The 54,990-nt window shown below is 65.8% G+C and carries 59 protein-coding genes, 6 tRNA genes and 1 pseudogene (2 of these 66 running past the window's edge); 19 read left to right on the forward strand and 47 right to left on the reverse strand.

Annotated elements, in window-relative coordinates; all coding sequences use genetic code 11:
• A protein-coding gene (locus QP552_RS14370) for a methylated-DNA--[protein]-cysteine S-methyltransferase (RefSeq protein WP_286073933.1) crosses the window boundary here: on the forward strand, positions 1–69 show its 3' portion. The gene continues 774 nt to the left of window position 1, outside the view; the window shows 69 of its 843 coding nt (coding positions 775–843); the start codon falls outside the window, past its left edge; it ends in the stop codon at positions 67–69.
• A 61-nt stretch (positions 70–130) separates the two neighbouring features.
• On the opposite strand, the gene QP552_RS14375 is transcribed toward QP552_RS14370, so the two are convergent.
• Complete coding sequence (locus QP552_RS14375) at positions 131–1,156, reverse strand: NADP-dependent oxidoreductase (protein ID WP_286073934.1); 1,026 nt, start codon at positions 1,154–1,156, stop codon at positions 131–133.
• Positions 1,157–1,523: 367 nt separating this feature from the next.
• Here QP552_RS14375 and QP552_RS14380 point away from each other — a divergent pair.
• The 7 genes from QP552_RS14380 to dxs all read left to right on the forward strand — a co-directional run bounded on the left by QP552_RS14380 (position 1,524) and on the right by dxs (position 7,964).
• Positions 1,524–1,599: transfer RNA gene (locus QP552_RS14380), tRNA-Phe, on the forward strand.
• 73 nt (positions 1,600–1,672) lie between these two features.
• A tRNA-Phe gene (locus QP552_RS14385) sits at positions 1,673–1,748 on the forward strand.
• A gap of 193 nt (positions 1,749–1,941) precedes the next feature.
• A complete protein-coding gene (locus QP552_RS14390; RefSeq protein WP_286073935.1) occupies positions 1,942–2,493 on the forward strand; it encodes a lipocalin family protein in 552 nt (183 codons plus the stop codon).
• A 169-nt stretch (positions 2,494–2,662) separates the two neighbouring features.
• The gene (locus tag QP552_RS14395) at positions 2,663–3,139 is read left to right on the forward strand and encodes an LEA type 2 family protein (protein ID WP_049430351.1); all 477 of its coding nucleotides are present in this window, start codon (positions 2,663–2,665) and stop codon (positions 3,137–3,139) included.
• A 65-nt stretch (positions 3,140–3,204) separates the two neighbouring features.
• The gene (locus QP552_RS14400; RefSeq protein ID WP_286073936.1) at positions 3,205–4,995 is read left to right on the forward strand and encodes an acyl-CoA dehydrogenase C-terminal domain-containing protein; all 1,791 of its coding nucleotides are present in this window, start codon (positions 3,205–3,207) and stop codon (positions 4,993–4,995) included.
• A gap of 290 nt (positions 4,996–5,285) precedes the next feature.
• Positions 5,286–5,951, forward strand: coding sequence for an HNH endonuclease (locus QP552_RS14405; RefSeq protein ID WP_019336875.1), 666 nt, complete (start codon positions 5,286–5,288; stop codon positions 5,949–5,951).
• A 105-nt stretch (positions 5,952–6,056) separates the two neighbouring features.
• Entirely contained in the window at positions 6,057–7,964 is a 1,908-nt protein-coding gene (gene dxs / locus QP552_RS14410; RefSeq protein ID WP_106548854.1) for a 1-deoxy-D-xylulose-5-phosphate synthase, read from the forward strand.
• Positions 7,965–8,158: 194 nt separating this feature from the next.
• On the opposite strand, the gene QP552_RS14415 is transcribed toward dxs, so the two are convergent.
• The 3 genes from QP552_RS14415 to QP552_RS14425 form a co-directional block, all read right to left on the reverse strand.
• Positions 8,159–8,362: a hypothetical protein gene (locus QP552_RS14415; RefSeq protein ID WP_005410416.1), complete on the reverse strand. Its 204-nt coding sequence runs from the start codon at positions 8,360–8,362 to the stop codon at positions 8,159–8,161.
• Between the two features lie 168 nt (positions 8,363–8,530).
• On the reverse strand, positions 8,531–9,091 hold the full coding sequence (locus QP552_RS14420; RefSeq protein ID WP_286073937.1) for a DUF3011 domain-containing protein: 561 nt from the start codon (positions 9,089–9,091) through the stop codon (positions 8,531–8,533).
• 133 nt (positions 9,092–9,224) lie between these two features.
• Positions 9,225–9,431 carry a hypothetical protein gene (locus QP552_RS14425; protein WP_106548807.1) on the reverse strand — a complete coding sequence of 69 codons (207 nt, stop codon included), beginning with the start codon at positions 9,429–9,431 and terminating at the stop codon, positions 9,225–9,227.
• 396 nt (positions 9,432–9,827) lie between these two features.
• Here QP552_RS14425 and QP552_RS14430 point away from each other — a divergent pair, with 396 nt between their 5' ends.
• From QP552_RS14430 to QP552_RS14445, 4 genes are all read left to right on the forward strand, one after another.
• Positions 9,828–10,112: a hypothetical protein gene (locus QP552_RS14430; RefSeq protein WP_106548808.1), complete on the forward strand. Its 285-nt coding sequence runs from the start codon at positions 9,828–9,830 to the stop codon at positions 10,110–10,112.
• 12 nt (positions 10,113–10,124) lie between these two features.
• Positions 10,125–10,358 carry a DUF1653 domain-containing protein gene (locus QP552_RS14435; protein ID WP_106548809.1) on the forward strand — a complete coding sequence of 78 codons (234 nt, stop codon included), beginning with the start codon at positions 10,125–10,127 and terminating at the stop codon, positions 10,356–10,358.
• A gap of 92 nt (positions 10,359–10,450) precedes the next feature.
• Positions 10,451–11,023 carry a TetR/AcrR family transcriptional regulator gene (locus QP552_RS14440; protein ID WP_111113478.1) on the forward strand — a complete coding sequence of 191 codons (573 nt, stop codon included), beginning with the start codon at positions 10,451–10,453 and terminating at the stop codon, positions 11,021–11,023.
• 13 nt (positions 11,024–11,036) lie between these two features.
• Positions 11,037–11,369 carry an SMR family transporter gene (locus QP552_RS14445; protein ID WP_049430384.1) on the forward strand — a complete coding sequence of 111 codons (333 nt, stop codon included), beginning with the start codon at positions 11,037–11,039 and terminating at the stop codon, positions 11,367–11,369.
• Positions 11,370–11,393: 24 nt separating this feature from the next.
• On the opposite strand, the gene QP552_RS14450 is transcribed toward QP552_RS14445, so the two are convergent.
• The 3 genes from QP552_RS14450 to QP552_RS14460 form a co-directional block, all read right to left on the reverse strand.
• Complete coding sequence (locus QP552_RS14450) at positions 11,394–11,567, reverse strand: DUF1328 domain-containing protein (protein WP_049430366.1); 174 nt, start codon at positions 11,565–11,567, stop codon at positions 11,394–11,396.
• A gap of 94 nt (positions 11,568–11,661) precedes the next feature.
• Positions 11,662–12,303, reverse strand: a complete 642-nt coding sequence (locus QP552_RS14455) for a LysE family translocator (protein ID WP_049430367.1) — start codon at positions 12,301–12,303, stop codon at positions 11,662–11,664.
• Between the two features lie 97 nt (positions 12,304–12,400).
• Entirely contained in the window at positions 12,401–13,033 is a 633-nt protein-coding gene (locus QP552_RS14460) for a cation transporter (RefSeq protein ID WP_286073938.1), read from the reverse strand.
• Between the two features lie 151 nt (positions 13,034–13,184).
• Here QP552_RS14460 and QP552_RS14465 point away from each other — a divergent pair, with 151 nt between their 5' ends.
• Entirely contained in the window at positions 13,185–13,877 is a 693-nt protein-coding gene (locus tag QP552_RS14465) for an aspartate/glutamate racemase family protein (RefSeq protein ID WP_106548812.1), read from the forward strand.
• A 24-nt stretch (positions 13,878–13,901) separates the two neighbouring features.
• On the opposite strand, the gene QP552_RS14470 is transcribed toward QP552_RS14465, so the two are convergent.
• Entirely contained in the window at positions 13,902–14,297 is a 396-nt protein-coding gene (locus QP552_RS14470; RefSeq protein WP_106548813.1) for a hypothetical protein, read from the reverse strand.
• 240 nt (positions 14,298–14,537) lie between these two features.
• Between QP552_RS14470 and QP552_RS14475 the strand changes: the two genes are divergently transcribed.
• Both QP552_RS14475 and QP552_RS14480 read left to right on the forward strand, forming a co-directional pair.
• Positions 14,538–15,047 carry a DUF3011 domain-containing protein gene (locus tag QP552_RS14475; RefSeq protein ID WP_099551918.1) on the forward strand — a complete coding sequence of 170 codons (510 nt, stop codon included), beginning with the start codon at positions 14,538–14,540 and terminating at the stop codon, positions 15,045–15,047.
• A gap of 38 nt (positions 15,048–15,085) precedes the next feature.
• Positions 15,086–15,274, forward strand: a pseudogene (locus QP552_RS14480) (hypothetical protein); the annotation flags it as partial.
• On the opposite strand, the gene QP552_RS14485 reads toward QP552_RS14480, so the two are convergent.
• From QP552_RS14485 to thrS, 11 genes are all read right to left on the reverse strand, one after another.
• Complete coding sequence (locus QP552_RS14485; protein ID WP_286073939.1) at positions 15,253–15,594, reverse strand: phosphotyrosine protein phosphatase; 342 nt, start codon at positions 15,592–15,594, stop codon at positions 15,253–15,255. The pseudogene QP552_RS14480 and the gene QP552_RS14485 sit on opposite strands and share 22 nt — an antisense overlap.
• Entirely contained in the window at positions 15,591–15,791 is a 201-nt protein-coding gene (locus tag QP552_RS14490) for a hypothetical protein (RefSeq protein ID WP_014037933.1), read from the reverse strand. Before QP552_RS14490 ends, QP552_RS14485 begins: the two co-directional genes overlap by 4 nt.
• Before the next feature lie 117 nt (positions 15,792–15,908).
• Positions 15,909–15,985 (reverse strand) — tRNA-Pro (locus QP552_RS14495).
• Positions 15,986–16,053: 68 nt separating this feature from the next.
• A complete protein-coding gene (locus QP552_RS14500) occupies positions 16,054–16,410 on the reverse strand; it encodes a MerR family transcriptional regulator (protein ID WP_005410431.1) in 357 nt (118 codons plus the stop codon).
• Positions 16,391–16,690, reverse strand: coding sequence for an integration host factor subunit alpha (locus QP552_RS14505; RefSeq protein WP_005410432.1), 300 nt, complete (start codon positions 16,688–16,690; stop codon positions 16,391–16,393). The genes QP552_RS14500 and QP552_RS14505 overlap by 20 nt, the downstream gene beginning before the upstream one ends.
• Before the next feature lie 27 nt (positions 16,691–16,717).
• Positions 16,718–19,099 carry a phenylalanine--tRNA ligase subunit beta gene (gene pheT / locus QP552_RS14510; RefSeq protein ID WP_286073940.1) on the reverse strand — a complete coding sequence of 794 codons (2,382 nt, stop codon included), beginning with the start codon at positions 19,097–19,099 and terminating at the stop codon, positions 16,718–16,720.
• Positions 19,100–19,182: 83 nt separating this feature from the next.
• Positions 19,183–20,178, reverse strand: a complete 996-nt coding sequence (locus QP552_RS14515; RefSeq protein WP_005417865.1) for a phenylalanine--tRNA ligase subunit alpha — start codon at positions 20,176–20,178, stop codon at positions 19,183–19,185.
• A 193-nt stretch (positions 20,179–20,371) separates the two neighbouring features.
• Positions 20,372–20,731: a 50S ribosomal protein L20 gene (rplT, locus tag QP552_RS14520; protein WP_005410435.1), complete on the reverse strand. Its 360-nt coding sequence runs from the start codon at positions 20,729–20,731 to the stop codon at positions 20,372–20,374.
• A gap of 11 nt (positions 20,732–20,742) precedes the next feature.
• On the reverse strand, positions 20,743–20,940 hold the full coding sequence (gene rpmI, locus QP552_RS14525) for a 50S ribosomal protein L35 (protein WP_005410436.1): 198 nt from the start codon (positions 20,938–20,940) through the stop codon (positions 20,743–20,745).
• Between the two features lie 266 nt (positions 20,941–21,206).
• On the reverse strand, positions 21,207–21,749 hold the full coding sequence (gene infC / locus QP552_RS14530) for a translation initiation factor IF-3 (protein WP_019660568.1): 543 nt from the start codon (positions 21,747–21,749) through the stop codon (positions 21,207–21,209).
• Between the two features lie 48 nt (positions 21,750–21,797).
• Positions 21,798–23,699 carry a threonine--tRNA ligase gene (gene thrS / locus QP552_RS14535; protein ID WP_111113534.1) on the reverse strand — a complete coding sequence of 634 codons (1,902 nt, stop codon included), beginning with the start codon at positions 23,697–23,699 and terminating at the stop codon, positions 21,798–21,800.
• A 429-nt stretch (positions 23,700–24,128) separates the two neighbouring features.
• On the opposite strand from thrS, the gene QP552_RS14540 reads away from it, so the two are divergent.
• Genes QP552_RS14540 through QP552_RS14550 form a run of 3 tightly spaced genes read left to right on the forward strand, consistent with a single transcriptional unit; the run spans position 24,129 to position 26,258 of the window.
• The gene (locus tag QP552_RS14540; RefSeq protein ID WP_049434122.1) at positions 24,129–24,425 is read left to right on the forward strand and encodes a hypothetical protein; all 297 of its coding nucleotides are present in this window, start codon (positions 24,129–24,131) and stop codon (positions 24,423–24,425) included.
• The gene (locus QP552_RS14545; RefSeq protein WP_106548816.1) at positions 24,425–24,688 is read left to right on the forward strand and encodes a hypothetical protein; all 264 of its coding nucleotides are present in this window, start codon (positions 24,425–24,427) and stop codon (positions 24,686–24,688) included. Before QP552_RS14540 ends, QP552_RS14545 begins: the two co-directional genes overlap by 1 nt.
• 10 nt (positions 24,689–24,698) lie before the next feature.
• Positions 24,699–26,258, forward strand: a complete 1,560-nt coding sequence (locus QP552_RS14550) for a PepSY-associated TM helix domain-containing protein (RefSeq protein WP_286073941.1) — start codon at positions 24,699–24,701, stop codon at positions 26,256–26,258.
• Positions 26,259–26,282: 24 nt separating this feature from the next.
• Here QP552_RS14550 and QP552_RS14555 read toward each other — a convergent pair whose 3' ends face one another.
• A complete protein-coding gene (locus QP552_RS14555) occupies positions 26,283–26,687 on the reverse strand; it encodes a VOC family protein (RefSeq protein WP_286073942.1) in 405 nt (134 codons plus the stop codon).
• 97 nt (positions 26,688–26,784) lie between these two features.
• Positions 26,785–27,975: a glycoside hydrolase family 18 protein gene (locus tag QP552_RS14560; RefSeq protein WP_111113466.1), complete on the reverse strand. Its 1,191-nt coding sequence runs from the start codon at positions 27,973–27,975 to the stop codon at positions 26,785–26,787.
• Positions 27,976–28,197: 222 nt separating this feature from the next.
• Here QP552_RS14560 and QP552_RS14565 point away from each other — a divergent pair, with 222 nt between their 5' ends.
• Entirely contained in the window at positions 28,198–29,193 is a 996-nt protein-coding gene (locus QP552_RS14565; protein ID WP_286073943.1) for a hypothetical protein, read from the forward strand.
• Positions 29,194–29,318: 125 nt separating this feature from the next.
• On the opposite strand, the gene pnp is transcribed toward QP552_RS14565, so the two are convergent.
• From pnp to tpiA, 26 genes are all read right to left on the reverse strand, one after another.
• Positions 29,319–31,427 (reverse strand): polyribonucleotide nucleotidyltransferase, encoded by a 2,109-nt coding sequence (gene pnp, locus QP552_RS14570; RefSeq protein ID WP_032128652.1) that lies wholly within the window; start codon positions 31,425–31,427, stop codon positions 29,319–29,321.
• Between the two features lie 151 nt (positions 31,428–31,578).
• Positions 31,579–31,839, reverse strand: a complete 261-nt coding sequence (gene rpsO / locus QP552_RS14575) for a 30S ribosomal protein S15 (RefSeq protein WP_005410445.1) — start codon at positions 31,837–31,839, stop codon at positions 31,579–31,581.
• Between the two features lie 173 nt (positions 31,840–32,012).
• On the reverse strand, positions 32,013–32,921 hold the full coding sequence (truB, locus tag QP552_RS14580; protein WP_286073944.1) for a tRNA pseudouridine(55) synthase TruB: 909 nt from the start codon (positions 32,919–32,921) through the stop codon (positions 32,013–32,015).
• A 108-nt stretch (positions 32,922–33,029) separates the two neighbouring features.
• Positions 33,030–33,413 carry a 30S ribosome-binding factor RbfA gene (gene rbfA, locus QP552_RS14585; protein WP_005410447.1) on the reverse strand — a complete coding sequence of 128 codons (384 nt, stop codon included), beginning with the start codon at positions 33,411–33,413 and terminating at the stop codon, positions 33,030–33,032.
• Positions 33,414–33,538: 125 nt separating this feature from the next.
• Positions 33,539–36,184 carry a translation initiation factor IF-2 gene (gene infB, locus QP552_RS14590; protein ID WP_049427045.1) on the reverse strand — a complete coding sequence of 882 codons (2,646 nt, stop codon included), beginning with the start codon at positions 36,182–36,184 and terminating at the stop codon, positions 33,539–33,541.
• A gap of 92 nt (positions 36,185–36,276) precedes the next feature.
• Positions 36,277–37,788, reverse strand: a complete 1,512-nt coding sequence (gene nusA / locus QP552_RS14595) for a transcription termination factor NusA (RefSeq protein ID WP_006458580.1) — start codon at positions 37,786–37,788, stop codon at positions 36,277–36,279.
• Positions 37,789–37,792: 4 nt separating this feature from the next.
• Complete coding sequence (gene rimP, locus QP552_RS14600) at positions 37,793–38,383, reverse strand: ribosome maturation factor RimP (protein WP_005410450.1); 591 nt, start codon at positions 38,381–38,383, stop codon at positions 37,793–37,795.
• Positions 38,384–38,783: 400 nt separating this feature from the next.
• Positions 38,784–38,860, reverse strand: a tRNA-Met gene (locus QP552_RS14605).
• Positions 38,861–38,942: 82 nt separating this feature from the next.
• A tRNA-Met gene (locus QP552_RS14610) sits at positions 38,943–39,019 on the reverse strand.
• A 127-nt stretch (positions 39,020–39,146) separates the two neighbouring features.
• Positions 39,147–40,607, reverse strand: coding sequence for an NADH-quinone oxidoreductase subunit NuoN (gene nuoN, locus QP552_RS14615; protein ID WP_286073945.1), 1,461 nt, complete (start codon positions 40,605–40,607; stop codon positions 39,147–39,149).
• Positions 40,608–40,622: 15 nt separating this feature from the next.
• Complete coding sequence (locus QP552_RS14620) at positions 40,623–42,131, reverse strand: NADH-quinone oxidoreductase subunit M (protein WP_005410452.1); 1,509 nt, start codon at positions 42,129–42,131, stop codon at positions 40,623–40,625.
• Positions 42,132–42,154: 23 nt separating this feature from the next.
• Positions 42,155–44,329 (reverse strand): NADH-quinone oxidoreductase subunit L, encoded by a 2,175-nt coding sequence (gene nuoL / locus QP552_RS14625; RefSeq protein WP_286073946.1) that lies wholly within the window; start codon positions 44,327–44,329, stop codon positions 42,155–42,157.
• 7 nt (positions 44,330–44,336) lie between these two features.
• Positions 44,337–44,642, reverse strand: coding sequence for an NADH-quinone oxidoreductase subunit NuoK (nuoK, locus tag QP552_RS14630; protein WP_005410454.1), 306 nt, complete (start codon positions 44,640–44,642; stop codon positions 44,337–44,339).
• Positions 44,639–45,295: an NADH-quinone oxidoreductase subunit J gene (locus tag QP552_RS14635; protein ID WP_010486441.1), complete on the reverse strand. Its 657-nt coding sequence runs from the start codon at positions 45,293–45,295 to the stop codon at positions 44,639–44,641. Before QP552_RS14635 ends, nuoK begins: the two co-directional genes overlap by 4 nt.
• Before the next feature lie 9 nt (positions 45,296–45,304).
• A complete protein-coding gene (gene nuoI / locus QP552_RS14640) occupies positions 45,305–45,793 on the reverse strand; it encodes an NADH-quinone oxidoreductase subunit NuoI (RefSeq protein ID WP_005410456.1) in 489 nt (162 codons plus the stop codon).
• A 3-nt stretch (positions 45,794–45,796) separates the two neighbouring features.
• A complete protein-coding gene (nuoH, locus tag QP552_RS14645; RefSeq protein WP_005410457.1) occupies positions 45,797–46,891 on the reverse strand; it encodes an NADH-quinone oxidoreductase subunit NuoH in 1,095 nt (364 codons plus the stop codon).
• Positions 46,888–49,122, reverse strand: a complete 2,235-nt coding sequence (gene nuoG / locus QP552_RS14650) for an NADH-quinone oxidoreductase subunit NuoG (protein ID WP_286073947.1) — start codon at positions 49,120–49,122, stop codon at positions 46,888–46,890. The genes nuoH and nuoG overlap by 4 nt, the downstream gene beginning before the upstream one ends.
• Complete coding sequence (gene nuoF / locus QP552_RS14655; protein ID WP_005410459.1) at positions 49,119–50,459, reverse strand: NADH-quinone oxidoreductase subunit NuoF; 1,341 nt, start codon at positions 50,457–50,459, stop codon at positions 49,119–49,121. The genes nuoG and nuoF overlap by 4 nt, the downstream gene beginning before the upstream one ends.
• A 4-nt stretch (positions 50,460–50,463) precedes the next feature.
• Positions 50,464–50,991, reverse strand: coding sequence for an NADH-quinone oxidoreductase subunit NuoE (gene nuoE, locus QP552_RS14660; protein WP_006381132.1), 528 nt, complete (start codon positions 50,989–50,991; stop codon positions 50,464–50,466).
• Between the two features lie 97 nt (positions 50,992–51,088).
• Complete coding sequence (locus QP552_RS14665; protein WP_111113461.1) at positions 51,089–52,396, reverse strand: NADH-quinone oxidoreductase subunit D; 1,308 nt, start codon at positions 52,394–52,396, stop codon at positions 51,089–51,091.
• Positions 52,393–53,142: an NADH-quinone oxidoreductase subunit C gene (locus QP552_RS14670; RefSeq protein ID WP_005410462.1), complete on the reverse strand. Its 750-nt coding sequence runs from the start codon at positions 53,140–53,142 to the stop codon at positions 52,393–52,395. Before QP552_RS14670 ends, QP552_RS14665 begins: the two co-directional genes overlap by 4 nt.
• Before the next feature lie 33 nt (positions 53,143–53,175).
• The gene (locus QP552_RS14675) at positions 53,176–53,730 is read right to left on the reverse strand and encodes an NADH-quinone oxidoreductase subunit B (protein WP_005410463.1); all 555 of its coding nucleotides are present in this window, start codon (positions 53,728–53,730) and stop codon (positions 53,176–53,178) included.
• The gene (locus QP552_RS14680) at positions 53,721–54,077 is read right to left on the reverse strand and encodes an NADH-quinone oxidoreductase subunit A (protein WP_005414075.1); all 357 of its coding nucleotides are present in this window, start codon (positions 54,075–54,077) and stop codon (positions 53,721–53,723) included. Before QP552_RS14680 ends, QP552_RS14675 begins: the two co-directional genes overlap by 10 nt.
• Positions 54,078–54,188: 111 nt before the next feature.
• A tRNA-Leu gene (locus tag QP552_RS14685) sits at positions 54,189–54,273 on the reverse strand.
• Between the two features lie 51 nt (positions 54,274–54,324).
• Positions 54,325–54,762, reverse strand: a complete 438-nt coding sequence (secG, locus tag QP552_RS14690) for a preprotein translocase subunit SecG (protein ID WP_286073948.1) — start codon at positions 54,760–54,762, stop codon at positions 54,325–54,327.
• A gap of 31 nt (positions 54,763–54,793) precedes the next feature.
• Positions 54,794–54,990, reverse strand: the 3' end of a protein-coding gene (gene tpiA, locus QP552_RS14695; protein ID WP_286073949.1) for a triose-phosphate isomerase. 559 nt of this gene lie beyond the right edge of the window; the window shows 197 of its 756 coding nt (coding positions 560–756); the start codon falls outside the window, past its right edge — the gene reads right to left on this strand; its stop codon occupies positions 54,794–54,796.

The raw sequence follows: 54,990 nt of genomic DNA on the forward strand, positions 1-54,990 counted from the left end.
TCCGGCTACGCCTGGGGCGTGGCGCGCAAGCGCGAACTGCTGCGCCGGGAAAAGGCCTCGACTGCCTGAAGTGGGTGCCGACCTTGGTCGGCACGCCCGGCGGTAGCGCCGGGCCATGCCCGGCGGACACTCAATCCAGCTTCACCACCAGCTTGCCGAAGTTCTGCCCCTTCAGCAGCCCGAAGAACGCCTCAGGCGCGTTCTCCAGCCCTTCCACCACATCCTCGCGGTACTGGATGCGGCCCTCACGCAGCCATTGCGGCATCTCGCGCTCGAAGTCCGGCCACAGATGGTTGAAGTCGTGCACGATGAAACCGCGCACGGTCAGGCGCTGGCGCAGGATCTGGCTGAACAGCGCTGGCAGCCGGTCCGGCCCGGGCTGTTCAACGCCGCGTTCGTTGTAGGTGGCGATGGTGCCGCACACCGGAATGCGGGCGAAGTCGTTGAGCAGCGGCAGCACCGCATCCAGCACGTGCCCGCCCACGTTCTCGAAATACACGTCGATGCCCGCGGGCACCGCCGCGCGCAGCTGTTCGGCAAAGTCGGCCGCACGATGATCCAGCGCCACGTCCACGCCCAGCGTCTGCAGGTAGGCACGCTTGGCTTCACCACCGGCGATGGCGACCACGCGCGCGCCCTGCAGCTTCGCCAGCTGCGCAACAGTTGCGCCCACCGGACCGGTCGCGGCCGCGACCACCAGCGTCTCGCCCGGCTTCAGGCGGGCGATCTCATGCAGGCTGGAATACGCGGTGAATCCGGGCATGCCATACACGCCCAGCGCCGTGCTCAGTGGCAGCCCGGCCGGATCGAGGCGACGCCCCAGTGCCTTGCCCGGCAGTACCGCATGGGTCTGCCATCCGCCTGGCGCCAGTACCAGGTCACCCACCGACACGCCGTCTGCCTTCGACTGCAGCACCTCGGCCACGGTCTGGCCTTCCATCACCGCATCGATGGCCACCGGCGCGGCATACGAGGGGCCCTCGTCCATGCGTCCACGCATGTACGGGTCCAGCGACAGGTAGCGGTTGCGCAGCAGCACCTCGCCCTTCGCCAAGGCCGGCAGTGTCGCCTGTTCAAGGCGGAAGTTGGCTGCCGTGGGCGCGCCCTGCGGACGCGAGGCCAGCACGATACGGGAGGTAACGAGGGAATCGGACATGGTGACCGGCTCTGCTGTTGCCAGCATCAGGAAAGGAATGCCGACACTACGCCGCAACGATCGCCGGAAACGGCCACGAAAACAGCGTTCCATCGCCCGCCCAGACGCGGCACCGACACAGGCCTTGCCGTTGCGGCATTGCCGATCACCGCGGCCTGCTGATTTCCGCCACAGGGGATGATCAGGATCGCGCCGGGGAGCCCGGATCGATTCCAGGCCCTTCCCGCCCTGCACCGCGACGGCGGATCAAGTACTTGCAGGCGCGCAGACGGCAATGTGAAGAATTCTTGGCAAAACGCTTGCCGAAGACTTCCGACCTCCGTAATATACGCCTCCTTGGCAGCGACCTCGCTGCTACGAAACATGTGGCCGAGTAGCTCAGTTGGTAGAGCAGGGGATTGAAAATCCCCGTGTCGGCGGTTCGATTCCGTCTTCGGCCACCACTTTCGAAGGCCTGCAGAAATGCGGGTCTTTTTTTTCCGGAAACCGGGTTTGATCACGGTTGCCACACAATTTGGCCGAGTAGCTCAGTTGGTAGAGCAGGGGATTGAAAATCCCCGTGTCGGCGGTTCGATTCCGTCTTCGGCCACCATCTTCAGAGACCTGCAGAAATGCAGGTCTTTTTTTTGCCTGCGACCTGCCATCCACGCATGGCGTGGATCTACCTGGCGCTGGCGCCTCCCATTGTGTCGATCCATGCCAGGCCACCGCCGTTTGGTTGACGAAACATTTACACCGGTACCCGGCGCGGCACCTACGCTGCAGATTCCTGCCGGAGCCTGCCGATGCAACTGCGCCCCACCCTGCTCGCCTGCATGCTGCTGGCCACCGCCCCGGTGATCGCCGCCGAGCCATTGCGGGCGGTCGACAGTCTGGACATCGATCGCTACGCAGGCCAATGGCACGAGATCGCGCACCTGCCGGTGTCGTTCCAGAAGCAATGCGTCGGCGAGATCACCGCCAACTACGGGCTGCGCCGCGATGGCCGCATCAGTGTCACCAATGCCTGCCGCAACGGCGACGGCGAACGCGTGGTCGCTGAAGGCGTGGCACGCCCGGTGGCCGGCCATCCCGGCCAGCTGCAGGTGCGCTTCGTTCCGGACTGGCTGAGCTGGGTGCCACTGGTCTGGGCGGACTACTGGGTGCTGGCACTGGACCCGGACTACCAGTGGGCGCTGGTCGGTGAACCGGACCGGAAGTACCTGTGGATTCTCTCGCGCCTGCCGGAAATGGAGCGCGCCCGGTTCGAACAGTTGAAAGAAAAAGCCGAAGCCATGGGCTACGACCTGGGCCCGCTGCGCCTGATGGCCCCGCTTCGCGATACGCCCGCCGATTGAACTGCAATTCAATCCGCACGCGCACCGTGCGCCCGAAGATCCAGCGCTGCGCACGCCCAGCCGCCATCTTCACGCGCTACCCTCTGCGACGGGTCGCCACAGGCGATCCAAACGACCATACGCCGTAGTATGCTTATTCCAACGCACCGCCTCCAGAGGACCTGCGCCCATGCTCCACCGTTTCCGTATCGCCTTGATCGTCCTGAGTACCCTTGCCCTTGCCGCCTGTGGCAACGGCATCGTCAAGCGTGTTTCGGAACCGGCGGCCAGCCTGCAGCAGCTGACCGTGCGCGCCGACGGCAACTGGACCGTGGCCCTGCGCCTGCAGAACTTCAGCTCGATGCCGATGACCTTCGACGATGTCTCGCTGGCGCTGACCGTCGGCGACAGCGACGCCGGCACCCTGCAGGCCAAGCCGGGCATTTCCATCGGCGGCACCTCGGCCGACGTCATCAACGTCGACCTGGTACCCAGTTCGGCCGCACGCCTGGTGGTGGCCGATGCACTGGCCGGCAACCGCACCCTGGCCTATGGCCTGAAGGGAACAGTCGCGGCCACGCCGCAGGAAAAGAAGCAGCGCAGCTTCGATATCAGCAGCCGCAGCACCCTCAACCAGGCCCCGGGCCTGCCGGGCGTGCTGCGCTGATTCCCACCTTCCGTCGCGGCGCCTGGCGCCGCTCTCCCCTGCCCTGATCAAATCGAGACGTACCGATGAGCAGCTACACCGCCCCGCTTTCCGACCTCCGTTTCGCCCTGCACGACGTGCTCAAGGTCGAACCCCTGTTCGCCCGCCTGGGCTTCACCGACGCCACCGCCGACGTGGTCGATGCCGTGCTGGAAGAAGCTGGCCGTTTCAGCGCCACCGTGCTGGCCCCGCTCAACAGCGTTGGCGATGAGATCGGCTGCGTGCTCGACCAGGCCACCGGTGAAGTGACCACCCCGCCCGGCTTCAAGCAGGCCTACGACCAGTTCGTCGATGGCGGCTGGACCGGCCTGACCGCCTCGCCGGAACTGGGTGGCCAGGGCCTGCCGCACACCCTGGGCGTGCCGCTCAACGAAATGATCAACGCCGCCAACCTGGCGTGGGGCAACTTCCCGCTGCTCTCGCACGGCGCCATCGAAGCGCTGAAGCAGCACGGCGAGGCCTGGCAGCACGAGGCCTTCCTGAAACCGCTGATCGAGGGCCGCTGGACCGGCACCATGTGCCTGACCGAGCCGCACTGCGGCACCGACCTGGGCCTGCTGAAGACCAAGGCCGAGCCGAACGCCGATGGCAGCTATTCGATCACCGGCACCAAGATCTTCATCACTGCCGGCGAGCACGACCTGACCGGCAACATCGTGCACCTGGTGCTGGCCAAGCTGCCCGACGCCCCTCCGGGCGCCAAGGGCATCTCGCTGTTCGTCACTCCCAAGTTCAAGGTCGACCGCGACGGCAACGTCGGCGAGCGCAACGCGCTGCGCTGCGGTTCGATCGAGCACAAGATGGGCATCAAGGGCTCGGTCACCTGCGTGATGAACTTCGATGGCGCACAAGGCTACCTGGTCGGCCAGCCGCACAGGGGCCTGCAGGCGATGTTCACCATGATGAACACCGCGCGCCTGGGTGTCGGCCTGCAGGGCATCGGCCTGTCCGAGCGTGCCTACCAGAACGCGCTGAAGTACAGCCGTGAGCGCCTGCAGTCGCGCGCCCTCAGCGGCGCCAAGTTCCCGGACAAGCCGGCCGACCCGATCCTGGTCCACCCGGATGTGCGCCGCATGCTGCTGACGGTGAAGTCGCTGGTCGAGGGCAGCCGCCTGCTGGCCCTGCACGCCGCCACCCTGATCGATGTCGCCCACCACGCCGAGGACGCCGCCGAGCGCGAGCGCGCCGACACCCTGGTGAGCTTCCTCACCCCGATCTCCAAGGCCTGCCAGACCGAGTGGGGTATCGAGAACACCTACAACGCCCTGCAGTGCTTCGGTGGCCACGGGTACATCCGCGAGCACGGCATGGAGCAGCTGGCGCGCGACGCCCGCATCACCACGCTGTATGAAGGCACCACCGGCATCCAGGCACTGGACCTGATCGGCCGCAAGACCGCGTCCAGCCAGGGCGCCGGCCTGAAGCTGATGCTGGCCGAGATCGAAGCCTTCGCCAAGGAACACGAGGGCAACGAAGCGCTGGCCGAGTTCATCGGCCCGCTGCGCGCCAAGGCTGCCGAATGGGGCAAGCTGACCCTGGACGTGCTGCAGCGCGCGGCCGCCAACCCGGACGAACTGGGCGCGGCCAGCTACGACTACCTGTTCTATTCGGGTTATGTGGTGCTGGCCTACTGGTGGACCCGCAGCGTGGCCGCCGCCGATGCCAGCGCGCACGGCGCCGCCTTCGCCCAGGGCAAGCGCGAGACCGCGCGGTTCTACTTCGCCCGCGTGCTGCCCCGCACCCTCAGCCACGCCGCCGCCATCCAGGCCGGCGCCGCCCCGCTGATGGCGATGGACGACGAGCGCTTCGGCGCCTGAGCCCGCAGAGTCGGATCCCTTTCCGCAGAAAAGGGCTCTGACCCTCGCATCCACACATGGCGTGGATCTGCCCGAATTGGGGTCAGAGCCTTTTCCCTGCGGGAAAAGGATCCGACCCCGGCCTGGCAGCCCCCAGTCTCTCTCTCTGGAGAAAAGCCCCCTTTTGTTAAAGGGGGCGCGCCGAAGGCGCGGGGAATAGGAAGAATGCGCGGACCTGAATCGTTGCGATTTGCGTATCGCCCACAGGCGATACACAAATCGTCAACATTCAGGTATAAGCTGTTCTCCCGATGGAGACAGACACTACACGCTTGGGTCTGATCGAAGCCGGAGCTCCCTTTTCTGCTCCGGGCGCCGAAGCATCGCCCAACGCCACGACGCTGCATCGACCCGGTTCCGTCCGGCTGCTCTCGCTTGACGCCCACGGACGCGTACTGGACTGGATCACCTGGCAGGACGCGGCGTGCCTCTACGCCCGCGAAGCCGTCGCCTGGACACTCGGCGATCCCTGCCTGCACATCCATGGCGGCACCAACCGCTTCAGCGGCCTGCAGAGCGGGATGGACCTGCACCCGATCATCGCCGCGCGCGGCCACGCCCGCTCCCGCGCGATCGACCCGACGCCGAACCTGACCAACCCGGCCCTGTTCGCCCGCGACGCCCACCTGTGCATGTACTGCGGCCAGCAGTTCAACCGCCCCACGCTCACCCGCGACCACGTCATGCCCTTGTCCAAGGGCGGCCTGGACTGCTGGGAAAACGTGGTCACCGCCTGCTTCCACTGCAACTCGCGCAAGAGCGACCGCACCCCGCAGCAGGCCGGAATGCCACTGCTGGCGGTGCCCTACCGGCCCAGCTGGATCGAGCACCTGATCCTGTCCAACCGCAACATCCTGGCCGACCAGATGGCCTTCCTGAAGGCGCAATTGCCGAAGCGGTCAAAACTGAGCACCTGAATCGCCGAAAATGCAACCCTCACCGTCCTGTCACGGGCGGCGGCGTTTGCTTGCCCCACCCCCGTTTGAGGGCGAAAATGGGCGTTCAGAACAAGTGCGAACATGATGATCGACTCTGCCCGCTATCCCCGCCTCGCGCGCATCCAGACACCGGATGACCTGCGCACGTTCGACGAATCCGAAATGAGGGCGGTCGCCGACGAACTGCGCGCCTACCTCATCGAATCGGTGGGCAAGAGCGGTGGCCACTTCGCCGCCGGCCTGGGCGTGATCGAACTCACCGTGGCACTGCACTACCTGTACCAGACCCCGCACGACCAGCTGGTCTGGGACGTGGGTCACCAGACCTACCCGCACAAGATCCTCACCGGCCGTCGCGACGAGATCCATACCGTCAAGCAGAAGGACGGCGTCGCGCCGTTCCCGAAGCGCGAGGAAAGCGAGTACGACACCTTTGGCGTCGGCCACTCCTCCACCTCGATCTCGGCCGCACTCGGCATGGCCATCGCGCGCCAGTCCGAAGGCGACGATCGCAAGATCGTGGCGGTGATCGGTGACGGCGCGATGACCGCCGGCATGGCCTTCGAAGCGCTGATGCACGCCGGCGGCATGGACCCGGAACCGAACCTGCTGGTGATCCTCAACGACAACAACATGTCGATCTCCGAGGCGGTCGGCGGCCTGACCAAGATGCTCGGCCGTGCCACCGGCAGCCGCACGCTCAACGCGCTGCGCGAAGGCGGCAAGAAGATCCTCGGCGACAAGAAGAACAACCCGGCACGCTTCGTGAAGCGCTGGGAAGAGCACTGGAAGGGCATGTTCGTGCCGTCCACGATGTTCGAGGAAATGGGCTTCCATTACACCGGCCCGATCGACGGCCACGACATGCCGGCCCTGCTGTCCACGCTGAAGACGCTGCGTGCCTCCAAGGGCCCGAAGCTGCTGCACGTGATGACCACCAAGGGCAAGGGCTACGAGCCGGCCGAGGGCGACCAGATCGGTTACCACGCCGTCGGCCCGTTCGATCCGGACAAGGGCCTGGTGGCCAAGGCCGGCGCCAAGAAGCCCACCTACACCGACGTGTTCAGCGACTGGCTGTGCGATGCCGCCGCCGCCGAGCCACGCCTGTACGGCATCACCCCGGCGATGCGCGAAGGCTCCGGCCTGGTGCGTTTCAGCAAGGAATACCCGCAGCGCTACTTCGACGTGGCGATTGCCGAACAGCACGCGGTCACGCTGGCCGCCGGCATGGCGACCCAGGGTGGCAAGCCGGTAGTGGCGATCTATTCCACCTTCCTGCAGCGCGCGTACGACCAGCTGGTGCATGACGTGGCGATCCAGGACCTGGACGTGCTGTTCGCGATCGACCGCGCCGGCGTGGTCGGCCCGGACGGTGCGACCCATGCCGGCAACCTCGACCTGAGCTTCCTGCGTTGCGTGCCGAACCTGGTGGTGATGGCGCCATCCAACGAAGCCGAGTGCCGGCAGATGCTCAGCACCGGCCTGCAGCACCCGGGCCCGGCCGCCGTGCGCTATCCGCGTGGCACCGGCACCGGCGTTGCAGCCGGCACCGATCTGGCCACCCTGCCGATCGGCAAGGGCGAGCTGCGCCTGCAGGGCAGCCGCATCGCCCTGCTCGCCTTCGGCAGCACCGTGGCCGCCGCCGAACAGGTCGGCCGCGAACTGGGCCTGAGCGTGGTCAACATGCGCTTCATCAAGCCGCTGGACCGCGAGCTGGTGCTGGCTGTCGCCGCCCAGCACGAGGGCCTGGTCACGATTGAAGACAACGTGGTGGCCGGTGGCGCCGGCTCCGGCGTCGGTGAGCTGCTCAATGCCGAGGGCGTGCTGCGCCCGATCCTGCATCTGGGCCTGCCAGACAGCTACCAGCATCATGCCAGCCGCGAGGATCTGCTGGCCGAAGCCGGCATCGACGCAGCGGGCATCCGTGCGGCCGTGCTCAAGCGTTGGCCGCAGCTGGCCGCGGGCACCCCGCCGCTGAGCGCGGCGGGCTGAAGCAGCCCAGCAGACGGTGGATCCACGCATGGCGTGGATCTACCGGAGACACGCATCCATACCCCGGACGGGTACATCCACGCCACGCGTGGATGCCACACCCGGTACATCCACGCCACGCGTGGATGCCACACCCGGTAGATCCACGCCATGCGTGGATGACGGGCTCCGCGAGGCGGACCTTGCCCCCGCACTCAGCCGTAGCTGACCGCTTCCACGAAGGCGCCACTGGCTTCCACGCGCACGGCAGCACGCTGCCCGGTATCGACAAAGTGCAGGCGCGCCAGGGTTTCAGCGAAGTCGAAGGCCCGGGCACCGTCGCGGAAATCGATCGGCTCCGGCCGGTCCGGATGCAGCACGCGCCATTGGCGCTGTTCGCATTGCAGGCGGATCAACATGCGGCTCACTCCTTGAGGCAGCGTATCGACGGTAGCGGGACATTCCTGCCGATCACGGCAGGCATCATCGCAACAGATCAGGGACGCATGGAGGCGCCCTGATCGCAGAAGATACGACAGTTCAAAATGTGAGCTGTATCAGATTTTTCTGATTTTAGAGGGCCATGCTCAATTCACCTGGAACTGTGCTCGACAGCCGTCACTGACCCAGATGCCACGACGATCCCAGCCCCAGGTCTGGCCCTCGATGCAGGCACTGCGCGAATCCTGCCGGACCAGGCGCACGCCGCGGCGGATGCGGGCGTCGCAGTACTCCTGGCGGTGGCCATTGGAATGGCAGGTGATCACCTCACTGCCGCCCCAACCGTTGCCATTGCCGTTGCCCCAACCCCCACCATTGCCCCAGCCGCCACCAGGGCGGTACTCGCCGACGAACTCGGCGCGGCAGCCCTGGGTCACCCAGACGCCATAGCGCGACTGGCCCCAGGTCTCACCTTCCACGCACGGCGAGCCGGACAACTGCCGGATCATCCGTGCACGGCCCTCCAGGCGGCACTCGTTGCTACGGTTCTTGATCGACTCGCAGCGCACGATGCCGCTGCCCTCACGGCCGCCGTAGCGATCGTCGTCGTACCCGTACCCATAGCTCTGCGCCTGCGCGCCACCGGCGGCTACCAGCATTGGCAACAGGGTGCAGGCCACGGTGCGCCAGGTGAGTGCCTTGCCCATCGATGTCTCCAGATGAATACGATGGCGCAAGCATCCGGGATTCGCGGCGCGCCGCACAGGGGGGGCGCGCTACTCCGGTTTTTTCCCATTCAAACTGCTCAACCGCGCCTGACCGTACCGCACTCCCCCGGTTTCACTCTCCAACACGGACCGCTTCCACTGACGTGCCGAATGCCGCGACCCGCACGATGCTGCACTGTCCCGTGCGGCGATGGTGCTCCTGGGCAAGCGCGATGGCCGCGTCGAAAGCGTCGGCGCCACGGACGTAACACGCGGCATCGGGCGCATGTGGATGCACCACGGCCCAGTGCCGGGCAGTGCATTGAACGGTGATGACCATGAAAGGCTCCTGCAGGTGAAAGAATGCAGCGGCAGGCGGTTGGATGCTGGCCGGTACATCCACGGGCTAGCGATCGCCTCAGGGATGGCCTATCAGACATGTACGAAAATGCCATGGGGTGCGGTCGGCTTCCCCTCACATCCCTGAGTCCGTTTAGCCTGTTCATTCCGTGATCCTTGTCACGGAGTCAGCCGGGCTTCACACTACCGTCACCAACAGGGGCCCCTTCCACATGCGCACCTTCTTCTCGCAGCAGCGCTGGACGTTGCTGAAGTTCTATTTCGTGGCCAGCTACCTCGTGCTGATCGAGGAACTGATCCGAGCCGCCGTGTACTGAGCGCTTGCTGTCGGCAAGGCTGCGGCAGACACTGTTGCTTTAGGCACGGAGCCCACCCGATGAAAGCGCTTCTTCTCATTCCAGCCCTGCTGCTCCTGGCCGCCTGCGCGAGCCAGGATCAGGCGGCTGCGCGCGCCGATGCAGCAGCCGCAACACCGGCCACGCCGGTCGTCGGTGGCGATCGCGATGCCCATGGCTGCATCGGTTCGGCCGGCTACCAGTGGTGCGAGCACAGCCAGCGCTGCGAACGTCCGTGGGAACTGGCGCAGGCACAGGGCCTGGCCAATACCGCCGAGGCCATCGACAGTTATTGCGCGAAGCCGGCCAGCCCGGCCCGCAAGTGAGCGGTGCGCGCCATGGCTGAATTGAGCCCGCTGCCTTCCCTCACCCCGGGCCGCTACCGCCACTTCAAGGGCGGCGAGTACGAGGTGATCGACATCGTGCGCAGCAGTGAAACCCTGCAGCCGATGGTGCTGTATCGCGCCCTCTATGGTGAAGGTGGCCTCTGGGTCCGTCCGTATCCGATGTTCATTGAACAGGTTCCTGGCGAACACGGACCGCAACCGCGCTTCGCCCGTATCGGCGATTGAGTCCAGGCTGCCGGCCTCTTGCCGGCGGTGGCAGCGCAGCGCAAAGCAAAGCCTGCGCTACAATCGTACCGTCCAGTCGGTTTCTTCCTGCCATGTCCGCATCCCCTTCCCGCTCGCGCCGCAAGGCGCCCGACAGCGTGCGCCAGTCGCTGCTGCAGGCCACCATCGCAGTGATCGGCCAACAGGGCCTGGCGGCCTTGACCGTCCAGGACGTCGCGCAGGCAGCCGGGGTCAGCAAGGGCGCGCTGTTCCATCATTTCAGCAACAAGCAGGCCCTGGTCGACGAAGCCATCGGGGCACTGATTGGCGAATTCGAAGCGCGCGTGCGTGCCCTGCTGCAGGAAAACCCGAAGGGCCATGGCTGTTTCAGCCGTGCCTATGTGCAGGCCAACTTCGAACATCTGCTGCAGCAGGAACAGGAGAACGACATCGGCCTGACGCTGGGCAACCTGATGGAACCGGGCCTGCTTGCGCACTGGCGCGACTGGAAGCGCGCGATGCTGGCCGAGTTCCCTGACGAAGCCGGCGACCCACGGCTGTATGCCGCGCGCTGCGCCGCCGATGGCTACTGGGCGACCGCCTACGGGCGCCCGCTGGACGAAGACGAGCGCATCAACGCAGTGGCGATGGCCGAGCAGGCGCTGAAGCTGTGCGACCCGCAGTGAACCGGAGCCGATGATGAACCCCTACGCCTATCTCGCTGCCGCCATCGTGCTGGAGGTGATCGCCACCTCGCTGCTGAAGGCTTCCGATGGCATGAGCCGGCTGGCGCCGACGCTGGGCGCACTGGTCGGCTACGGGCTGTGCTTCTACCTGCTGTCGATGACCATGAAGTCGGTGCCGACCGGCATCGCCTATGCGATCTGGTCCGGTGTCGGCATCGTGCTGATCTCGCTGATCGGGCTGGTGGTGTTCAAGCAGCGCCTGGATGCACCGGCCCTGATCGGCATCGGGTTGATCTGCGCCGGCGTGCTGGTGATCAACCTGTTCTCGCGCAGCAGCGCGCACTGAGCACACTGCTGCGCGACCACGACGCTAGCTGACCTTCTTGGCCACGCTCATGCCGAGCAGGAACAACACCACGGCAATGATGATGCCGGCCCAGAACAGGAACTTGGCGATGCCGACCGCGGCACCGGCAATGCCACCGAAGCCGAGCACGCCCGCGATGATGCCGATGACGGCGAAAATGATGGCCCACTTGATCATGTCGATCCTTTCCCCGCAGGGATTCCAAACTGGAGGATCAACTTAGGCTGCGGCCGATGCCGCAGTCGTGAACAGGCCGCGTGCACGGCGTGAATCAGCGCGGGCGGAAACGCAGCAGCGCCACCGCGAACGCCAGGAACACACTTCCCACCAGGCGCTCGAACCAGCGCCGCGCGAATGGCTTTGCGAGCCAACGCCGCAGGCCGTGACCGCCGGCCGCGTACATCACGTACCAGAACAGTTCGCAGGCCGCGAAGGTGGCGACCAGCACGCTGTACTGCACCGCCTGGCTGCGCGACGGATCGACGAACTGCGGCAGGAACGCCGCCGCGAACAGCAGCAGCTTGGGATTGCTCAGACCCACCAGAAGGCCACCACGGAACACGGTCCAGGCACCAAGCGTCGGCGTCATCGGCACTACGGCATCCACCGTCACCGGAGGCGCGGGACGGCAGCTGTCGCGCCATGCCCTCAGGCCCAGCCAGGCCAGATAGGCCACGCCCAGATAGCGCAGCACCTCGAACAGCATCGGCGAGGAATGCAGCAGCGCACTCAGGCCCGCTGCGGAGGCCGCCAGCACCAGCAGCATCGCCAGCAGGCAACCGGCCATCGCCGGCACACTGCCGCGGAAGCCGAGTCCGACGCTGCGGCCGAGGATATGCAGCATGTTCGGCCCCGGCGTGCCGCACAGGACAAAGACCGTGGCCAGGAACCACCACCAGGTATGCAGGGCCATTTCAACATCCACGCAGGAAAACCCAGCAAGCTTAGAGCGTGGCCATGGCCTGCGTCACATACAGCCTGGCGCGGATGCGACGGTTACAGACGCGCACTCACGACGCCAGCAGGCGCGCGCTGCGCAGTTCCCCCCAGGCCGAGCGCAGGACCCGCAACGCCGAGCGCAGGAACAGCACCAGCAGTGCGACCGCTACCAGCAGATCCGGCCAGCCCGCACCGAACAGCGCGACCAGGCCCGCGGCCAGCAACACCGATGCGCCCTCATACAGGTCATTGCGCGAGCATTCCCAGGCGGACGCCAGGTTGATGTCGTCGTTGCGATAAGGGGTCAGCAACCACAGGCACGCCGCGTTGGCGGCCAGGTTGAGCAGCGCCGCCAGGCCCATGCTGGCAAACAGGGGCACCTCCGGGTGCAGCAACCGCCATCCGATCTGCGCAGCCACCACGAGGGCCGCCGCCAGGATCAGCAATCCCTTGAACAGGGCAACCCGCGCTTTGGCCACGAGGCCTGCGCCGACCACCGCCAGGCTCAACGCATAGGTCGCCGCGTCACCCAGGTTGTCCAGGGCGCCGGACAGCAACGAGGACGAATGGCTGTACCCGGCGGCAGCGACCATCAACGCATAGGTGGCCAGATTGACCAGCAGCACGATCCACAGCACGCGCCGGTGCCGCGCCTGCATCGCCGCCACGTCCAGGGTCTTGCCACAGCCGCAACACTCGCCCATCGCCCTGCCCTCCCTTTGGTAGCAACATTATCGCGCCGCAGCAGCACCGGGGTCGATCAGACCCCACCCGCGTGGCCTGCCCAACGCCCATGCGTTGTGCAATGCCCTTCCTCATTGTGCTGCAATGGCCGCCTCTTCCCTGGAGCAGCGCATGAAGACCCTCGGCCTGATCGGCGGCATGAGTTGGGAAAGTTCGGCCCAGTACTACCGCCTCATCAATGAGCAGGTCCGGCGGCGGCTCGGAGGCGCGCACTCCGCGCAGCTGCTGCTGTGGTCGGTGGATTTCGCCGGCATCAAGCAGCTGCAGCACGACGGCGACTGGGACGCCCTGGGTGATCACATGGTCGATGGCGCGCGGCGCCTGCAGGCGGGCGGCGCCGACCTGCTGCTGATCTGCACCAACACCATGCACAAGCTGACCGATCGCATCGAGGCGGCCTGCACGCTGCCGCTGCTGCACATCGCCGATCCGACCGCGACTGCGATCCTGCAGGCAGGCGCGCGCAAAGTGGGCCTGCTCGGTACGGCCTTCACCATGGAGCAGGACTTCTATCGAGGCCGCCTGCAGGAACGCTTCGGCCTGGAGGTAGTGGTGCCTGATGCCGATGACCGCCGCAACGTGCACGACATCATCTACCAGGAGCTGATTGCCGGCGTGGTCAGCGAGCGCTCGCGGCAGCTCTACGCCGGCGTGATCGCGCGCCTGGTCGAGCGCGGCGCTGAAGCGATCATCCTGGGCTGTACCGAGATCATGCTGCTGGTACGGCCGGAAGACAGCGCAGTACCGCTGTTCGACACCACCACCCTGCATGCGCTGGCTGCGGTGGATGCAGCACTCGGCTGAGACGCCGCAATGCGCGACGCGGAATCAGCCCGCGTCGCGGACTTCCAGCGCGGTGATCAACCAGTCGACCACGGCCTGCGAATCGCACAGGAAGAAGACGCCATCTCCCGAGCGCGCTTCGGTGAGCAGGCGATAGACGGTGATCGCCACCGCAGACTGGTTGGCAATGAACACTTCCGGGCTGCGCGGCCCCTCGCTGTGCCCTGCCACGGACTGCAGCGCCTTGCGCGCAGCCACAGTGGCAGCCGGGTCCGCGCTGCGGGTCAGTTCCGGCCCGCGCAGCCCCCAGGCAACGAACACATGCTTGCCCTTGAACGTGGTGTCCAGGACCTGCACCTCGGCGGCGCCTGCGCCTACCGAGCGATGAATGACGATACTGCTGATCAACGCAACCCCCTGTGGTCGTCGTGGTCCGCGCATCGTCCTCCACAGGCCGGCCGCGCGCCAGTGACGGCCGCCACAGGCCGCGCCGACAGGCGTGGAAGACATGTAAGAAGGTGTAACCCGATGCGATCGGATGTGCAGCGATGATACGGGATGTAAGCCTCTGCATGGACCCGCGCGCACTACTAAATCCCCACTGAGCCACGTCGGGAACGAAGCGTTCCAATGGACCCGGGCTGGGTCATTCTTGCCGCCCGCTCCCTCAACGAGGCCCCCATGACCCATCGCCTGCTGCTGCCCATTGGCGGCATCTCCCTGGCCATGCTGCTTGCAGCCACCACCGTGGCTGCCCAGGATTACGACGCAGCGCACATTCCCGCACTTCGCTGCGAATCCCAGTTCAACAAGACCGAGCAATGCCCGATCGAGGGCCCGATGCGCCTGGCCAGGCAACTATCGGTCACCCGCTGCGTGGAAAACCAGAACTGGGGCCAGAGCCGTCGCATGCTCTGGGTGACCGATGGCTGCCGTGCCGAGTTTGTCGCCGACGAACATGGCCGCTGGCCGGGACGCGGCAGGGGCCGTGATCGCGACGATGAGGGTGAACGCCTGGTCTGTGAGTCCTACGAAAAGAAGGACAAGGAATGCCGCATCCGCGTGCGTCATGAGGTGCGCATGGTCAAGCAGAAATCGGTGACGACCTGCATCGAAGACCACAACTGGGGCTGGGACCGTCGCGGCATCTGGGTCAGCGATGGCTGCAGGGCCGAGTTCCGGGTGTATTGACTGCCGGCCGCGCGCTGGCTGCAGCGATTGCTCACGCGCACGCCATCGCGCTGCAGGGCCATGGCAAGCGCTTCACTTCGCCCCATGCATCCAGCACCAGCACCAGCACCAGCACCAGCACCAGCATGCAACGCTTGCTCGCCACGCCCGGTTTCATCGACCACGGCATCGTGCATGGATTGGACGAAGGCGATCCGGAGTTGATCTACCGCTTTGCCGGCAGCTGATCGAGATACGCGGTCACCTTGGCGTCCAGCAGGCCCATCAACACCGGATCCATGCAGCGATAGTCATCGGGGATGTCCAGGCAATGCAGGCGCTTGTGCTCCAGCAGGCGCGCGTACGTGGCCTGCAGGCGATGCTGGTGCTTGGCCTCCATCACAAAGATGACATCGGCCCAGCGGATATCCGCCGGGCCGATGGGACGTCGTGCATGCGGACTGGTGCCGGCCGACAGCGCGGCGAAGCCGGGCCGCCGTCGCCACATGGCTTCGGCGGTCGGGCTGCGCAGCTGGTTGCGGCTGCAGACGAACAGCAGGTTGATCATTCCTGTTCCTGCAGTTGGCGGGCGCTGAGGACCGGATAGGTGAAGCCCAGCTGGCGTGCACGCGCGAGCTTGGCATCGCGCGTATACAGCAGCTTCCAGTTCTTCTCGGGCTTGTAGCTGTAGGCGGTCGTAGCGCGGTCGCCACCGCGGTTGCGAGCCTGGCTTCGACGCCAGGCACGGTTTCTTGCAGATTCCATGATGTGTTCTCGTGAGTACCGGGTTCAGCAGCCGCGGTAGTACGAGTGGCGCGCAGCATACACCGCGCGCACAAAAAAGCCCACGCATCGCTGCGCAGGCTTCTTGATTCATCACAGTGGTCGGGACGGCCGGATTCGAACCGACGACCCTCTGCCCCCCAGGCAGATGCGCTACCAGGCTGCGCTACGCCCCGACTGATGCTGCGATGTGCCCGCCAGTGCGGCGGGCCGTGAAGTATAGCGGATTACGATGGAAATGGGATCAGCGGCGCAGCAACTGCAGCACTTCTTCCAGCTCCATGCGCACCTGCTTGATGATCTGGTTGCTCAGCGCCGATTCCTCGCGGGCATCGGGGCCGTCCAGGCGCAGGCGTGCACCACCGATGGTGTAGCCCTGTTCGTACAGCAGGCTGCGGATCTGCCGCACCATCAGCACGTCGTGGCGCTGGTAGTAGCGGCGGTTGCCTCGGCGCTTGGCCGGCTCAAGGCTGGGAAACTCGGTTTCCCAGTAGCGCAGGACGTGCGGCTTGACGTCGCACAGCTCGCTGACCTCACCGATGGTGAAGTAGCGCTTGGCCGGGATCGGCGGTAGTTCGCGGTTACTGCCCGGATCCAGCATAAGCTTCCACCCTCTCCTTGAGCTTCTGGCCCGGACGGAAGGTGACCACCGTACGGGCGGAAATCGGAATTTCCTCGCCGGTCTTGGGGTTGCGACCCGGGCGCTGGTTCTTGCGCCGCAGATCGAAATTACCGAAGCCCGACAGCTTCACCTGACGTCCCTGTTCCAATGCTTCACGCAGCACATCGAAAAACGCGTCGACGAATTCCTTGGCTTCCCGCTTGTTCAGACCGACTTCGTCGAACAGCTTTTCCGCCATCTCCGCCTTGGTCAATGCCATTGCCTGCTACCCCCGAGTGCTGCCCGCTCAGCCGCGGATCCGGGCGTGGTGTTCACGCTCGATGGCAGTGACCGCCTCGGCCACCACCGCATCCACGTCGCGGTCCGTCAGAGTGCGCGACTTGTCCTGCAAAATCAAGCCCATAGCGAGACTCTTGAATCCCGGCTCGACGCCTTGGCCGACATAGCGGTCGAACAGGTTCAGGTCGCGCAGCAGCGGGCCGGCGGCCTGGCGGACGGTCGCCGCCAGGTCGGCCCAGGCCACCTGTTCAGGCACCAGGAACGCCAGATCGCGGCGCACTGCCGGGAAGCGCGACAGCTCGCCTGCACGCGGCAGGCGACGGGCGGCCAGCGGTTCCAGGTCCAGTTCGAAGGCATACACGTCGGCTTCGATGTCCATCGCCCTGGCCAGGCGCGGGTGGACCTGGCCGATCCAGCCAATCGCCACGCCATCGCGGAACACCTCGGCCGAACGCGCCGGGTGGCCATAGGGACGGGCCGACGGGCGGAACTCCAGCTGCGCACCACTGGCGGCGGCCAGCGATTCCAGGTCGCCCTTCAGGTCGTGGAAGTCGACTTTGCGGGTCGGCAGGCCCCACTGCACCGCCTGCGCATCGCCACAGACGGCAGCGGCCACGCGCGGGGTTTCCAGCGGTGCCGGTTGGCCGTCCCCGGCCTGCTGGGCAAACACGCGCCCGATCTCGAACAGGCGCACGCGGCCCAGCTGGCGCGCGGCATTGCGGCCCAGCGTGGCGACCAGGCCCGGCAGCAGCGACGGGCGCATCACCGCCAGTTCCGCCGACAGCGGGTTGGCCAGCGGCACCAGGCCGTCGCGCAGCTGCCACTGGGTCAGCAGCGCGTCGTCGACGAAGGCAAAGTTGACGGTTTCCTGCTGGTCGCGGGCGACCAGCTGGCGACGCACGCTCAGCGCGTCCAGCTGGGTCTCGCTCGGCATCGCCACGCGCGAGGCACCGCCCGGCAGCGTGGTCGGGATCTGCTCGTAACCGTGGATGCGGGCCAGTTCTTCGATCAGGTCTTCTTCAATGGCAATGTCGAAGCGACGGCTCGGCGCGGCGACCTGCCAGCCCTCGGCCGTGGCAGCCACGTCCATGCCCAGCGCGCGCAGGATGCGCTCGACTTCGGAGTCGTCGATGGTGATGCCGAGCACGCGGGTGATGCGGGCGCGGCGCAGCACGATGGTTGCCGGCTGCGGGAGATCGGCTTCACGCACGGCCTCGGTGACCGGCGCCGGGGTACCGCCGGCCAGGTCCAGCACCAGGCGGGTGGCGTATTCGATCGCGGTGCGCGGCAGTGCCGGATCGACGCCACGCTCGAAGCGATGACCGGCATCGGTGTGCAGGCCCAGCTTGCGGCCACGGCCCATGATCGCGGCCGGCGCGAAGTGCGCGGCCTCCAGGAACACCGCGGCGGTGTCATCGGTGACGCGGGTGTCGAAGCCGCCCATCAGGCCGGCCAGGCCGACCGCACGGTCGGCATCGGTGACCACCAGGAAGCTGTCGTCCAGCGCGGCGTCACGGCCGTCCAGCAGCTTCAGGCTCTCGCCCGCGCGCGAACGGCGCACGGCGATGCTGCCCTGCAGGGTGCCGAGGTCGTAGGCATGCATCGGCTGGCCCAGCTCCAGCATCACGTACTGGGTGATGTCGACCAGCAGCGAGACCGGACGCACACCGCTGCGGCGCAGGCGCTCGGCCATCCACAGCGGGGTCTTGGCGGCGGCGTTGACGCCTTCGATGACACGCCCCAGGTAACGCGGCGCTTCAGCGCCGGCATCCAGCTGGATCGACAGTTCGCGGCTGCCCACCGCCGGGATGGCGTCAGCGGCGAATGCCAGTACTTCGCTGCGGGTTGCGGCGGCGACGTCGTAGGCGATGCCGCGCAGGCTGAAGCAGTCAGCACGGTTCGGGGTCAGCTTGATCTCGATGCTGGCGTCCGGCAGCCCCAGATACTCGACCAGGGACTGGCCGACGGGTGCATCGTCCGGCAGCTCCAGCAGGCCGGATGCATCATTGTCCAGGCCCAGCTCCTTGGCCGAGCACAGCATGCCGTTGGATTCGACGCCACGCAGCTTGGCCGGCTTGATCTTCAGCTCGCCGATCTGCGCACCGACCATCGCCAGCGGCGCGACCAGGCCCGGGCGCGCGTTCGGTGCGCCGCACACGATCTGCAGCAGCTCGCCCTGCCCGGCATCGACCTTGCACACCTGCAGGCGATCGGCTTCGGGATGGCGCACGGCTTCGACGATGCGAGCCACGACCACGTGGTCGAGGCCTTCGCCAAGCGCGGTCACCTCTTCCACTTCCAGGCCGATGGCGGTCAGCACCGCGCTCAGTTCATCGCGCGAGGCGGAGGTCGGGACGTGGCTGCGCAGCCAGTTTTCGGAGAATTTCATGGTGTCACCCTGGTGGGCCCGGCGCATGCGCCTGGGCCTGCGTTGTTGAGTCCGCCGGGCATGGCCCGGCGCTACCTGGTCCGTTACGCGAACTGCTTCAGGAACCGCACATCGTTCTCGAAGAACGCGCGCAGGTCATTGACGCCGTAGCGCAGCATCGCGAAACGCTCCACGCCCATGCCGAAGGCAAAGCCGGTGTAGCGCTCCGGATCGATGCCGACGTTGCGCAGCACGTTCGGATGCACCATGCCGCAGCCGAGCACTTCCAGCCAGCGGGTGCTGCCATCGGGCTGCTGCCAGGCGATGTCCACTTCCGCACCCGGTTCAACGAACGGGAAGTAGCTGGGACGGAAACGCATCTCGAAATCGCGCTCGAAGAACGCGCGCACGAACTCGGCCAGCGTGCCCTTCAGGTCGGCGAAGGTCGAATGCTCGTCGACCAGCAGGCCTTCGACCTGGTGGAACATCGGCGAGTGGGTCTGGTCGCTGTCGCTGCGGTACACCTTGCCGGCGGCGATCATGCGCAGCGGCGGCGCGTGGTCGCCCATGTAGCGCACCTGCACACCGGAGGTATGCGTACGCAGCAGGCGGCCGTCGCCGAAGTAGAAGGTGTCGTGCATGGCGCGCGCCGGGTGGTGCGGCGGGAAGTTCAGCGCCTCGAAGTTGTGCCAGTCGTCCTCGATCTCCGGCCCTTCCGACAGCTCGTAGCCCAGCCGGCCGAAGATGCCGGTGATGCGCTCCAGGGTGCGGGTGATCGGGTGCAGGCCGGCACGGTCGCCATTGCGGCCCGGCAGGGTGATGTCGATGGCTTCGGCGGCCAGGCGCGCATCCAGTGCCGCGTCTTCCAGCAGCGCCTTGCGCTCGCCCAGCGCGCGGGTCAGCGCGTCACGGGCCTGGTTGATCGCTTCACCGGCGGCCTTGCGCTCGTCGGCCGGCAGGGCGCCGAGCTGCTTGAGCTGCGAAGTGATGCTGCCACTCTTGCCAAGCAGGGCCACGCGCAGCTGTTCCAGCACGTCGGGGCTCTGTGCGGCGGCCACATCGGCCAGCGCCTGGGTGGTGAGGGATTGGATGTCGCTCATGGGGGGCCGGAACTCCAGTCGATCTGCCATCGCGATGCGCGAAGGGCCGACCCCTGTCGCCACCGCCGTCCCCGCGCTGCCATCGTGGCCTCGCCGGGACCCAAAAAAGAATGGGGAAGGACTTGCGCCCTTCCCCATGCATTGCCTTGACCTGACACCGTTCCGAGTGAACGGTTACGGCATCGGGAAGGACTTATGCCGCCAGCGCGCCCTTGGCCTTTTCGGCCAGCGCAGCAAAACCGGCTGCGTCGTGCACGGCGATGTCAGCCAGGACCTTGCGATCCAGGGTGATGCCGGCCTTCAGCAGACCGTTCATGAAGCGGCTGTAGCTCAGGCCGTTGATGCGGGCAGCCGCATTGATACGGGTGATCCACAGCGAACGGAAGTTGCGCTTCTTCTGCTTACGGCCGATGTAGGCGTACTGCTGTGCCTTGATGACCGCCTGCTTGGCGACGCGGAAGACCTTGCGACGGGCGTTGTAATAGCCCTTGGCGAGATCCAGAATCTTCTTGTGGCGGCGACGCGCCTGTACGCCACGCTTAACTCGTGCCATTTTTCAGTTCCTCAGAGGTAAGGGAGCATGCGGTCCAGACGGCCTGCGTCTTCTGCACGGACATGGCCCGTCTGACGCAGATTACGCTTACGCTTGGTCGCTTTCTTCGTGAGGATGTGGCTACGGTTGGCGTGGCCGCACTTGTACTTGCCCGAGGCGGTCTTGCGGAAACGCTTGGCCGCTGCCCGGTTGGTCTTGATCTTGGGCATTGCAATGTCCTTGATGGGATATGACCCTGGTTTCTGACTGATCTGGCGGCGGCCTGGGCCGCTCTTTCCGTCCTGCCATGATCGGCGTACGACCCGTCCTGGGTGGGTCGAGCCGGGCATGATACAGGCAAAACCGCCCTGCCACCAGCCCCTGCAACCCTTTCGCCGGCAATTCACCGGCTTCCTGCAAAAGCAAAGGGACGCCAACGGCGTCCCCTTACCCTGAACCATTCAGCCAGGCGCCCCGGAAGGCGGCCCGTCAGGCCTCAGGTCTTCTTCTTCGGCGCGATCATCATGACCATCTGACGCCCTTCCAGGCGCGGACGGGATTCAATGACGATGTCCTCGCCCAGATCGGCCTCGATCCGGTTGGCCATTTCGCGGCCCAGTTCCTGGTGGCTCATTTCACGGCCACGGAAGCGGATGTTGACCTTGATCTTGTCACCATCCTCGAGGAACCCGCGCATCTTGCGCAGCTTGATCTGGTAGTCGCCCTCGTCCGTGACCGGACGGAACTTCACTTCCTTGATCTCGACCTGCTTGGTCTTCTTCTTGGCCTCGCTGGCCTTCTTCTGCGCTTCGAACTTGAACTTGCCGAAGTCCATGATCTTGCAGACCGGCGGATCGGCCTGCGGCTGGATTTCGACCAGGTCCAGGCCTTCATCTTCGGCCATGGACAGCGCTTCGTCGCGCGACAACACGCCGATCATTTCTCCGTCACTGCCGATCACGCGGACGCGCGGCACACGGATTTCCTGATTCTTGCGGTTCTGTTTGTTGTCAGGGGTGCTGATATTACGTTCTCCCAAGGGTATCGAACCGGTCCGGGTGCCTGTGCGCCCGGACCGGACCTTTGCTTACGCGCCCTCGGCGTGGAGCCGCTCGATGAAGGCCTGCAGGCTCATGCTGCCCAGATCTTCGCCAGAACGCGTACGCACCGCCACAGCCCCATTTTCCTTCTCGCGGTCACCGATGACCAGCAGGTAGGGCACGCGCTGCAACGTATGCTCGCGGATTTTATAGCCGATCTTCTCGTTACGCAAATCCGAGCTGACGCGGAAGCCTTGCTCCGCAAGGGTTTTGGTCACGCCCGAGACGTAGTCGGCCTGGGCGTCGGTGATGTTGGCCACCACCACCTGGGTCGGGGCCAGCCAGGCCGGGAACTGGCCGGCATGGTGCTCGATCAGGATGCCCAGGAAGCGCTCCATCGAGCCGACGATGGCGCGGTGCAGCATCACCGGATGCTTCTTCTGGCTGTTCTCGTCCACGTACTCGGCGCCCAGCCGGCCCGGCATCATGAAGTCGACCTGCATGGTGCCCAGCTGCCAGGTACGGCCGATGGCGTCCTTCAGGTGGTACTCGATCTTCGGGCCATAGAAGGCACCCTCGCCCGGCAGCTCCTGCCATTCCACGCCACAGGCGGTCAGCGCCGAGCGCAGCGCGCCTTCGGCCTTGTCCCAGGTGGCGTCGTCACCCAGGCGCGATTCCGGGCGCAGGGCGATCTTGATCTGGATGTCGTCGAAGCCGAAGTGCTGGTAGACCGCCAGCGCCTGCTGGTGGAAGGCCGTCACTTCCGACTCGATCTGGTTTTCCGTGCAGAACACGTGGCCGTCGTCCTGGGTGAAGCCACGCACGCGCAGGATGCCGTGCAGCGCGCCGGACGGCTCGTTGCGATGGCAGGAACCGAACTCACCGTAGCGGATCGGCAGGTCGCGGTAGCTGTGCAGGCCCTGGTTGAACACCTGGATGTGGCCCGGGCAGTTCATCGGCTTGACCGCGTACGTGCGCTTCTCCGATTCGGTGAAGAACATGTTGTCCTGGTAGTTGTCCCAGTGGCCGGACTTCTTCCACAGGCTCACGTCCAGGATCTGCGGGCAACGCACTTCGCCGTAGCCGCTGTTGCGGTAGACCTTGCGCATGTACTGCTCGACCACCTGCCACAGCGCCCAGCCCTTCGGGTGCCAGAACACCAGGCCCGGCGCTTCTTCCTGCAGGTGGAACAGGTCCTGCTGCTTGCCGATGCGGCGGTGGTCGCGCATCTCGGCTTCCTCGATGCGCTTGATGTACGCCTCGAGCTGCTTCTTGTCGGCCCAGGCGGTGCCGTAGATGCGCTGCAGCTGCTCGTTCTGCGCGTCGCCACGCCAGTAGGCGCCGGAAATGCGGGTCAGCTTGAAGGCCTTCAGGAAGCGCGTGTTCGGCACGTGCGGGCCGCGGCACATGTCCACGTATTCCTGGTGGTAGTACATGCCCATCGCCTGGATGTCGTCGGACATGTCCTCGATCAGGCGCAGCTTGTAGTCCTCGCCACGGGCCTTGAAGATCTCGACCACTTCGGCGCGCGGCGTCATCTTCTTGATGACGTCGTAATCCTGGGCGATCAGCTCACCCATGCGCTTCTCGATCGCGGCCATGTCGTCCGGAGTGAACGGGCGCTCGGAGTAGATGTCGTAGTAGAAGCCCTCGGCGATCACCGGGCCGATCACCATCTTCACGTCCGGGTACAGCTGCTTGACGGCGTGGCCGACCAGGTGGGCGCAGGAGTGGCGGATGATCTCCACGCCCTCCTCGTCCTTGGCGGTGATGATGCGCAGGCTGGCATCGTGGTCGATGACGTCGCTGGCATCGACCAGCACGCCATCGACGGCACCGGCAATGGTGGCCTTGGCCAGGCCGGCACCGATCGACTGGGCGACGTCCATGACGCTGACGGGGTTTTCAAACTCGCGGCGGCTGCCGTCGGGAAGGGTAATGTTGATCATCGCATTGGCTTCGTGCGGGGCCCGCGGGGCGGGCTGGAAAGCGCTCCCGGGGCGGCGCCCGGGCAACAAAAAAGCGCCACGAGGGCGCCTGGAACACAGGGCCTTCGGGGGCAGGTCAACAGTGGGCGGTGGTAGTGCTCATGTCGCACGCTCGGCCGGCGCTGTGCGCGGGCCACCTTGTTCCAGTCAGGGAGTGTGGATGATCTTAAACCAGCGCACCGGAAAGCCCAAGGGCTACCGTACGGTCCGCTGAATGGGTCTCGCTGGCGGCGTGAAATTGCAATGATTACCATGTCGGCGCAGGCCGCCCCGTGCCAGCCTGCCCGCTTTCCCCCAGGACCCCGTGATGCGCCACCCGCTCCGACCGGCTCCCGCCGGCCCCGCCCGTGCCCCGCGTTCGCCGGCCCGCTGCCGCGCCGGCCGCCCGCGATGATCACCGTCGGCCTTTCCACGCTCGGCTTCTGCAGCCTGGGCATGCTGGCAGCGATGTTCTCGGCACTGGCCTTCTATGCCGCCTCGCCGCATTGCCGCTGGCCGCGCCTGCGCCGCGCCGGACGCCTGGGCCGCCAGATCGGCCTGGTCGCTGCTGCCGCCGCGCTTTGGCTGTGGATGGCCGAGCTTGGCTTTGCCGCTGGCCTGGTGGCGATGCTGTGCACCTGGATGCTGGCTGCGATGCTGTTGCCGGCCCTGGCCGCCTGGCACCGTCCCGGCCCGGAGTCGCCCTGATGTGGCCGCGCGCCTTCGCCGGCATCGTCGCCGGCTTCTTCCTGGCCGCGGCCGCGACCGGACTGCTGGCATGGCTGCCGCCCGGCCCCTGGCAGCGGGCGCTGGTGCCAACCCTGATCGCCTTCATCCCGCTGTGGATGCTGGCCGCCCTGTGGGCGTTCAGTTTCCGCAGCGCGCTGCGTGCCTGGCTGGTGCTGGGTGGCAGCGCCGCCACCGGCTTCGCCGTGCTTGGGCTGCTGCGCCTGATCGGCGTGGTGCAATGAGACCCGTCCCATGAAGTTCAGCTCGCAGACCCTGCGCACGTTCACCACCCTGCATACCTGGGTCGGCCTGGTGGCCGGCTTCGGCCTGTTCGTGGCCTTCTATGCCGGTGCGCTGACCCTGTTCCACCATGACCTGCCGCTGTGGCAGACGCCTGGCGCAGCCACCGCGCTGCCGGCCGGGCTGGACGATGCGCAGTACCTGCTGGAGGACGTGCTGGCCACGCATCCGGAAGCCCGCCGCCACGTCGGCATGACCTTCCCCGGTGCCGATCATCCGCAGCCACTGGCATATTGGCAGGCCGATGACGGCAGCTGGCGCTATGCCTGGCCAGGCCAGATCGCAGGCAGCCCGACGCCGCCGCAGACCGGGCTGGCGGAACTGGTCAACGAGCTGCACTACAGCCTGGGCCTGCCTGTGGCCGGCATCTACGTGATGGGCATTGTCAGCCTGCTGTACGGCATGGCGCTGCTCAGCGGGCTGGTGATCCACCTGCCGAAGCTGCTCGGCGACCTGTTCGCGTTGCGTCCGGGCCGCAACCTGAAGCAACTGTGGCAGGACGCGCACAACGTGATCGGCGTGCTGAGCCTGCCCTTCCACCTGATGTTCGCGGTGACCGGCGCCCTGCTCTGCCTGGTGTTCGTGCAGATGGCCCTGCTCAACCCGCTGATCTTCGACGGCAACGCCCTGCAGGCGGTGCCGACGGCAATGGACACCGCACCGGTGCGGGAAGCCACCGGCATTCCGTCGCCGCCGGGCAGCCTGCGCGTGCTGCATGCGCGGGCGCTGGAAGTGGCGCGCGCACAGGGTGTGACCAGCTTCGAGCCGGCCTACCTGAAGCTGGCCAATGCCGGCGACGCCAACGCCACCATCGAGATCACCGGTGAATCCACCGGCACGCTCGGGCCCCTCGGCGCTGTGGCGCTGGACGTTGCCACCGGCAATGTACTGGCGACCCAGCTGCCGGGCCAGCGCGACGCCAACCACGCCACGCTCAGCGCCGCCTATGCGCTGCACTTCGGCGAGTTCGGCAACGGCGTGGTGGTCTGGCTGTATTTCCTGCTCGGCCTGGGGGGAGCGTTCCTGTTCTACTCGGGCAACCTGCTGTGGATCGAGTCGCGGCGCAAGCGTCGCCAGCCGCAGCAGCCACGCGCCGGAGTGAACATGGCACGGGCGACGGTCGGCGTGTGCATCGGCCTGTGCGTGGCGATCTCGGTGGCATTCGCCAGCGCGCTGGTGCTGGAACGGCTGGCACCGGCGGCGGTCGATCACGGCATCCGCTGGGCCTGCTTCGGCAGCTGGGCAGCCTGCGCGTTGTGGGCGGCATTGCGCCGCCCGGCACAGGCCGCACGCGAGCTGCTGTGGGCTGCGGCGATCAGCACCGCGCTGGTGCCGGTGCTGCACGGCGCACTCAGTGGCGACTGGCTGTGGCGCGCCGCCGCGCAGGGCCATTGGCCGCTGTTCTGGATCGATGCCATCGCGCTGGCCATGGCTTTTGGCTTCGCCCGGCTGGCAGTCGCCAGCCAGCGTCGCGCCCGCAACGGCGATCCGAACAGCGTCTGGGCGAACTGAAGCGTCGCCGGGCCTGGCCCGGCGCTACCGGAGCAGTTGTGCTTCGTCCGGGTAACGGCTGACTTCGATCAGGTTGCCATCCGGGTCGCGGAAGTACACCGATTCGATCGGACCCAGTGCACCGGTGCGGGCCACCGGCCCTTCCTCCACCGCGACGGCCTGCGCCTGCAGGTGCGCCAGCACATCGGCCATGGCACTGCGCGTGATCAGGCAGAGATCGGCGCTGCCCGGCGTGGGTTGCAGCGCATGCGGCTGCAGCGGGGCGCTGGCCGGATGCAGGTTGATCTTCTGCCGGCCGAACTGCAGCGCGGTACGGCCGGCGCCGAAGCGCACGACCTGCATGCCGAGCACGCGCTGGTAGAAATCACAGCTGCGTTCGATGTCGACCACGGTGAGGACCAGATGGTCCAGGCGTTCGAGATGGATCATGCCCGCAGCGTAACGCTGCGGGCATGGCCTCGATGTGCGGGGTTGGGCCGATGGCGTTGCCGCATCCGCCGGGCATGGCCCAGCGCCAGCGGGAGGCTCAATCGCCGACGCGTGCCTTCTGCCACGGGGCGAGCATGGCGTTGAGCAGGCTGGCCTGTTCGTCGTCGCCGGTCAGCTCCCACATGAACACGCCGGCCAGGCCCTGCTCGCGGGCGAACTGCGCACGCAGGCCGATCGAGCGCGGGTCCTCATAGCTGATGAAGATCTTCTGCGCGGCGTTGTACAGCCATGGGCTCTGTGCCTGAGGCTGCCAGTGCTTCGTCCAGCCCGGCTGGTCGAGATAGCGCGCCTTGATCACCCGCCAATCGCCGGCATCGGCCGGTGCATTGTAGGCCTGGTACAGCCCATCCGGGGCGTCGCCGGTGACCTTGAAGCCGCGCCCGTAGAACGGCACGCCCAGCACCAGCTTGCCGGCCGGCACGCCGTGCTCGCGGTAGAACTGCACGGCACCGGCCACGTTGTTCCAACGGCGCAGCTCCGGCGCCAGCGGGTCGGCCGCCACCTCATGCAGCGGCGCGTTGAAGGTCGACACCGCCGAGAAGCCGGTGCCCATGTCGTAACTCATCAGGTTGATGAAATCGAACACCTTGGCCAGCGCCGGCAGGTCGTAGCTGGCGGCCGGATCGTAGGGGCCATCGGTCTGCAGGCGACCGGCGGCCAGCGCGGCGGTCAGCAGCATCGGCTGCCCCGCTTTGCGACCGCGCGCATCGAGTGCCACGCGGAATGCCTGCGCGAGCCGGGTCAGGTTGGCGCGATCCTGCGGACGGTGCGCAAGCTCCTTCGGGCCGCCACTGACCGGGAATTCCCAGTCGATATCCACCCCATCAAAGCTGCCGGCGTGGCGATCGAAGAACAACGCCATGCACGAATCGACCAACCGCTTGCGGCTGGCCTCGGTCAGCGCCGCATTGGAGAACCCGCCCGCGCCCCAGCCGCCAATCGAAATAAGCGTACGCAGATGCGGGTGTGCCTTCTTCAGCTCGGCCAGCGCGGCGAAGTTCTTCGGTGCTTCTGTACCGATCGTGCAACGCCCGTCCTCGATGGTCGAGAACGCGTAGAACAGGTGGGTCAGGCGCTCGGCCGGAATGCTCGACACCGGATAGCGCTCGGCGGAACCGCCGGGGTAGTAGGCACCGAAGATCGGCGGCTGTGCGGGCGCGGCGTGCGCGGCAATGGGCAGGGCGCCGGCAATCAGCACGGCAAGGACGGCCACGGTCTGGCGGAACATGGAATCTCCCGGTTCGAAGGCGCCGCCACGTTAGCAAACCGATGAGGCCGTGGGACCGATGTCGTGGCATGTCGTCCAGTGGACAGCAACGATCGGCCAGAGGGCGACAACGTGGCAGTCATGCCACTGCCATCATGCATTGCAGCAGGACACGCACCGACGCAGCGCACCCGGCGCCCTGCATCGGCTAAGGTGGCCGCGGATCTTCAACCGCACATGGACATGAGCACCGATCACGACACCACTCCCGACGGCGACCTGCTGGACGACGCATCCCTCGACGAACACCAGATACTGGAAGCGCGCGCCTACGACGCGTTCCACGAAGGCGACCTGCCGCAGGCGGTGGAGCTGTTCGGCGAACTGATCGCCATCGCTCCCGAGGTGCCCTACCTGCACTACATGCGCGGGCTGGCGCACAAGTACCTGCGCGACTGGCCGGCCTCGTTGCAGGACAACCTGCGATCGGAGCAGCTGCGCGGGGAATTCGATGTCGCCACCGCCTGGAATGCCGGGATCGCGGCCACCGGCATGGCGGACTGGGCCGAAGCACGACGCCAGTGGACCCGCTGCGGGATCACCCTGCCCGAGGGCGAAGGCCCGATCGAGGGCAACTTCGGCGTGGCCTGCATGCGCCTGGCGCCGTGGTCCGACGCCGAAGTGGTGTACATGAGCCGCATTGATCCGGTGCGTGCACGCATCGACAACGTGCCGCTGCCCGAAAGCGGCTTCCGCTTCGGCGACATCGTGCTGCATGACGGCGCATCGACCGGCCGCCGTACGTACGGCGAACACGAGGTGCCGGTGTTCAATGCAATGCAGCGCCTGCAGCCATCGGACATGGCGACCTTCACCGTGTTCGTGCAGTGCGATTCAGCCGATGACATCGCTGCCCTGGGGGCCATGAACCTGCCTGGCATCGGCATGGTCGAGGATTGGACCGCGACCGTGCGCCGGCTGTGCCGCCGCTGCAGCTATGGCACCCCGCACCAACATGACGACGATGCAGAGGCCGCCGAAGAAGGTACCTGGGCGCGCGAGCGCGATCTGGGCATTGCCGCGCAGGGCCGGGCTGCGGTGGAGAAGCTGCTGGCGGCGTGGACCGCCGCGGCCCCGGGACGCGTGCTGGAGGCCATCGAACAGCGAGAGCATCCGCTGAGTGACCCCGAGCCGGGCCAGGTGTGGTGGCTGGGGGAAGAGGAAGACGAGGAAGCGTAGCTGCCCCGCCGGGCATGGCCCGGCGCTACCTGATGGCGGCAGGCAAAGAAAAAGCGGGCCGAAGCCCGCTTTTTCATTTCAGCGATTCCAGGAGCGTGTCAACCAAGGTTGACACCCACCGCCGATTATTCGGCGCTGACGGCGTCGCCTTCTTCCACGGCCTTCATCGACAGGCGGATACGGCCCTGCTTGTCGACTTCCAGCACCTTGACCTTGACCACATCGCCTTCCTTCAGCACGTCGCCGACCTTCTCGACGCGATCGCTGGAGATCTGCGACACGTGGACCAGGCCGTCCTTGCCCGGCAGGATGGTGACGAACGCACCGAAGTCCATGATCTTGGCGACCTTGCCTTCGTAGATGCGGCCCGGCTCGACGTCCGAGGTGATCTGCTCGATGCGGGCCTTGGCGGCCTGGGCAGCGATGGCGTTGACCGAAGCGATGACGATGGTGCCGTCGTCCTGGATGTCGATCTGGGTGCCGGTTTCCTTGGTGATGGCCTGGATGGTCGAACCACCCTTGCCGATCACTTCGCGGATCTTGTCCGGGTGGATCTTGATGGTCAGCAGGCGCGGCGCGTAGTCCGACAGCTCTTCGCGCGGAGCGGTCAGGCCGTGGGCCATTTCGCCCAGGATGTGCAGACGGCCGGCCTTGGCCTGCTGCAGGGCCTGCTTCATGATCTCTTCGGTGATGCCTTCGATCTTGATGTCCATCTGCAGGGCGGAAATGCCCTCAGCGGTACCGGCCACCTTGAAGTCCATGTCACCCAGGTGATCTTCGTCACCCAGGATGTCGGACAGGACGACGAAGCGCTCGCCTTCCTTGACCAGGCCCATGGCGATACCGGCCACCGGCGCCTTCACCGGCACGCCGGCGTCCATCAGGGCCAGCGACGAGCCGCAGACCGAGGCCATCGACGAGGAACCGTTCGACTCGGTGATTTCCGAGACGACGCGGATGGTGTACGGGAAGGCTTCCAGCGACGGCATGACAGCCAGCACGCCGCGCTTGGCCAGGCGACCGTGGCCGATTTCGCGGCGCTTCGGGCCCATCATGCGGCCGCACTCGCCCACCGAGAACGGAGGGAAGTTGTAGTGGAACAGGAAGTTTTCCTTGTACTCACCGGCAACGGCGTCGATGACCTGGCCGTCACGGGCAGTGCCCAGGGTGATGGTCACGATGGCCTGGGTTTCGCCGCGGGTGAACAGCGAGGAACCGTGGGTACGCGGCAGCACGCCGGTCTTGACGGCGATCGGGCGGACGGTGTCCAGCGCACGACCATCGATGCGGACCTTGGTGTCCAGCACCGAGTCACGCATGGTGCGGTATTCCAGCTCGCCGAATTCCTTCGACAGCTCGGCCGGGTTCCAGCCCTCGGCAGCCACGCGGCCAGCCAGGGTTTCGACCACGTCCTTCTTGATCGCCGAGATGGCGTCGCGGCGCTGCAGCTTGTCGCGCACCTGGAAGGCTTCGCCCAGGCGCGGGCCGATGGCTTCCTTCAGGGCGGAGATCAGCGCGTCGTTCTTGGCCGGGGCTTCCCAGGTCGACGGCTTGGTGCCGGCTTCGACGGTCAGCTCGTTGATCGCGTTGATGACCTTCTGCATTTCGCGGTGACCGAAGGTCACGGCGCCCAGCATCACTTCTTCGGACAGCAGCGCGGCTTCGGATTCAACCATCAGCACGGCGTTGGAGGTACCGGCGACGACCAGTTCCAGCTGCGAGTCAGCCAGTTCGCTGACGGTCGGGTTCAGGATGTACTCGCCGTTCTTGTAACCGACCTTGGCAGCGCCGATCGGACCCATGAACGGGGTGCCGGCCAGGGCCAGGGCAGCCGAGGCGCCGATCAGGGCCGGGATGTCGCCGTCCACGTCCGGGTTCAGCGACATGACCGTGGCGATGATCTGCACTTCGTTCTTGTAGTCTTCCGGGAACAGCGGGCGGATCGGACGGTCGATCAGACGCGAGATCAGGGTTTCCTTCTCGGTCGCACGGCCTTCACGCTTGAAGAAACCACCCGGGATACGGCCGCCGGCGTAGAACTTTTCCTGATAATCGACGGTCAGCGGGAAGAAGTCCTGGCCTTCGCGCGCGCTCTTGGCGGCGACGGCGGTGACCAGCAGTACGGTGTCGTCCATCTTGACGATGACGGCACCGCTGGCCTGACGGGCGACTTCGCCGGTCTCGAGCGTGACGGTGTGCTTGCCGTACTGGAAGGTTTTGGTGATTTTTGCCACGGAGGGTGTCCTTGGGGATGCTGTCTGCGAATTTGGACCGTCGGCGACCCTTGCCGCCAGCGGGTGGCCGGATCGTTCCGGCCTGAATCGGGGATTGCGGTGCTACAAAACAAAACCGCGGCGCATCGCTGCGCCGCGGGGGATTCGTTGCTTAGCGACGCAGGCCAAGCTTTTCAATCAGGGCCTTGTAACGCTCGACGTCCTTCTTCTTCAGGTAGTCGAGCAGGCTGCGACGGCGGTTGACCATCTGCAGCAGGCCGCGGCGGCTGTGGTGGTCCTTCTTGTGGGTCTTGAAGTGGCCGGTCAGCAGTTCGATGCGGGCGGTCAGCAGGGCAACCTGGACTTCCGGGGAGCCGGTGTCAGCCGAGCTGCGCTTGTTGTCTTCAATGACCTTCTGGGTGTCGATCGACATTTCTTTTTTCTCTGTGATGCGTGGCCGGCAGGAACGCGCTTCGCGCACCGCCAGGCTCGCCGTGGACTACGAGGATGAAACCTGCGCGAGGCAGGCTGCCGGAAAACGGCCGCGAAATTGTAACGGTCGGGGGGGCCGGGAACAAGGTCCGGGGCTGAACCACCCTGCCCCGTTCAGAGGTTGAAGCGGCGCTGCGGGGCCAGCAGCCCGCTGTCATCGACCTGCCCGAGCCCCTGGACAGCATCGTCCGGACCAAACACGGCGACCAGGCCATGCGGCCAGGACGGGTCGCGCTGGCGCTGGCCGACGCAGAAGCGGTGGGCCTGGCCGGCATCGAGGTCGACCCGCGGGTATTCCGCCAGCCCGGCCGCCAGCGGCAGCAGCAGCGCGTCCATGCCCGCCTCGTCGCCGGCCTCGACCATTGCCCGCAGCTGGTCCAGCGTGACCGTGGCCGGTTCGCGGAACGGTTCCACCCAGAGCCGGCGCAGCGCGCTGATATGGGCGCCACAACCCAGCGCCTCGCCCAGATCGCGGGCCAGGCTGCGGATATAGGTGCCCGAGCCGCAGGTCACGCGCAGGCGCAGCCGTTCCGGCTGCTGCTCCAGCACCTCGATGGCATGCACCTGGACCTCGCGCTCTGGCGCTTCGATGACATCGCCACGGCGGGCCTTCACATACAGCGGCTCACCGCCCTGCTTCAACGCCGAATAGATCGGGGCACGCTGGCGGATGCTGCCAGTCAGCGGTGCCAGTGCGGCCTGCAGCGCCTCGGCACTGATCACCGGCACCGGGCGCTGCAGCAGCACCTGGCCTTCGGCGTCATCGGTATCGGTGGTCTGGCCGAGCACGATCTCGGCGTCGTAGGCCTTGGCCGAGCCGAGCAGCAGGCCGGCGATCTTGGTCGCCTCGCCGAAGCACAGCGGCAGCAGGCCGGTGGCCAACGGGTCGAGGCTGCCGGTGTGGCCGCCCTTCTCGGCGCGGAACAGGCGGCGGGCCACCTGCAGGGCGGCGTTGGAGCTCATGCCGGTCGACTTGTCGAGCAGCAGGATGCCATCCAGGCGGCGGAACTGAATTCGGGTCATGACAGATACGGGTAGCGCCGGGCCATGCCCGGCGAGCGCGAAGCGCGGCCAGCGTCCGGCCTCGCACGGTCAGAATGGAAAGACGCCGGGCATGGGCCCGGCGCTAGCTTATTCTTCGTCGCTCTCGCGACGCTTCTCCGCGGCCAGCGTATCGGGCAGGTCGCGCAGGATGTTGTCGATGTGCTCACCACGGTCGACCGAATCGTCGTAGTGGAAATGCAGCTCCGGCACGTGGCGCAGCTTCATCGCGCGGGCCAGGTCCATGCGCAGGCGGTAGCCCAGCTCCTTCAGGCCGGCCACGGCTTCAGCCGAACGCTCCGGCATCAGCGCGGTGACGAACACCTTGGCATGGGCCATGTCGCGGGTGATTTCCACGTCGGACACGCTCACCGAGGGCAACCCGTGCTCGCGCACGGCGTTGTGCACCAGGGTGCCGAGTTCACGGCGCAGCTGGGCGGAGACACGGTCGGTTCGATGGAAAGTCTTGGGCACGCGGTCAGGCTCTTGATTTGAATGTGACCCGACCAAGGCCGGGCCCTACCAGGGAAGGCGGCCCGACCAGGGTCGGGCCCCACCAGGGTGGCGGACCGATCCGCGAGGACCGGCCCCTTGCAGCATTACAGGGTGCGCGGCACTTCGATACGCTCGAAGCACTCGATCTGGTCACCCGGCTTGACGTCGTTGTAGGCCTTCACCGCGATACCGCATTCGGTACCGTTGCGGACTTCCTCGACGTTTTCCTTGAAGCGGCGCAGCGATTCCAGCTCGCCTTCGAAGATCACCACGCTGTCGCGCAGCACGCGGATCGGCTTGTTGCGCTTGACCACGCCCTCGATGACCATCGAACCGGCGACGGCGCCCAGCTTGGAGCTGCGGAAGACGTCGCGGACCTCGGCGATACCGATGATCTCTTCGCGGATCTCCACGCCCAGCAGACCGGAAGCCACCTGCTTCACCTGATCGATCACGTCATAGATGATCGAGAAGTAACGCAGGTCCACGCCGTTGGATTCGATGATGCGACGGGCCGAAGCATCCGCACGCACGTTGAAGCCGATGACGGTGGCCTTCGAAGCGGCCGCCGAGTTGGCGTCCGATTCAGTGATGCCGCCCACGCCGGAGTGGATCACGTTGATGCGGATGTCTTCGTTGGACAGCGCGACCAGTGCCTGGCTGAGGGCCTGCACCGAACCCTGCACGTCGGCCTTGATGACCAGGTTGAGGACCTGCTGGCCCTCGCCCTTGCCCAGGGTCGCCATGATGTCTTCCATACGGCTGCCAGCGGTGGCGACCAGGCGCGATTCACGGCGCTTGGTCTCACGCTGCTGGGCAACGTCCTTGGCCAGGCGCTCGTCCTCGACGACCACGAAGTCGTCACCGGCTTCCGGCACGCCGGACAGGCCCAGGACCTGCACAGGGATGGACGGGCCGGCGAACTCCGGCTGCTTGCCGGTTTCGTCGAACAGCGCACGCACGCGGCCGTACTGGATGCCGCACACCAGGTAGTCGCCCTTCTTCAGGCGGCCCTGCTGCACCAGCACGGTAGCGACCGGGCCGCGGCCCTTGTCCAGCGACGATTCGATCACCACGCCCGAGGCGCGGCCTTCGTCGACGGCCTTCAGTTCCAGCAGTTCGGCCTGGATCGAGATGGCGTCCAGCAGGTCGTCGATGCCCAGGCCGGTCTTGGCCGAGATCTCCACCATCTGGGTGTCACCACCGAAGTCTTCGGCCACGACCTGCTCGGACAGCAGTTCGTTCTTGACCCGCATCGGGTCGGCGTCGGACTTGTCGATCTTGTTGATCGCCACGATCAGCGGCACACCCGCCGAACGGGCGTGCTGGATCGCTTCCTTGGTCTGCGGCATGACGCCGTCATCGGCGGCCACGACCAGCACCACGATGTCGGTCAGCTTGGCGCCGCGGGCACGCATCGAGGTGAAGGCAGCATGGCCCGGGGTATCCAGGAAGCTGATCACGCCCTTCGGCGTATCCACGTGGTAGGCACCGATGTGCTGGGTGATGCCGCCGGCTTCGCCGGTGGCGACCTTGGTGCGGCGGATGTAGTCCAGCAGCGAGGTCTTGCCGTGGTCGACGTGGCCCATGATGGTGACCACCGGCGGGCGCTGGGTGGCTTCGCCCTGGTTTTCACCGGTCGAGGCCAGCAGTGCGTCTTCGGCGTCGTTGTCGTTGGCACGGATCGCCTTGTGGCCGAGTTCTTCGGTCACCAGCGCGGCGGTGTCATGGTCGATGGACTGGGTGATGGTGGCCATCACGCCCATCTTGAACAGCGCCTTGACCACCTCGCCGCCCTTCAGCGCGAGCTTCTGCGCCAGGTCGGCCACGGTGATCGTGTCGCCGATCGCCACTTCACGCACCACCGGTGCGGTCGGACGCTCGAACGCGTGCGGACCGGCATTGTTGCCACCGCGCGACATGTCGCGACGGCCACCGGCCTGGTTGCGCCCGCCCGGACGACCACGGGTGTTGCTGTTGTTGCTGTTGCCACGACGCGCGCGGTCGGCAGCCGACAGGTGCATCTGGCCGGCGAAACGGTCGCCCGGGCCACGCTCGTTGCGCGGTGCGCTGCGGTTGTTGCGGTCGTCGTTGCGCGGCGGCGGCGGTGCACTGCGCGGCGCAGCCGGAGCCGCGGCCGGAGCACGCGGCGGGCGCGGCGCGGTTTCATCGATCGGAGCGCGCTTGGGCTTGCTGGCAGCCAGCGCCTCGGCAGCCTTGGCGGCAGCCGCAGCTTCCTCGGCGGCCTTCTTCTCGGCCTCTGCGCGTTCCTTGGCCGCGACCTCTTCCTCACGGGCACGGACGATGGCTTCGTCGCGCAGACGATCCTTCTCGGCCAGGGCCTGCTGTTCGGCAAGGTTGCGGGCACGCGACTCTTCCAGCTTGCGCAGGATGTCGGCGCGCTCTTCGTCCGGCGTCATGGCGCGAGCACCATCCTTGACGTAGGTACGCTTCTGGCGGACCTCGACATTCACGGTCGTCTTGCTGCGACCGGAATTGACCGTCACTTCCTGCTGCTTCCGGCGGTTGAGCGTGATCTTCTTTGCAGACTGATCGGTCTCTTCCGGGGCCTGCTCGGGCTTGCCGTGCGAACGACGAAGGAAGCCCAGGAGCTTCACCTTCTCGGAGCTGGTCACGACCTGGTCGGGACCGCTGAACTTCATGCCGGCACCGGCCAGCTGTTCCAGCAGTTTTTCGACCGGCGTGTTGACCAGTTCGGCAAGCTTGCGGATGGTGGTTTGCTGCGACATTCGGATCCTATGATCTTGTGGGCGCCCCCCCGCATCTGGAGGTGGCGCGGATTCTACGCCCTGAGCGGCTCAGGGCCCTGTTCATTGCCGGCTCATTCGCCGCGTTCCAGTCGGGCGATCTCTTCGGCACGGGCGGCCAGGATCAGCGCAGCGGCGCGCGCCTGATCCAGTCCTTCGATGCCGAAGTCCATGACCTCGTCGGCGGCCAGGTCGGACAGGTCCTCGCTGGTACGCACGCCGTGGCCGGCCAGCGCATACGCGGTGGCTTCGTCCATGCCCTTCAGGGACAGCAGGTCCTGCGCCGGCTGGCCGTCTTCAAGGCCTTCCTCGACTGCCAGGGCCTCATTGAGCAGCGCATCGCGGGCACGAGCGCGCAGCTCTTCGACGATGTCTTCGTCGAAACCTTCCACGGCCAGCAGTTCGCCGACCGGGACATAAGCGATTTCCTCGACGGTGCCGAAGCCTTCGCTGACCAGGATGCCGGCGATCTCTTCGTCCACTTCCAGCTTGTCCATGAACAGCTGGCGGGCCGAAGCCTGCTCGGCTTCCGACTTGGCGGTGACCTGGTCCTGGGTCATCACGTTGAGCTGCCAGCCGGTCAGGCGGCTGGCCAGGCGCACGTTCTGGCCGCCCTTGCCGATCGCCTGGGCCAGGCGGTCTTCAGCGACGGCCAGGTCCATCGAGTGCTTGTCTTCATCGACGATGATCGACTGCACTTCGGCCGGTGCCATCGCATTGATGACGAAGTTGGCCGGGTTGTCGTTCCACAGCACGATGTCCACGCGCTCGCCATTGAGCTCGTTGGACACGGCCTGCACGCGCGAACCGCGCATGCCGATGCAGGCGCCGATCGGATCGGTGCGCTGGTCGTGGGCCAGCACGGCAATCTTGGCGCGGTCGCCCGGATCGCGGGCACAGGCCTTGATTTCCACCAGGCCCTGGCCGACTTCCGGCACTTCCAGCTTGAACAGCTCGATCATGAATTCCGGGGCGGCGCGGCTGATGAACAGCTGCGGGCCACGCGGCTCCGAACGGACTTCGGCCAGGTAGCCGCGCACGCGGTCGCCGGCGCGCAGCACGTCGCGCGGAATGCCCTTGTCCTTCGGGATGAAGCCTTCGGCGTTGCCACCGAGGTCGACATAGATGTTGCCGCGCTCGGCGCGCTTGACCACACCAGTGATCAGTTCGCCGACGCGATCCTTCCACGCATCCACGACCTGCTGGCGCTCGGCTTCGCGCACGCGCTGGACGATGACCTGCTTGGCGGCCTGGGCAGCGATGCGGCCGAAGTCCGGGTTCTCGATCTGCTCTTCGATGTAGTCGCCGACGTCCACGCCTTCGGCTTCATCGACGGCGTCCATCAGGCGGATCTGGCGGTCCGGCGATTCCATGACCACGTCATCGGCCACCACTTCCCAGCGGCGGTAGGTTTCGTAGCTGCCATCCTTGTGGTCGATGACCACGCGGGTCAGCACTTCCTCGTCGGGATAGCGCTTCTTCGCTGCCGAGGCCAGGGCGGCCTCGATGGCATCGAAGATCACTTCACGCGGCACGCCCTTCTCGTTGGCGACCGCGTCGACTACCAGCAACAGTTCCTTGCTCATTGGCTCACTCCGCGCGCGGCTTCTTTGCCGCCGGCTCGTTGGAAGAAGAATTCGTGTTCGGCTTCGGACGCTTCGGTGCCGGACCGGTCGGCTTGCTCGGGGCCAGCCCCAGCGCCACCCAGTCGGGCATGATCCGTGCCTTGTCGATGTTGTCGGCCGACACCACCACTTCGGTCTTGTCGACGATGAAGGTGATGGTGCCTGCGGCCTCGTCGGTCGCCTCGATACGGCCCTGCAGGCGACGACGGTTGTCCTGCGGCAGCTTCAGCGTGACCTTGGCCGATTCACCCTGGTGGCGGGCGAACTGCTCCAGGTTGAACAGCGGGCGATCCACGCCCGGCGAGGACACTTCCAGCGTGTAATTGCCGCTGATCGGGTCTTCGACGTCCAGCTGCGCCGACACTTCGCGGCTGACCCGCTCGCAGTCGTCGACATTGATGATGCGCTCGGGCTGTTCAGCCAGCGGCACGTCGATGTAAAGGCGCAGGGTCGCACCGCCGGGGGCCGGCAGATACTCAACGCCCAGCAGCTCCAGGCCCAGCGACACAACGGTCGGGGCGAGCAGATTCGCGATGTCGGTTGCCTTGTCGCTCACAGCCTGCCTTGATCTCTTGGTTGGGTGCCGGCCTTGGCCGGCGTGAAAACATGACGCCCCGGAAACGACAAAGGGCCCGCTGGGCCCCTTTTCCGGAAAGACTCCGGTGACTGGATTCCGGTTGCAACCTGCAGTGCCTGCCGGTTGCGGCCCTCCTTCCGGGTCCGGACTCCCGCCGGGAGGCCGCCTTCAGGGGTACTGCTAGGCCGCTGATGATAGCGGCTGCACCGCGCTGGTGCAAGGTGCGGGGCTACCCCGAAGCGTCCGCTGCGCTCGCCGGGCATGGCCCGGCGCTACCACCGTGCGGCGTACGGGTAGCGCCGGGCCATGCCCGGCGGATCGCGCACCGCCCCAAAGAAAAACGCCCTCGAAGCAGGACTTCGAAGGCGATCTCTTTACTTGGTAGCGGGGGCAGGATTTGAACCTGCGACCTTCGGGTTATGAGCCCGACGAGCTGCCAGACTGCTCCACCCCGCATCAGAAGCGGAATTATGAGGCATAACTTCAAAACCTGCAAGCTTTTCCTCATTCATCAAGCCGGTTGGCGCCGATTCGATGTTGGTAGCGGGGGCAGGATTTGAACCTGCGACCTTCGGGTTATGAGCCCGACGAGCTGCCAGACTGCTCCACCCCGCACCGGAAGTGTTTGAACTGCTGCCCTGCTCTTTCGAGGAGGGCTACCGCAACGATGTTCTGGCTGAACCGCTGCAGTGACAACTCAGGCTGCGCATATTACACGAATCGCGCAGCTTTGTGTCAACTTTTATGCAAGATGCGCAAATGCCTGCTGGCACCAGACCATGATCGGGTTCCAGGCCAGGCCCAGCGCCAGCAGCGCCAGCGCGTTCACGCCCAGCACGAGGCCCAGCACGCGGTCGTTGCTGCGCGGCATGGCCTCGCCCACCGGCTCATCGAAGTACATGACCTTGATGACGCGCAGGTAGTAGAAGCAGCCGACCACGGCGCACAGCACGCCGAGGATGGCCAGCCACAGCAGGCCGCCATTGACGGCCGCGCTCAGCACCGCCAGCTTGGTCCAGAAGCCCAGGAACGGCGGGATGCCGGCCAGCGACGCCATGATGCACAGCACCAGGCCGGCCATCCACGGGTTGCGGGCATTGAGGCCCTTGAAGTCCTCGATGTTCTCGGCTTCAAAGCCGGCACGCGACAGCGCGATGATCGCGCCGAAGGCGGCGGTGGACATGATGGCGTAGGCCAGTGCGTAGAACAGCGCTGCGGCATAGCCCTGCGCGCCACCACCGGCGATGCCCATCAGCAGGAAGCCGATGTGCGAGACGGTGGAGAACGCCAGCATGCGCTTGAGGTTGCTCTGCGCGATGGCCATCAGGTTGCCGATGACCAGCGAGACCGCGGCCAGGCCGGCGATCAGCAACTGCAGTTCGGTCGACAGCGGACCCACGCCCATCTCCAGCAGGCGGTAGGCCATGCCGAAGGCGGCCAGCTTCGGCGCCGAGCTGATGAACAGCGCGATCGGTGCCGGGGCACCCTGGTACACGTCCGGCAGCCACATGTGGAACGGTGCAGCACCCAGCTTGAAGGCGACGCCGGCGATCATGAACACCGCACCGGTGATCAGCAGCACGCGCTCTTCCGAGTGCGGGATGGCGTCACGGATGACGTCCAGGTGCAGGCTGCCGGTGGCGCCGTAGATCAGCGACATGCCGTACAGCAGCAGGCCCGAGGCCAGCGAGCCAAGCACGATGTACTTCATCGCCGCTTCCGAGGCCAGGCCGTTTTCACGGTTGCTGGCGACCAGGGCGTAGGAGCACAGCGCCAGCAGTTCCAGGCCCAGGTAGACCATCAGCAGGCTGCCGGCCGAGACCAGGATCATCATGCCGGCGGTGCCGAACAGGATCAGCACCGGGATCTCGCCCTGGAACAGGTTGCGGTCACGCAGGTAGCGCCAGCCGTAGACCAGGGTCAGGCCGCTGAGCAGCACGATCCCGGTCTTCATCACGTCCGCGGCGGTATCGCGCACGAACATGCCATGGAAGACCTCGCCCTGCCCGCCCACGCCGGTGGCCAGCATGAACAGCACCACGGCCAGCGCAGCGAGCGAGAACAGGTGGGTGACGATCTTGTTCCGGTTGCTGACGAACAGGTCGAGGATCATCAGGGCGAAGGCGCTGCCGATCAGCACCAGCTCGGGAGCGAGCGGTGGCAGGTCAGCGGCGGTCAATGGCAGCAGCGGCGAGGTGGTCATCATCAAATCCTGGAATTACAGCAGCTTGCTGGATGCGATCTGCATCGCCAGCTTCGCGATCGAGGGCTCCATCAGGTCGGTCAGCGGCTTGGGGTAGATGCCCAGGGCCAGCACGCCGATGGCGAACACGCCCAGCACCAGCCATTCGCGGCCGTTGATGTCCTTCAGTTCGGCCACGTGGCTGTTGGCCACTTCGCCGAAGAAGATGCGCTTGTACAGCCACAGGGTGTAGGCGGCGCCGATGATCAGGGTGGTGGCCGCGCCCAGTGCGATCCACGGATTACGCTGGAAGGCCGACAGGATGACCATGAACTCGCCGACGAAACCGCTGGTGCCCGGCAGGCCCGCGTTGGCCATGAAGAACAGCATGGCGAAGGTGGCGAACCACGGCATCACGTTGACCACGCCGCCGTAATCGGCGATGCGGCGGCTGTGCATGCGGTCGTACAGCACGCCGACGCAGGAGAACATCGCGCCGGACACGAAGCCGTGCGAGATCATCTGCACCATGGCGCCCTGCAGGCCCAGGCGGGCAGCATCGGCGTTGCCGGCTTCACGCACCAGCCACAGGGCGATGAAGGTGCCCAGGGTGACGAAGCCCATGTGCGCGATCGACGAATAGGCGATCAGCTTCTTCATGTCGTCCTGCACCAGGGCGACCAGGCCGACGTAGATCACCGCGATCAGCGACAGCGCGATCACCAGCCAGGCCCATTCCTGCGACGCGTCCGGGACGATCGGCAGGTTGAAGCGCAGGAAGCCGTAGCCACCGATCTTCAGGGCGATGGCGGCCAGGATCACCGAACCGGCGGTCGGCGCTTCCACGTGGGCGTCCGGCAGCCAGGTGTGGACCGGGAACATCGGCACCTTGACCGCGAAGGCGATCAGGAACGCGAAGAAGATCCAGGTCTGTTCCTTGGCCGACAGCGGCAGCGCGTACAGGTCGGCCAGCTGGAAGCTGCCGCCCTTCATGTACAGGTAGATCAGCGCCACCAGCATCAGCACCGAGCCGAGGAAGGTGTACAGGAAGAACTTCAGCGCAGCGTAGATGCGGCGCGGCCCGCCCCAGACACCAATGATCAGGAACATCGGGATCAGCATGGCTTCGAAGAACACGTAGAACAGCATCGCGTCCGTCGCGGCGAAGATGCCGACGGTGACGCCTTCCAGGATCAGGAAGGCCGCCACGTACTGGTTCACGCGCTTGTCGATGGCGCTCCAGGCGCCGATCAGGGCAAGCACGCTGACCAGGGTGGTCAGCAGGATCAGCGCCACGGCAATGCCGTCCACGCCCAGGTTGTAGCCGATCTTGTACGCCGGGATCCAGGCATGGGTCTCGACGAACTGCAGACCGTCGATGCCCGCGTTGTAGCCGCTCAGCAGCGAGAGGCTTGCAACGAAGGTGAGCACCGCGACGCCCAGCGACGCCCAGCGGGCAGTCTGTGCATCACGGATCGCAAGGATCAGGGCGCCACCGATGATCGGCAGCCAGATGAGGACACTGAGTAGAGGCCAGTTCGACACGTCTTCTTATTCCGTACAGGTCATCAACGCAGGTAATGCATCAGCACGCCCAGCAGGGCAATCAGGCCGATGATCATCGCGAAGGCGTAGTGATAGAGGAAACCGGATTGGGTACGACGCAGCACGCCGGCTGCAACGTCCACAACACGTGCCGAGAGATTGACCACGCCGTCGACGATGTTGCTGTCGATCCAGCGCGAGACCTTGCCCAGCTTGACGCTGCCGCCGGCAAAGCCATCGATCCACAGCTTGTCGAAGCCGTACTTGTTTTCCAGCACCGAAACGATCGGGGCGAAGGTCTTGCGCGCCTTGCCCGACAGGTCCGGCTTCCACAGGTAGAACAGCGCAGCAAGCAGGAAGCCCGCCAGGGTCAGCCAGAACGGCGGCAGCATCATGCCGTGCAGCGCGAACGCCACCGGGCCATGGAACTCTTCACCCAGGAACGCGACGGTGTTCTTGGCCGGATCGTAGAAGTCGACGATGCCGGTGAAGAACGTCTGTGCCTGGCCCTTGATCGCCTCGTGCGCATGGTGGCCGGCCCAGTCGGTGCCGTGCAGCATCGGACCGATGCTGAAGAAACCGATGGCGATCGACGGGATGGCCAGCAGGATCAGCGGCAGGGTCACTACCCACGGGGTTTCGTGCGGCTCATGCGGACCGTGGCCATGGCCGTGGTCGTCATGGGCATCGCCGTGGTGGGCGCCGGCATGGTGCGCGTCGGCGGCGTGGTGATCGTCATGGCCATGACCATGATCGTCATGCGCGTCGCGGAAACGTTCCTTGCCATGGAAGGTCATGAACAGCAGGCGGAAGCTGTAGAAGCTGGTCACCAGCACGCCACCCAGCACCGCCCAGTAGCCATAGGTGGCCACCCAGCTGTTCTGCATGTGGGCGTGGATTTCGGCCGCCTCGATGATGGTGTCCTTCGAGTAGAAGCCGGAGAAGAACGGCGTGCCGACCAGGGCCAGCGTACCGATCCACATGGTGATGAAGGTGATCGGCATGTACTTGCGCAGGCCGCCCATCTTGCGCATGTCCTGCTCATGGTGCATCGCGATGATGACCGAGCCGGCGCCCAGGAACAGCAGGGCCTTGAAGAAGGCGTGGGTCATCAGGTGGAACACGGCGGCCGAGTAGGCCGACACGCCCAGGGCGACGGTCATGTAGCCCAGCTGCGACAGCGTGGAGTACGCGACAACGCGCTTGATGTCGTTCTGCACGATGCCGATCAGGCCGGTGAAGAACGCGGTGGTGGCACCGATGAACAGCACGAAGTTCAGCGCGGTCTGCGACAGCTCGAACAGCGGCGACATGCGGGTGACCATGAAGATACCGGCGGTCACCATCGTCGCGGCGTGGATCAGTGCCGAGATCGGGGTCGGGCCTTCCATCGAGTCCGGCAGCCACACGTGCAGCGGGACCTGGGCCGACTTGCCCATGGCGCCGATGAACAGGCAGATGCAGATGACGGTGGCGATCGACCAGATCACCGGCTCGTTCAGCAGCTGCATGCCCAGGATCGTGCCGTCCCAGATCTGCAGCTGGGCGCGCGGGTCGGCCAGCATGCCGGCCTGCGAGAACACCTGCGAGTAGTCCAGGGTGCCGAACACCCACAGCACGCCGGCGATGCCCAGCAGGAAGCCGAAGTCACCGACGCGGTTGACCAGGAACGCCTTCATGTTGGCGAAGATCGCGGTCGGGCGCTTGAACCAGAAGCCGATCAGCAGGTACGACACCAGGCCCACCGCTTCCCAGCCGAAGAACAGCTGCAGGAAGTTGTTGCTCATCACCAGGGTGAGCATCGAGAAGGTGAACAGCGAGATGTAGCTGAAGAACCGCTGGTAGCCCGGATCGTCCTGCATGTAGCCGATCGTGTAGATGTGGACCAGCAGCGACACGAAGGTCACCACCACCATCATCATCGCGGTCAGCTTGTCGACCATGAAGCCGACGTGGGCCGAGTACTGGCCAACCTCGAAGAACGTGTAGATGTTCTGGTTGAACGGCTGCGCGCCGCCCCACATCAGCTGGTAGAACGTGTACATCGACAGGCCGCAGGCTACTGCGACGCCGAGGATGGTGATGGTCTGCGCGCCGAAGCGCTTGACCTGGCGACCGAACAGGCCGGCGATGATGCTGCCGAACAGCGGTGCAAGCACCACTGCGATCAACAGACTCTTGGAGAGAGTGATTTCCATCTGTGGATCAGCCCTTCAGCGAATCGACTTCGCCGACATTGATCGTGCGGCGGGTACGGAACAGGGTCACCAGGATCGCCAGGCCGATGGCGGCTTCCGCGGCGGCGACGGTCAGGATGAAGAACACGAACAGCTGGCCGGACGGATCGCCCAGCTGACGCGAAAATCCGACGAAATTGATGTTCACCGACAGCAGCATCAGCTCGATCGACATCAGCAGGACGATGACGTTCTTCCGGTTGAGGAAGATGCCGGCCAGGCTGATGGCAAACAGCACCGCGCCCAGCGCAAGCATGTGGCCAAGGGTAATCACGGCTGGGTCTCCTCGCCGGTGGCCGGCTTGCTGTTGCTGTGCACGACCGGTGCTTCGGCGCCCATCTTGACCATGCGCAGGCGCTGGCCGGCCTTGACCATGGTCTGCTCACCCGGGTTCTGGCTCTTCACGCCGGTACGGCGGCGCAGGGTCAGCATCACGGCGGCCACCACGGCCACGGTCAGGATGACGGCGGCGAACTCGAACGGCAGCAGGTATTCGGTGAACAGCGTGCGCGCCAGCCAGGTGACGTTGGAGCTGTCGGCAGCGACCGCAGCGGCGTTGTCGGCCGGGAACGGGGTGACCGCCCTGCCCTTCACGCCGATCAGGATCAGCATCTGCACCAGCATCGCCACCGCCACGATCAGACCGACCGGCAGGTAGCGCACCCAGCCTTCACGCATCTTGGTGGGATCGATGTCCAGCATCATCACCACGAACAGGAACAGCACCATCACCGCGCCGACGTAGACCAGCACCAGCGCCACGCCGAGGAACTCGGCGCCCACCAGCAGCCACACGCAGGCAATGGAGAAGAAGGTCAGCACCAGGCACAGCACTGCATGCACCGGGTTGCGCACGCTGATCACCGCACCGGCCGAAACCGTTGCCGCGATGGCGAACACCCAGAAAGCGATATTTACCCAATCCATCTCTCGACCTCAGCGGTAAGCGGCATCGGCGGCACGACGCTCGGCGATCTCGTTTTCGAGACGATCGCCAAGGGCCAGCAGCTGCGGCTTGGTAACGATGTTTTCGCCACGGTTCTCGAAGTGGTACTCGAGGATGTGGGTTTCGACGATCGAGTCCACCGGGCAGCTTTCTTCGCAGAAGCCGCAGAAGATGCACTTGAACAGGTCGATGTCGTAGCGGGTGGTACGGCGGGTGCCGTCCTCGCGCTTGGCCGAGTCGATGGTGATGGCCAAGGCCGGGCACACCGCTTCACACAGCTTGCAGGCAATGCAGCGCTCTTCGCCGTTGGGATAACGGCGCAGTGCGTGCAGGCCACGGAAGCGCGGCGACTGCGGGAACTTCTCCATCGGGTACATCATCGTGTACTTCGGCTTGAAGCTGTACTTCAGCGTCAGCCAAAGACCGGCCAGCAGTTCGAGCAGCAGCAGGCTCTTGAAGTAATGGGTAATCCTGTTCATCACTTAGACGCCCTTTTGAATCACGCCGAAGAACACCATGACGGCGGTAACCGCGATCCACAGAATGGCCAGCGGGATGAAGACCTTCCAGCCCAGGCGCATGATCTGGTCATAGCGGAAGCGCGGGAAGCTGGCACGGAACCAGATGTAGGCACTGGCGAAGAAGAACACCTTGACGAACAGCCACGGTGCACCGCCCTTCCAGATCCAGTCGACCAGCGGCGAGACATCGCCGAAGTTGACCCAGCCCTGGACCGGGCTCAGCCAGCCGCCAAGGAAGAAGATCGAGATCAGGAAGCTGATCAGGATCATGTTCGCGTATTCGGCCAGGAAGAACAGGGCGAAGGCACCGCCGGAGTATTCGACCATGTGGCCGGCCACGATTTCCGACTCGCCTTCCACCACGTCGAACGGCGCGCGGTTGGTTTCAGCCACGCCCGACACCCAGTAGATGACGAACAGCGGGAACAGCGGCAGCAGGAACCAGTCGAAGAAGCCGGAGCTGCCGGCCTGCGCCATCACGATGTTGCTCAGGTTCAGGCTGCCAGCGGCGATCATCACGCCGACCAGGGCGAAGCCCATGGCGATTTCGTAGCTGATCATCTGCGCCGAGGCGCGCATCGCACCCAGGAACGCGTACTTCGAGTTGGACGCCCAACCGGCCAGGATGATGCCGTAGATGCCCAGCGAGGTCATCGCCAGCAGGTACAACAGGCCAGCGTTGGCGTTGGACAGCACGATCTGCGAATCGAAGGGCACCACCGACCAGGCCGCGAAGGCCGGGGCCAGGGTGATCAGCGGGGCCAGCAGGTAGATCGCCTTGTTGGCACTGCTCGGCTGGACCACTTCCTTGAACAGCAGCTTGAAGACGTCGGCGAAGGCCTGGAAGATGCCCATGCCCACGTACATCGGGCCGTGGCGGACGTGCATCCAGCCGATCAGCTTGCGTTCCCAGACCACGTAGAAGGCCACCGAGATGATCACCGGCACGGTGATCACCAGGATCTTCAGGATGATCCAGATCAGCGCGCCGATATCACCGAGGCCAAGCAGCCACTGGTGCAGCGGGTCGACCGCGTTCAACAGCAATTCGTTCATGCAGCCACCACCGTTACGCGAGCGGCACCCAGCGGCGCGGTCGCGCCGTGGCCCGATTCAATCCAGACCGAACCCGCAGCGACGCGGGCGTCGACCACCACCGGCAGGGTGGCCTTGCCGGCATCGGTGCCGACCTTGGCCATCTGCCCTTCCTGCAGCTGCAGGCGAGCGGCATCTTCAGCGTTCAGCACGATGCGCGGGGCGTTGTTCAGCGGATGCGACTGCAGCGCCGGCGCGCGACGGACCACCGCATCGGTGCGGTAGATCGCGGCGGTCGAAGCCACTTCCAGGCCTTCACCGGCAACCGCCGGCTGCGCCGAAGCGGCAACGGTGACCGACACCGGGGCCAGGCTGGCACGCAGGCCGGCCAGGTCGGTGAAGTCGAAACCGGTCAGCGCCATTTCGCCGCCCAGTGCACGCAGCACGCGCCAGCCTTCACGGGCCTCGCCCGGCAGCTTGCCGCCGGCACGGGCCGACTGCTCGCGACCATCGAGGTTGGTCAGGGTGGCGTCGATTTCCGGCAGTGCACCGATCGGCAGGATGACGTCGGCGACGTCGCGGGTGGACACGCAGGCGAACTGGCTGAAGGCCACCACCTGGGCACCGACCAGTGCCTTGCGCGCGGCCGGGGCATCGGCGAAGTCCAGGCCCGGCTCCAGGCCGTAGACCACGTAGGCCTGGCGCGGCTGCGCCAGCATCGCGGCGACGTCCTTGCCGGCCGGCAGCACGCCGGCGCGGGTCAGGCCCACGGCATTGGCGCCCTGCGGGATGCGGCACAGCTTGGCACCGGTGGCGGCGGCGAACTCACGCGCAGCGGCGCGGATCGCGGCAGCCTGCGGGTGGTTCTCGGCGATGCCACCGACGATCAGCACGGTGTTGTTGCCGCCCTGCACGGCCGAACGCAGCTCGGCGTTGGCCAGCGCGTCGACGAACTTCGACGGCGCGACGATCTGCTTGCCGGCAATGCTGAAGGCGAAGTCGAAGTCCACCGGGTTGACGACGTGGATCTTCGCGCCCTTGGTGGTCTGCGCCTTGCGCAGGCGGGCGTGCAGCAGCGGCAGTTCGTGGCGGATGTTGCTGCCCAGAACGACGATGCGGTCGGCGCCTTCGATTTCGGCCAACGGCAGGCCGAACACTTCGGCGGTTGCGGCGTCGGAGAAATCGCGGTTGTTGATGCGGTGATCGATGTTGCTCGAGCCCAGGCCCTTGGCCAGGCGGGCCAGCAGCGCGCCTTCCTCGTTCGAGGTGGACGGGTGCACCAGCACGCCCAGGTTGTCGCCCTGGTTCGCCTTGAGGATCTCGGCGGCCGCGGCCAGGCCTTCGGCCCAGCTCACTTCCTTCCACTCGCCATTGACCTTGCGCAGCGGCTTGACCGCACGGTCTTCGCTGTACAGGCCCTGGTGCGAGTAGCGGTCACGGTCGGACAGCCAGCACTCGTTCACGGCTTCGTTGTCGCGCGGCACGGTGCGCAGCACTTCGCCGCGACGCACGTGCAGGAACAGGTTCGAACCCATCGCGTCGTGGTAACCCAGCGACTCGCGCGCGGTCAGTTCCCACGGGCGGGCGCGGAACTGGAATACCTTGTTGGTCAGCGCGCCGACCGGGCAGACGTCGACGACGTTACCGGACAGCTCGGTGGTCAGCGGCTTGCCGTCGAAGGTACCGATCTGCAGGTTCTCACCGCGGTACATGCCACCCAGCTCGTAGGTACCGGCAACGTCGGCGGTGAAGCGGACGCAGCGGGTGCACTGGATGCAGCGGGTCATCTCGGTGGCGACCAGCGGACCCATGTCCTCGTCCGGCACCACGCGCTTGCGCTCGTTGAAGCGGCTGACCGAACGGCCATAGCCCAGCGACACGTCCTGCAGCTCGCACTCGCCGCCCTGGTCGCAGATCGGGCAGTCCAGCGGGTGGTTGATGAGCAGGAACTCCATCACCGAGCGCTGGAACTTCAGTGCCTTTTCGCTACGGGTGGCGACCTTCATGCCGTCCATCACCGGGGTAGCGCAGGCGGGTGCCGGCTTCGGCGACTTCTCCACGTCCACCAGGCACATGCGGCAGTTGGCGGCGATCGGCAGCTTCTCGTGGTAGCAGAAGCGCGGAATGGAGATGCCGGCCTTGTCGGCGGCCTGGATGATCATCGAGCCCTTGGGCACGACCAGCGACTTGCCATCGATCTCGATGGTGACGTGATCGGGTGGGACGCTCGGATTTACGGGTTGCGCGCTCATGCAGCGGCTGCCTCCACCTTCTTGCCGTCAACCATCGAATGACCGTTGACGATGTAGTACTCGAACTCGTCCCAGAACTGGCGCAGGAAGCCCTGGATGGGCCATGCAGCCGCTTCGCCGAACGCACAGATGGTATGGCCTTCGATCTGGCCGGCCACTGCCTTCAGCTGGTGCAGGTCTTCCATCGTGGCCTTGCCGGCGACGATGCGCTCCAGCACGCGGTGCATCCAGCCGGTACCTTCACGGCACGGGGTGCACTGGCCACAGGATTCCTTGTGGAAGAACTGGCTGATGCGGCAGGCGAACTTGACGCAGCAGACGCTGTCGTCGAGCACCACGATCGCACCCGAACCCAGGCCGGAGCCCAGCGCACGGATGGTGTCGTAGTCCATCGGCAGGTCCTTCAGCTCGGCCGCGGTCAGCACCGGCATCGACACGCCGCCCGGGATCGCGCCCTTCAGGGTGCGGCCCGGACGCAGGCCACCTGCCATTTCCAATAGATCGTGGAATTTGGTACCCAGCGGCACTTCGAAGTTGCCACCGTTCTGCACGCAGCCGGACACCGAGAAGCACTTCGGGCCGCCGTTGGCGGTCAGGCTCAGGCCCTTGAACCACTCCGGACCGTTGCGGATGATCGCCGGCACCGAACCGTAGGTTTCGGTGTTGTTGATCGTCGACGGCTTGCCGTACAGGCCGAAGTTGGCCGGGAACGGCGGCTTGTAGCGCGGCTGGCCCTTCTTGCCTTCCAGCGATTCCATCAGCGCGGTTTCTTCGCCGCAGATGTAGGCGCCGGCGCCCAGCGCACCGTAGATGTCGATGTCCACGCCCGAGCCCATCACGTTCTTGCCCAGCCAGCCGTTCGCATAGGCGTCGGCCAGGGCCTGCTCGAAGTGCTCGAACGGCTCGTGGTGGAACTCACCGCGCAGGTAGTTGTAACCCACGGTCGAACCGGTGGCGTAGCAGGCGATCGCCATGCCTTCCACCACCGAATGCGGGTTGTAGCGCAGGATGTCGCGGTCCTTGCAGGTGCCCGGCTCGGATTCGTCCGAGTTGCAGAGGATGTACTTCTGCATGTTGCCCTTGGGCATGAAGGACCACTTCAGGCCGGTCGGGAAGCCGGCGCCACCGCGGCCGCGCAGGCCCGAGGCCTTGACCATCTCGATGACCTGCTCCGGCGGGATCTTCTCTTCGAGGATCTTGCGCAGGGCGGCGTAGCCACCGGTCTTCAGGTAGCTTTCGTACGACCACGGGGTGTCGTAATGCAGGGTGGTGTAGACCACCTGGTGCGGCAGCGGCGCGGGGCCGACCGGACCCTTGGATTCGTGGTGATGTGCCATGCCCTTACTCCAGCCCGTCCAGCAGCTCGTCGACCTTTTCCAGGGTCAGACGCTCATGGTAGTGACCGTTGATGACCATCATCGGCGCGCCACCGCAGCCGGCCAGGCACTCTTCCTCGCGCTTGAGGTAGACGCGGCCGTCCGGGGTCGATTCACCGTGCTTGATGCCCAGCTTCTTCTCGCAATGGCGCACGATGTCCTCGGCGCCATTGAGCCAGCAGCTGATGTTGGTGCAGATGGCCACGTTGTTGCGGCCCACCTTCTCGGTCTCGAACATCGAGTAGAAGCTGGCGACCTCGTAGGCCCACACCGGCGGCAGGTCCAGGTACTTGGCCACGCCGGCGATCAGTTCGTCGGTCAGCCAGCCCTCGTTCTGCTCCTGGGCCGCATGCAGGCCCTGCAGCACGGCAGAGCGCTTGCGGTCCGGCGGGAACTTGGACAGCCAGTGATCGATGTGAGCGCGGGTCTTGTCGCTCAACACCACCATCGGGTCGACGTCGCGCGCCGCCTCGAAATTACCTGTCGCCTTCATCGGCCGACCTCAGCGAAATGCATAACGTGAAATTCCAGAAACTGCGGCGCCGGCTTGCGCCGGCTGCCTGCAGCGGGCGTTGGCGTGGCGGACGGCATTACCGGTCAACCTCGCCGAACACCAGGTCGTAGGTACCGATCATCGCCACCACGTCGGCCAGCATGTGGCCGCGCACGATCGAATCGATCGAAGACAGGTGGGCGAAGCCCGGCGCACGCAGGTGCACGCGGAACGGCTTGTTGGCGCCATCGGAGACCAGGTAGCAGCCGAACTCGCCCTTCGGGGCTTCCACCGCCGAGTAGGTCTCGCCGGCCGGCACGCAGTAGCCTTCGCTGAACAGCTTGAAGTGGTGGATCAGCGCTTCCATGTCGTCCTTCATGTCCTCGCGCCTGGGCGGAGCGACCTTGAAGTTCTTCACCATCACCGGGCCCGGGTTGGCCTTCAGCCATGCCACGCACTGCTTGATGATGCGGTTGGATTCGCGCATTTCGGCAACGCGGACCAGGTAACGGTCGTAGCAGTCGCCTTCCTTGCCCAGCGGGATGTCGAAATCGACGGCATCGTACTTGGCGTAGGGGCGCTTCTTGCGCAGGTCCCAAGCAATGCCCGAGCCGCGCAGCATCACGCCGGTCATGCCCCACTGGTGGGCCAGTTCCGGAGTGACCACGCCGATGCCGACGGTACGCTGCTTCCAGATGCGGTTATCGGTCAGCAGGGTTTCGTATTCGTCGATGCGCTTGGGGAACTCGACGGTGAAGTTCTCCAGGAAGTCGAGCAGCGAGCCTTCGCGCGAAGCATTGAGCTGCTTCAGCGCCTTGCCCTTGTGCCAGCGCGATTCCTTGTACTTCGGCATGTGATCCGGCAGGTCGCGGTAGACCCCGCCCGGACGGTAGTACGCCGCGTGCATGCGCGCGCCGGAGACCGCTTCGTAGCAGTCCATCAGCTCTTCGCGCTCGCGGAAGGCGTACAGCATCACCGCCATCGCACCCAGGTCGAGCGCGTTGGAGCCCAGCCACATCAGGTGGTTGAGGATGCGGGTGATTTCGTCGTACATGGTGCGGATGTACTGCGCACGCTCCGGCGCCTCGATGCCCATCAGGGTCTCGATCGCGCGCACGTAGGCGTGCTCGTTGCACATCATCGACACGTAGTCCAGGCGATCCATGTAGCCGATCGACTGGTTGAACGGCTTGGACTCGGCCAGCTTCTCGGTACCACGGTGCAGCAGACCCACGTGCGGGTCGGCGCGCATGATGGTTTCGCCGTCCATTTCCAGGATCAGGCGCAGCACACCGTGCGCGGCCGGATGCTGCGGGCCGAAGTTCATGGTGTAGTTGCGGATTTCCTGCCGTGCTTCGGCCGGATTGCTCGCGAACGCTTCGCGGGCCTGGTGGAACTCGCTCACTTCACTGCCTCCTGCGCGCGCTCACCTTCTGCGGTCTGCAGACGGGCGTCGTCACGGATCACGCGCGGCACGCCGACACGCGGCTCCACCGAGGTGACCGGTTCGTAGATCACGCGCTTCTTTTCTTCGTCGTAGCGGACTTCGACATTGCCGATCAGCGGGAAGTCCTTGCGGAACGGATGGCCGACGAAACCGTAGTCGGTCAGGATCCGGCGCAGGTCCGGGTGGCCTTCGAAGATCACGCCGTACAGATCGAACGCTTCGCGCTCGAACCAGTTCAGGCCCGGCCAGATGCCGGTCAGCGAGGACACCACCGGCAGTGCTTCGTCAGGGGCGAAGCAGCGCAGGTGCATCATCAGGTTGTGCTGGTACGAACGCAGCTGGGCGACCACGGCGAAACGCTGGGTCGGCATGTGCTGCGGGCGGGCACCGTCGGCACCGTTTTCCTCGGTGGGGAATTCGCCCCACGCGAAACGGCCCTGGGCCTTGCCTTCGACGCCACGACTGAAGCCCTGCGAGGACACGTCGGCGGTGTCCCATTCGTCGGAGCCATAGCCAAGGTAGTCGACGCCGCAGAGATCCACGGCCTGCTCGAAACCAAACTCGTCACGCAGCGCCAGCGCGGTGGCATGCCACTCGGCGGCAGGCACCTCCAGCGTCACTTCGCCGCGGGGTTCGACCACGATGACCTTCGCACCAGCGAAACGTGCGGAGAGTCGGTCGATGAAGGATGCTTGCTCTGCCATGGGGGCTTGGCGCGCTCTTGTAGTGTGGAAGGGTCAGCGGGCGATGGTCTGTGTACGCCAGATCTTCTTCTGCAGCTGCAGGATCCCGTACACCAGCGCCTCGGCGGTCGGCGGGCAACCCGGGACGTAGACGTCCACCGGCACCACGCGATCACAGCCGCGCACGACAGAATAGGAGTAGTGGTAATAGCCGCCGCCATTGGCGCAGCTACCCATCGAGATGACCCACTTCGGGTCCGGCATCTGGTCGTAGACCTTGCGCAGCGCCGGGGCCATCTTGTTGACCAGGGTACCGGCCACGATCATCACGTCGGACTGGCGCGGCGACGGGCGGAACACCACGCCGTAGCGGTCAAGGTCCAGGCGCGCGGCGCCGGCGTGCATCATCTCGACCGCGCAGCAGGCCAGGCCGAAGGTCATTGGCCACATCGAGCCGGTGCGCGCCCAGTTCAGCAGTGCGTCGACGCTGGTGGTGACGAAGCCCTTCTCCAGCAGCGGGTTGTCGCCTTCCGGCCGCAGGATGTCATCAACCCGGCCTTCCGGCGTGGGGTTGTTCATGAGGCCATCGAGAGTCTGAATCACTCCCATTCCAGCGCTCCCTTCTTCCAGACGTAAATGAAACCGAGGAACAGCATGCCGACGAACAGGCCCATGGTGACGAGCGAACGGGCGCCCAGCTCCATGAAGACCTGGGTCCACGGCACGATGAAGATGATTTCCAGGTCGAAGACGATGAACTGGATCGCGATCAGGTAGTAGCGCACGTCGAACTTCATGCGCGCGTCTTCGAAGGCCTCGAAGCCGCACTCGTACGGCGACAGCTTTTCCAGATCGGGGCGGCGGGGACCGAGGAATCGACCAACCAGCATCAGCGTAATGCCGATACCGGTGGCAACGATCAGAAACAGCAGAGACGGCAAATATTCGGCCAGCACAGCGATTCTCTCTTGCCTCTGCCGCTGCGCCTGCAGGCGCTTTGGCATGGGGGAGTGGACGGGAATCTACCTGGCGCCTTGCGCGCCAGGCGAACCCGCTTTACTTACAAATGGTGCCCAAGAGGGGACTCGAACCCCTACGACCTAAGTCGCTACCACCTCAAGGTAGTGCGTCTACCAATTCCGCCACCTGGGCAAACGATCACATCAGACTATCTTCCCGATGCGCCGCGTATTGTAACCGGCTTCAGTGTTTCTGGGAGCCTTCCGAAGGCTTTTCTTCACCAGAAACCGAAGATTCCGCCTGAGCCGGCACATTCGCGGCCGGAACCGGGGCTACCGGGACCGCATCGGCCTTCGGAACGGCCGGCAATTCGCCTGCCGGAGCCGCCGGAGCGACCGCCGCCGGGGCGGACATCAGGCCCAGATCCTGGTCGGCCGCCGGACGGCTGCCATGACCGGCATACCAGGCCATGAAGAGGCTGATGCCGAAGAACACGACAGCCAGCCACTTGGTCGACTTGGACAGGAAGTTCGAGGCGCCACGCGCACCGAACACCGTACCCGAGGCACCGGCACCAAAGCCCGAACCCGCCGCCGCACCCGAGCCACGCTGCATCAGGATCAGCGCGATCATGGCCACAGCGACCAGCACGTAGACGACATTGAGGATCAACATCAGCATTGGAAACCGCCCTCGGACAATACTTCTAGGATTAGTTCGCGGCCGCCGCCCTTGCGATGGCCAGGAAGTCCGCGGCCACCAGGGAGGCGCCGCCGACCAGCCCACCATCGACATCCGGCTGCGCGAACAGTTCCCCGGCATTGTCGGGCTTCACGCTACCGCCGTAAACAATGGGCAGTGAATCAGCGATTCTAGCATCGATACGCGCGACTTCGCCACGGATGAACG

This window comes from Stenotrophomonas sp. 59 (assembly GCF_030291095.1).
GTDB lineage: Bacteria > Pseudomonadota > Gammaproteobacteria > Xanthomonadales > Xanthomonadaceae > Stenotrophomonas > Stenotrophomonas maltophilia_Q.

Coding starts and splice junctions, on each gene's coding strand:
- QP552_RS14375 (WP_286073934.1), bottom strand. CDS start 1,156: ATGTCCGATTCCCTCGTTACCTCCCGTATCGTGCTGGCCTCGCGTCCG.
- QP552_RS14390 (WP_286073935.1), top strand. CDS start 1,942: ATGCAACTGCGCCCCACCCTGCTCGCCTGCATGCTGCTGGCCACCGCC.
- QP552_RS14395 (WP_049430351.1), top strand. CDS start 2,663: ATGCTCCACCGTTTCCGTATCGCCTTGATCGTCCTGAGTACCCTTGCC.
- QP552_RS14400 (WP_286073936.1), top strand. CDS start 3,205: ATGAGCAGCTACACCGCCCCGCTTTCCGACCTCCGTTTCGCCCTGCAC.
- QP552_RS14405 (WP_019336875.1), top strand. CDS start 5,286: ATGGAGACAGACACTACACGCTTGGGTCTGATCGAAGCCGGAGCTCCC.
- dxs (WP_106548854.1), top strand. CDS start 6,057: ATGATCGACTCTGCCCGCTATCCCCGCCTCGCGCGCATCCAGACACCG.
- QP552_RS14415 (WP_005410416.1), bottom strand. CDS start 8,362: ATGTTGATCCGCCTGCAATGCGAACAGCGCCAATGGCGCGTGCTGCAT.
- QP552_RS14420 (WP_286073937.1), bottom strand. CDS start 9,091: ATGGGCAAGGCACTCACCTGGCGCACCGTGGCCTGCACCCTGTTGCCA.
- QP552_RS14425 (WP_106548807.1), bottom strand. CDS start 9,431: ATGGTCATCACCGTTCAATGCACTGCCCGGCACTGGGCCGTGGTGCAT.
- QP552_RS14430 (WP_106548808.1), top strand. CDS start 9,828: ATGAAAGCGCTTCTTCTCATTCCAGCCCTGCTGCTCCTGGCCGCCTGC.
- QP552_RS14435 (WP_106548809.1), top strand. CDS start 10,125: ATGGCTGAATTGAGCCCGCTGCCTTCCCTCACCCCGGGCCGCTACCGC.
- QP552_RS14440 (WP_111113478.1), top strand. CDS start 10,451: ATGTCCGCATCCCCTTCCCGCTCGCGCCGCAAGGCGCCCGACAGCGTG.
- QP552_RS14445 (WP_049430384.1), top strand. CDS start 11,037: ATGAACCCCTACGCCTATCTCGCTGCCGCCATCGTGCTGGAGGTGATC.
- QP552_RS14450 (WP_049430366.1), bottom strand. CDS start 11,567: ATGATCAAGTGGGCCATCATTTTCGCCGTCATCGGCATCATCGCGGGC.
- QP552_RS14455 (WP_049430367.1), bottom strand. CDS start 12,303: ATGGCCCTGCATACCTGGTGGTGGTTCCTGGCCACGGTCTTTGTCCTG.
- QP552_RS14460 (WP_286073938.1), bottom strand. CDS start 13,033: ATGGGCGAGTGTTGCGGCTGTGGCAAGACCCTGGACGTGGCGGCGATG.
- QP552_RS14465 (WP_106548812.1), top strand. CDS start 13,185: ATGAAGACCCTCGGCCTGATCGGCGGCATGAGTTGGGAAAGTTCGGCC.
- QP552_RS14470 (WP_106548813.1), bottom strand. CDS start 14,297: ATGCGCGGACCACGACGACCACAGGGGGTTGCGTTGATCAGCAGTATC.
- QP552_RS14475 (WP_099551918.1), top strand. CDS start 14,538: ATGACCCATCGCCTGCTGCTGCCCATTGGCGGCATCTCCCTGGCCATG.
- QP552_RS14485 (WP_286073939.1), bottom strand. CDS start 15,594: ATGATCAACCTGCTGTTCGTCTGCAGCCGCAACCAGCTGCGCAGCCCG.
- QP552_RS14490 (WP_014037933.1), bottom strand. CDS start 15,791: ATGGAATCTGCAAGAAACCGTGCCTGGCGTCGAAGCCAGGCTCGCAAC.
- QP552_RS14500 (WP_005410431.1), bottom strand. CDS start 16,410: ATGCTGGATCCGGGCAGTAACCGCGAACTACCGCCGATCCCGGCCAAG.
- QP552_RS14505 (WP_005410432.1), bottom strand. CDS start 16,690: ATGGCATTGACCAAGGCGGAGATGGCGGAAAAGCTGTTCGACGAAGTC.
- pheT (WP_286073940.1), bottom strand. CDS start 19,099: ATGAAATTCTCCGAAAACTGGCTGCGCAGCCACGTCCCGACCTCCGCC.
- QP552_RS14515 (WP_005417865.1), bottom strand. CDS start 20,178: ATGAGCGACATCCAATCCCTCACCACCCAGGCGCTGGCCGATGTGGCC.
- rplT (WP_005410435.1), bottom strand. CDS start 20,731: ATGGCACGAGTTAAGCGTGGCGTACAGGCGCGTCGCCGCCACAAGAAG.
- rpmI (WP_005410436.1), bottom strand. CDS start 20,940: ATGCCCAAGATCAAGACCAACCGGGCAGCGGCCAAGCGTTTCCGCAAG.
- thrS (WP_111113534.1), bottom strand. CDS start 23,699: ATGATCAACATTACCCTTCCCGACGGCAGCCGCCGCGAGTTTGAAAAC.
- QP552_RS14540 (WP_049434122.1), top strand. CDS start 24,129: ATGATCACCGTCGGCCTTTCCACGCTCGGCTTCTGCAGCCTGGGCATG.
- QP552_RS14545 (WP_106548816.1), top strand. CDS start 24,425: ATGTGGCCGCGCGCCTTCGCCGGCATCGTCGCCGGCTTCTTCCTGGCC.
- QP552_RS14550 (WP_286073941.1), top strand. CDS start 24,699: ATGAAGTTCAGCTCGCAGACCCTGCGCACGTTCACCACCCTGCATACC.
- QP552_RS14555 (WP_286073942.1), bottom strand. CDS start 26,687: ATGATCCATCTCGAACGCCTGGACCATCTGGTCCTCACCGTGGTCGAC.
- QP552_RS14560 (WP_111113466.1), bottom strand. CDS start 27,975: ATGTTCCGCCAGACCGTGGCCGTCCTTGCCGTGCTGATTGCCGGCGCC.
- QP552_RS14565 (WP_286073943.1), top strand. CDS start 28,198: ATGAGCACCGATCACGACACCACTCCCGACGGCGACCTGCTGGACGAC.
- rpsO (WP_005410445.1), bottom strand. CDS start 31,839: ATGTCGATCGACACCCAGAAGGTCATTGAAGACAACAAGCGCAGCTCG.
- truB (WP_286073944.1), bottom strand. CDS start 32,921: ATGACCCGAATTCAGTTCCGCCGCCTGGATGGCATCCTGCTGCTCGAC.
- infB (WP_049427045.1), bottom strand. CDS start 36,184: ATGTCGCAGCAAACCACCATCCGCAAGCTTGCCGAACTGGTCAACACG.
- nusA (WP_006458580.1), bottom strand. CDS start 37,788: ATGAGCAAGGAACTGTTGCTGGTAGTCGACGCGGTCGCCAACGAGAAG.
- nuoN (WP_286073945.1), bottom strand. CDS start 40,607: ATGACCACCTCGCCGCTGCTGCCATTGACCGCCGCTGACCTGCCACCG.
- nuoL (WP_286073946.1), bottom strand. CDS start 44,329: ATGGAAATCACTCTCTCCAAGAGTCTGTTGATCGCAGTGGTGCTTGCA.
- QP552_RS14635 (WP_010486441.1), bottom strand. CDS start 45,295: ATGGATTGGGTAAATATCGCTTTCTGGGTGTTCGCCATCGCGGCAACG.
- nuoI (WP_005410456.1), bottom strand. CDS start 45,793: ATGAACAGGATTACCCATTACTTCAAGAGCCTGCTGCTGCTCGAACTG.
- nuoH (WP_005410457.1), bottom strand. CDS start 46,891: ATGAACGAATTGCTGTTGAACGCGGTCGACCCGCTGCACCAGTGGCTG.
- nuoG (WP_286073947.1), bottom strand. CDS start 49,122: ATGAGCGCGCAACCCGTAAATCCGAGCGTCCCACCCGATCACGTCACC.
- nuoF (WP_005410459.1), bottom strand. CDS start 50,459: ATGGCACATCACCACGAATCCAAGGGTCCGGTCGGCCCCGCGCCGCTG.
- nuoE (WP_006381132.1), bottom strand. CDS start 50,991: ATGAAGGCGACAGGTAATTTCGAGGCGGCGCGCGACGTCGACCCGATG.
- QP552_RS14670 (WP_005410462.1), bottom strand. CDS start 53,142: ATGGCAGAGCAAGCATCCTTCATCGACCGACTCTCCGCACGTTTCGCT.
- QP552_RS14675 (WP_005410463.1), bottom strand. CDS start 53,730: ATGGGAGTGATTCAGACTCTCGATGGCCTCATGAACAACCCCACGCCG.
- secG (WP_286073948.1), bottom strand. CDS start 54,762: ATGCTGATGTTGATCCTCAATGTCGTCTACGTGCTGGTCGCTGTGGCC.